The 55095-nt window shown below is 74.0% G+C and carries 53 protein-coding genes, 1 tRNA gene, 1 pseudogene and 1 riboswitch (2 of these 56 running past the window's edge); of the genes and pseudogenes, 17 read left to right on the forward strand and 38 right to left on the reverse strand.

Features of this window, described 5'->3' with window-relative positions; genetic code table 11:
- Together ACWDD9_RS24725 and ACWDD9_RS24730 are read left to right on the forward strand one after the other, a co-directional pair.
- A protein-coding gene (locus tag ACWDD9_RS24725; RefSeq protein WP_449812671.1) for an LLM class flavin-dependent oxidoreductase crosses the window boundary here: on the forward strand, positions 1-688 show its 3' portion. Its footprint begins 386 nt before the window's first position; only the last 688 of its 1074 coding nucleotides appear in the window; the start codon falls outside the window, past its left edge; it ends in the stop codon at positions 686-688.
- A complete protein-coding gene (locus ACWDD9_RS24730) occupies positions 685-1971 on the forward strand; it encodes an LLM class flavin-dependent oxidoreductase (RefSeq protein ID WP_074005049.1) in 1287 nt (428 codons plus the stop codon). The genes ACWDD9_RS24725 and ACWDD9_RS24730 overlap by 4 nt, the downstream gene beginning before the upstream one ends.
- Before the next feature lie 35 nt (positions 1972-2006).
- On the opposite strand, the gene ACWDD9_RS24735 is transcribed toward ACWDD9_RS24730, so the two are convergent.
- The 3 genes from ACWDD9_RS24735 to ACWDD9_RS24745 form a co-directional block, all read right to left on the reverse strand.
- Positions 2007-3329 carry an LAETG motif-containing sortase-dependent surface protein gene (locus tag ACWDD9_RS24735; RefSeq protein ID WP_449812672.1) on the reverse strand — a complete coding sequence of 441 codons (1323 nt, stop codon included), beginning with the start codon at positions 3327-3329 and terminating at the stop codon, positions 2007-2009.
- A 260-nt stretch (positions 3330-3589) separates the two neighbouring features.
- Positions 3590-4336: an MBL fold metallo-hydrolase gene (locus ACWDD9_RS24740; RefSeq protein ID WP_074005047.1), complete on the reverse strand. Its 747-nt coding sequence runs from the start codon at positions 4334-4336 to the stop codon at positions 3590-3592.
- A 246-nt stretch (positions 4337-4582) separates the two neighbouring features.
- Positions 4583-4774: a MarR family transcriptional regulator gene (locus ACWDD9_RS24745; protein WP_079272642.1), complete on the reverse strand. Its 192-nt coding sequence runs from the start codon at positions 4772-4774 to the stop codon at positions 4583-4585.
- Positions 4775-4972: 198 nt separating this feature from the next.
- Between ACWDD9_RS24745 and ACWDD9_RS24750 the strand changes: the two genes are divergently transcribed.
- The gene (locus ACWDD9_RS24750) at positions 4973-5422 is read left to right on the forward strand and encodes a type II toxin-antitoxin system PemK/MazF family toxin (RefSeq protein WP_117491733.1); all 450 of its coding nucleotides are present in this window, start codon (positions 4973-4975) and stop codon (positions 5420-5422) included.
- Between the two features lie 3 nt (positions 5423-5425).
- Here the strand turns inward: ACWDD9_RS24750 and ACWDD9_RS24755 are convergent, their stop codons facing one another.
- The 7 genes from ACWDD9_RS24755 to clpS form a co-directional block, all read right to left on the reverse strand.
- On the reverse strand, positions 5426-6394 hold the full coding sequence (locus ACWDD9_RS24755; RefSeq protein WP_049654320.1) for a PLP-dependent cysteine synthase family protein: 969 nt from the start codon (positions 6392-6394) through the stop codon (positions 5426-5428).
- A 76-nt stretch (positions 6395-6470) separates the two neighbouring features.
- The gene (locus ACWDD9_RS24760; protein WP_030242903.1) at positions 6471-6749 is read right to left on the reverse strand and encodes a MoaD/ThiS family protein; all 279 of its coding nucleotides are present in this window, start codon (positions 6747-6749) and stop codon (positions 6471-6473) included.
- A gap of 111 nt (positions 6750-6860) precedes the next feature.
- The gene (locus ACWDD9_RS24765; protein WP_310593142.1) at positions 6861-6980 is read right to left on the reverse strand and encodes a putative leader peptide; all 120 of its coding nucleotides are present in this window, start codon (positions 6978-6980) and stop codon (positions 6861-6863) included.
- A gap of 138 nt (positions 6981-7118) precedes the next feature.
- Positions 7119-7550 carry a Mov34/MPN/PAD-1 family protein gene (locus ACWDD9_RS24770; RefSeq protein ID WP_449812673.1) on the reverse strand — a complete coding sequence of 144 codons (432 nt, stop codon included), beginning with the start codon at positions 7548-7550 and terminating at the stop codon, positions 7119-7121.
- 53 nt (positions 7551-7603) lie between these two features.
- Positions 7604-9073 carry an amino acid permease gene (locus tag ACWDD9_RS24775; RefSeq protein WP_449812674.1) on the reverse strand — a complete coding sequence of 490 codons (1470 nt, stop codon included), beginning with the start codon at positions 9071-9073 and terminating at the stop codon, positions 7604-7606.
- Between the two features lie 269 nt (positions 9074-9342).
- Entirely contained in the window at positions 9343-9915 is a 573-nt protein-coding gene (locus tag ACWDD9_RS24780) for a DUF2017 domain-containing protein (RefSeq protein WP_049654316.1), read from the reverse strand.
- Positions 9916-10007: 92 nt separating this feature from the next.
- On the reverse strand, positions 10008-10301 hold the full coding sequence (gene clpS / locus ACWDD9_RS24785) for an ATP-dependent Clp protease adapter ClpS (RefSeq protein ID WP_049654313.1): 294 nt from the start codon (positions 10299-10301) through the stop codon (positions 10008-10010).
- Positions 10302-10440: 139 nt separating this feature from the next.
- Between clpS and ACWDD9_RS24790 the strand changes: the two genes are divergently transcribed.
- Both ACWDD9_RS24790 and ACWDD9_RS24795 read left to right on the forward strand, forming a co-directional pair.
- The gene (locus ACWDD9_RS24790; RefSeq protein ID WP_416874826.1) at positions 10441-11775 is read left to right on the forward strand and encodes a nicotinate phosphoribosyltransferase; all 1335 of its coding nucleotides are present in this window, start codon (positions 10441-10443) and stop codon (positions 11773-11775) included.
- Positions 11776-12034: 259 nt separating this feature from the next.
- A complete protein-coding gene (locus ACWDD9_RS24795; RefSeq protein WP_449812675.1) occupies positions 12035-12625 on the forward strand; it encodes an isochorismatase family protein in 591 nt (196 codons plus the stop codon).
- Positions 12626-12731: 106 nt separating this feature from the next.
- Here the strand turns inward: ACWDD9_RS24795 and ACWDD9_RS24800 are convergent, their stop codons facing one another.
- Positions 12732-13736, reverse strand: a complete 1005-nt coding sequence (locus ACWDD9_RS24800) for a hypothetical protein (protein ID WP_449812676.1) — start codon at positions 13734-13736, stop codon at positions 12732-12734.
- A gap of 256 nt (positions 13737-13992) precedes the next feature.
- Here ACWDD9_RS24800 and ACWDD9_RS24805 point away from each other — a divergent pair, with 256 nt between their 5' ends.
- The gene (locus tag ACWDD9_RS24805) at positions 13993-14694 is read left to right on the forward strand and encodes a hypothetical protein (protein WP_449812677.1); all 702 of its coding nucleotides are present in this window, start codon (positions 13993-13995) and stop codon (positions 14692-14694) included.
- Positions 14695-15348: 654 nt separating this feature from the next.
- On the forward strand, positions 15349-15789 hold the full coding sequence (locus tag ACWDD9_RS24810) for a hypothetical protein (RefSeq protein ID WP_049657761.1): 441 nt from the start codon (positions 15349-15351) through the stop codon (positions 15787-15789).
- A gap of 90 nt (positions 15790-15879) precedes the next feature.
- Here ACWDD9_RS24810 and ACWDD9_RS24815 read toward each other — a convergent pair whose 3' ends face one another.
- The gene (locus tag ACWDD9_RS24815) at positions 15880-16476 is read right to left on the reverse strand and encodes a DinB family protein (protein WP_449812678.1); all 597 of its coding nucleotides are present in this window, start codon (positions 16474-16476) and stop codon (positions 15880-15882) included.
- Between the two features lie 205 nt (positions 16477-16681).
- On the opposite strand from ACWDD9_RS24815, the gene ACWDD9_RS24820 reads away from it, so the two are divergent.
- A complete protein-coding gene (locus ACWDD9_RS24820; RefSeq protein ID WP_449812679.1) occupies positions 16682-17251 on the forward strand; it encodes a GNAT family N-acetyltransferase in 570 nt (189 codons plus the stop codon).
- Here the strand turns inward: ACWDD9_RS24820 and mycP are convergent.
- From mycP to ACWDD9_RS24840, 4 genes are all read right to left on the reverse strand, one after another.
- Positions 17245-18405 carry a type VII secretion-associated serine protease mycosin gene (mycP, locus tag ACWDD9_RS24825; protein WP_449812680.1) on the reverse strand — a complete coding sequence of 387 codons (1161 nt, stop codon included), beginning with the start codon at positions 18403-18405 and terminating at the stop codon, positions 17245-17247. The genes ACWDD9_RS24820 and mycP overlap by 7 nt on opposite strands.
- Positions 18406-18567: 162 nt before the next feature.
- Positions 18568-19998 (reverse strand): hypothetical protein, encoded by a 1431-nt coding sequence (locus ACWDD9_RS24830; RefSeq protein ID WP_449812681.1) that lies wholly within the window; start codon positions 19996-19998, stop codon positions 18568-18570.
- Between the two features lie 37 nt (positions 19999-20035).
- Entirely contained in the window at positions 20036-20485 is a 450-nt protein-coding gene (locus ACWDD9_RS24835) for a hypothetical protein (protein WP_049657753.1), read from the reverse strand.
- A gap of 99 nt (positions 20486-20584) precedes the next feature.
- Positions 20585-21298, reverse strand: coding sequence for an endonuclease V (locus ACWDD9_RS24840; protein ID WP_117488008.1), 714 nt, complete (start codon positions 21296-21298; stop codon positions 20585-20587).
- Positions 21299-21531: 233 nt separating this feature from the next.
- On the opposite strand from ACWDD9_RS24840, the gene ACWDD9_RS24845 reads away from it, so the two are divergent.
- Positions 21532-21804: a hypothetical protein gene (locus tag ACWDD9_RS24845; RefSeq protein WP_380740328.1), complete on the forward strand. Its 273-nt coding sequence runs from the start codon at positions 21532-21534 to the stop codon at positions 21802-21804.
- A gap of 36 nt (positions 21805-21840) precedes the next feature.
- Here ACWDD9_RS24845 and ACWDD9_RS24850 read toward each other — a convergent pair whose 3' ends face one another.
- Both ACWDD9_RS24850 and ACWDD9_RS24855 read right to left on the reverse strand, forming a co-directional pair.
- On the reverse strand, positions 21841-22581 hold the full coding sequence (locus ACWDD9_RS24850) for an RDD family protein (RefSeq protein ID WP_449812682.1): 741 nt from the start codon (positions 22579-22581) through the stop codon (positions 21841-21843).
- Between the two features lie 74 nt (positions 22582-22655).
- Positions 22656-24362 (reverse strand): RDD family protein, encoded by a 1707-nt coding sequence (locus ACWDD9_RS24855; protein WP_449812683.1) that lies wholly within the window; start codon positions 24360-24362, stop codon positions 22656-22658.
- 406 nt (positions 24363-24768) lie between these two features.
- Here ACWDD9_RS24855 and ACWDD9_RS24860 point away from each other — a divergent pair, with 406 nt between their 5' ends.
- Positions 24769-25185 (forward strand): SsgA family sporulation/cell division regulator, encoded by a 417-nt coding sequence (locus ACWDD9_RS24860; protein WP_049658875.1) that lies wholly within the window; start codon positions 24769-24771, stop codon positions 25183-25185.
- Between the two features lie 158 nt (positions 25186-25343).
- On the opposite strand, the gene ACWDD9_RS24865 is transcribed toward ACWDD9_RS24860, so the two are convergent.
- The 4 genes from ACWDD9_RS24865 to ACWDD9_RS24880 all read right to left on the reverse strand — a co-directional run bounded on the left by ACWDD9_RS24865 (position 25344) and on the right by ACWDD9_RS24880 (position 29519).
- Positions 25344-26744: a glycosyltransferase 87 family protein gene (locus ACWDD9_RS24865; protein ID WP_117488016.1), complete on the reverse strand. Its 1401-nt coding sequence runs from the start codon at positions 26742-26744 to the stop codon at positions 25344-25346.
- Positions 26745-26918: 174 nt separating this feature from the next.
- A complete protein-coding gene (locus ACWDD9_RS24870) occupies positions 26919-27092 on the reverse strand; it encodes a hypothetical protein (protein ID WP_449812684.1) in 174 nt (57 codons plus the stop codon).
- Between the two features lie 193 nt (positions 27093-27285).
- Positions 27286-28818, reverse strand: coding sequence for a sensor histidine kinase (locus ACWDD9_RS24875; protein WP_416874819.1), 1533 nt, complete (start codon positions 28816-28818; stop codon positions 27286-27288).
- A complete protein-coding gene (locus ACWDD9_RS24880) occupies positions 28815-29519 on the reverse strand; it encodes a response regulator transcription factor (protein ID WP_074005033.1) in 705 nt (234 codons plus the stop codon). The genes ACWDD9_RS24875 and ACWDD9_RS24880 overlap by 4 nt, the downstream gene beginning before the upstream one ends.
- 134 nt (positions 29520-29653) lie before the next feature.
- Between ACWDD9_RS24880 and ACWDD9_RS24885 the strand changes: the two genes are divergently transcribed.
- Positions 29654-30220, forward strand: a complete 567-nt coding sequence (locus ACWDD9_RS24885; protein ID WP_380740336.1) for a hypothetical protein — start codon at positions 29654-29656, stop codon at positions 30218-30220.
- Positions 30221-30268: 48 nt separating this feature from the next.
- Here the strand turns inward: ACWDD9_RS24885 and ACWDD9_RS24890 are convergent, their stop codons facing one another.
- A complete protein-coding gene (locus tag ACWDD9_RS24890; RefSeq protein WP_449812685.1) occupies positions 30269-30874 on the reverse strand; it encodes a VOC family protein in 606 nt (201 codons plus the stop codon).
- A gap of 273 nt (positions 30875-31147) precedes the next feature.
- Here ACWDD9_RS24890 and ACWDD9_RS24895 point away from each other — a divergent pair, with 273 nt between their 5' ends.
- Both ACWDD9_RS24895 and ACWDD9_RS24900 read left to right on the forward strand, forming a co-directional pair.
- The gene (locus ACWDD9_RS24895; RefSeq protein ID WP_181970601.1) at positions 31148-31630 is read left to right on the forward strand and encodes an Lrp/AsnC family transcriptional regulator; all 483 of its coding nucleotides are present in this window, start codon (positions 31148-31150) and stop codon (positions 31628-31630) included.
- A gap of 152 nt (positions 31631-31782) precedes the next feature.
- Complete coding sequence (locus tag ACWDD9_RS24900) at positions 31783-32553, forward strand: helix-turn-helix domain-containing protein (protein WP_449812686.1); 771 nt, start codon at positions 31783-31785, stop codon at positions 32551-32553.
- Between the two features lie 73 nt (positions 32554-32626).
- On the opposite strand, the gene ACWDD9_RS24905 is transcribed toward ACWDD9_RS24900, so the two are convergent.
- From ACWDD9_RS24905 to ACWDD9_RS24915, 3 genes are all read right to left on the reverse strand, one after another.
- Positions 32627-33433, reverse strand: coding sequence for a S16 family serine protease (locus tag ACWDD9_RS24905; RefSeq protein WP_074005030.1), 807 nt, complete (start codon positions 33431-33433; stop codon positions 32627-32629).
- 38 nt (positions 33434-33471) lie between these two features.
- Positions 33472-34122 carry an IclR family transcriptional regulator gene (locus ACWDD9_RS24910; protein WP_049654777.1) on the reverse strand — a complete coding sequence of 217 codons (651 nt, stop codon included), beginning with the start codon at positions 34120-34122 and terminating at the stop codon, positions 33472-33474.
- Between the two features lie 347 nt (positions 34123-34469).
- Positions 34470-36302, reverse strand: coding sequence for a DEAD/DEAH box helicase (locus tag ACWDD9_RS24915; RefSeq protein WP_074005029.1), 1833 nt, complete (start codon positions 36300-36302; stop codon positions 34470-34472).
- A 312-nt stretch (positions 36303-36614) separates the two neighbouring features.
- Between ACWDD9_RS24915 and ACWDD9_RS24920 the strand changes: the two genes are divergently transcribed.
- Positions 36615-37040: an SsgA family sporulation/cell division regulator gene (locus tag ACWDD9_RS24920; RefSeq protein WP_049654781.1), complete on the forward strand. Its 426-nt coding sequence runs from the start codon at positions 36615-36617 to the stop codon at positions 37038-37040.
- A gap of 145 nt (positions 37041-37185) precedes the next feature.
- Here ACWDD9_RS24920 and ACWDD9_RS24925 read toward each other — a convergent pair whose 3' ends face one another.
- The 3 genes from ACWDD9_RS24925 to ACWDD9_RS24935 are packed head-to-tail and all read right to left on the reverse strand — an operon-like array spanning position 37186 to position 41719.
- Positions 37186-39789: a rhomboid family intramembrane serine protease gene (locus ACWDD9_RS24925; RefSeq protein WP_449812687.1), complete on the reverse strand. Its 2604-nt coding sequence runs from the start codon at positions 39787-39789 to the stop codon at positions 37186-37188.
- Positions 39756-41081, reverse strand: coding sequence for an alpha/beta hydrolase (locus ACWDD9_RS24930; RefSeq protein WP_387827325.1), 1326 nt, complete (start codon positions 41079-41081; stop codon positions 39756-39758). The genes ACWDD9_RS24925 and ACWDD9_RS24930 overlap by 34 nt, the downstream gene beginning before the upstream one ends.
- Entirely contained in the window at positions 41078-41719 is a 642-nt protein-coding gene (locus ACWDD9_RS24935) for a class F sortase (RefSeq protein ID WP_049656930.1), read from the reverse strand. The genes ACWDD9_RS24930 and ACWDD9_RS24935 overlap by 4 nt, the downstream gene beginning before the upstream one ends.
- A 405-nt stretch (positions 41720-42124) precedes the next feature.
- On the opposite strand from ACWDD9_RS24935, the gene ACWDD9_RS24940 reads away from it, so the two are divergent.
- A complete protein-coding gene (locus ACWDD9_RS24940) occupies positions 42125-43414 on the forward strand; it encodes a polysaccharide deacetylase family protein (protein WP_198959474.1) in 1290 nt (429 codons plus the stop codon).
- Positions 43415-43417: 3 nt separating this feature from the next.
- Here the strand turns inward: ACWDD9_RS24940 and ACWDD9_RS24945 are convergent, their stop codons facing one another.
- Together ACWDD9_RS24945 and ACWDD9_RS24950 are read right to left on the reverse strand one after the other, a co-directional pair.
- Entirely contained in the window at positions 43418-44857 is a 1440-nt protein-coding gene (locus ACWDD9_RS24945) for an MFS transporter (RefSeq protein WP_380775127.1), read from the reverse strand.
- A gap of 94 nt (positions 44858-44951) precedes the next feature.
- Entirely contained in the window at positions 44952-45266 is a 315-nt protein-coding gene (locus ACWDD9_RS24950) for a DMT family transporter (RefSeq protein ID WP_049656934.1), read from the reverse strand.
- A gap of 44 nt (positions 45267-45310) precedes the next feature.
- A riboswitch (guanidine-III (ykkC-III) riboswitch) is annotated at positions 45311-45376 on the reverse strand.
- Positions 45377-45460: 84 nt separating this feature from the next.
- On the opposite strand from ACWDD9_RS24950, the gene ACWDD9_RS24955 reads away from it, so the two are divergent.
- Positions 45461-45532: transfer RNA gene (locus tag ACWDD9_RS24955), tRNA-Cys, on the forward strand.
- A gap of 96 nt (positions 45533-45628) precedes the next feature.
- Here ACWDD9_RS24955 and ACWDD9_RS24960 read toward each other — a convergent pair.
- From ACWDD9_RS24960 to ACWDD9_RS24985, 6 genes and pseudogenes are all read right to left on the reverse strand, one after another.
- Positions 45629-47956, reverse strand: a complete 2328-nt coding sequence (locus ACWDD9_RS24960) for a xanthine dehydrogenase family protein molybdopterin-binding subunit (RefSeq protein WP_079272634.1) — start codon at positions 47954-47956, stop codon at positions 45629-45631.
- Between the two features lie 656 nt (positions 47957-48612).
- A pseudogene (locus ACWDD9_RS24965) lies at positions 48613-49221 on the reverse strand ((2Fe-2S)-binding protein); the annotation flags it as partial.
- Positions 49222-49289: 68 nt separating this feature from the next.
- Positions 49290-50156 (reverse strand): FAD binding domain-containing protein, encoded by an 867-nt coding sequence (locus ACWDD9_RS24970; RefSeq protein WP_049659370.1) that lies wholly within the window; start codon positions 50154-50156, stop codon positions 49290-49292.
- Positions 50157-50513: 357 nt separating this feature from the next.
- Positions 50514-52124 (reverse strand): beta-N-acetylhexosaminidase, encoded by a 1611-nt coding sequence (locus ACWDD9_RS24975; protein WP_449812688.1) that lies wholly within the window; start codon positions 52122-52124, stop codon positions 50514-50516.
- A gap of 91 nt (positions 52125-52215) precedes the next feature.
- Positions 52216-52494 (reverse strand): DUF3039 domain-containing protein, encoded by a 279-nt coding sequence (locus ACWDD9_RS24980; RefSeq protein ID WP_049653451.1) that lies wholly within the window; start codon positions 52492-52494, stop codon positions 52216-52218.
- Positions 52495-52557: 63 nt separating this feature from the next.
- Positions 52558-53142 carry a YqgE/AlgH family protein gene (locus tag ACWDD9_RS24985; RefSeq protein ID WP_049653449.1) on the reverse strand — a complete coding sequence of 195 codons (585 nt, stop codon included), beginning with the start codon at positions 53140-53142 and terminating at the stop codon, positions 52558-52560.
- Between the two features lie 300 nt (positions 53143-53442).
- Here ACWDD9_RS24985 and murA point away from each other — a divergent pair, with 300 nt between their 5' ends.
- A complete protein-coding gene (gene murA / locus ACWDD9_RS24990) occupies positions 53443-54783 on the forward strand; it encodes a UDP-N-acetylglucosamine 1-carboxyvinyltransferase (RefSeq protein ID WP_049653446.1) in 1341 nt (446 codons plus the stop codon).
- A 75-nt stretch (positions 54784-54858) separates the two neighbouring features.
- Here the strand turns inward: murA and ACWDD9_RS24995 are convergent, their stop codons facing one another.
- Positions 54859-55095 carry the 3' portion of an HU family DNA-binding protein gene (locus ACWDD9_RS24995; RefSeq protein ID WP_030242980.1) on the reverse strand. 48 nt of this gene lie beyond the right edge of the window, so the window shows 237 of its 285 coding nt (coding positions 49-285); its start codon lies beyond the right edge, outside the window; it ends in the stop codon at positions 54859-54861.

Here is a 55095-nt window from a genome sequence, read left to right on the forward strand (position 1 = left end):
CGACGCCGTCGAGGTGGCCGCCCGGCTCTGGGACAGCTGGGAGGACGACGCAGAGATCCGCGACACCGCCACCGGACGGTTCATCGACCGCGACAAGCTGCACTACATCGACTTCGAGGGCCCGCGCTTCTCCGTCCGCGGCCCGTCCATCACCCCGCGCCCGCCGCAGGGCCGCCCGGTGGTCGTGGTGCCCGTCGCCGCCGCCGACCTCGCGCCGGACGCCTCCCCGGGCGGGCGGGCCCGGGTCGACGCCGCGATCCGGCACGCCGACGTCGTCCTGCTCGACGCCCCCGACCGGGCCACCCGGCTGACCGCCGCCACCGAACTGCGGCTGCGGGCCGGCGAGAACCTGCGCGTCCTCGCCCGGCTCGACGCCGCCCTGTCCGCCCTGCCCGACCGGGCCGCCGACGAGCGGCTGCTCGCCGAGCTCACCGCGCCCGGCACCGGCGTCGACGGCTTCCACCTCTCCCCCGCCGACCCGTCGCGCGACCTCGCCGCGCTGGCCGACCGGATCGCCCCCGCCCTGCGCGCCGCCGGACTGCTGCGCACCGGGTACACCGGCCGCACCCTGCGCGACCACCTCGGCCTGGCCCGCCCGGCCAGCCGCTACGCCGCCCGCCCCGCCGACGGCTCCCTTACTTCCCCCGCCTCCACCGCCGCTCCCGCCCTCGCCGAGGTGACCCGATGACGGACCGACCGCTCAAGCAGATCCACCTCGCCGCGCACTTCCCCGGCGTCAACAACACCACGGTGTGGAGCGACCCGGCCGCCGGCAGCCACATCGAGTTCTCCTCCTTCCGCCACCTCGCGCAGACCGCCGAGCGCGGGAAGTTCGACTTCTTCTTCCTCGCCGAGGGCCTGCGGCTGCGCGAGACCAAGGGCCTCATCCACGACCTCGACGTGGTCGGCCGCCCCGAGTCGATCACCGTGCTGAACGCGCTGGCCGCCGTCACCGAACGGCTCGGCCTGGCCGCCACCGTCAACGCGACCTTCAACGAGCCGTACGAACTGGCCCGCCGCTTCGCCTCGTTGGACCACCTCTCCGGCGGCCGCGCGGCCTGGAACGTGGTCACCTCCTCGGACGCCTTCACCGGGGAGAACTTCCGCCGCGGCGGGTACCTGGACCGCGCCGACCGCTACACCCGGGCCGCCGAATCCGTCCAGCTGGCACGGGAGTTCTGGGACGCCGGGGAGGAACCCGTCCGGCACTCCGGCCCGCAGTTCGAGGTCGAGGGCAGGCTCTCGCTGCCGCGACCGCCGCAGGGCCACCCGGTGGTGATCCAGGCCGGGGACTCCGACGAGGGGCGCGAGTTCGCGGCCGCCGCCGCCGACGTGGTCTTCTCCCGGCACTCCACCCTCGCCGACGGCCAGGCCTTCCACGCCGACGTCAAGCGCCGGCTCGCCGCGTACGGCCGCAAGCCGGACGAGCTGAAGATCATGCCCGGGGTCACCTTCGTCCTCGGCGACACCGACGCCGAGGCGGCCGAACGGGCCCGGGAGATCCGCCGGGCCCAGGTGAGCCCGCAGACCGCGATCGCCTTCCTGGAGCAGGTCTGGGGCGTCGACCTGTCCGACCACGACCCGGACGGACCGCTGCCGGCCGTCGACCCCGACCCGGACAGCGGCCTGGTCCAGGGCCGGGTCCGGCACGCCGACCCGGTGGCCGTCGCCGAACGGTGGCGGGCGGTGGCCGCGGAGAAGAGGCTGACCAGCCGCGAACTGGTGATCGAGCTGACCGGCCGGCAGTCCTTCATCGGAGCGCCCGCCACCGTCGCCGCCGAGATCGACCGCTTCGTGCAGAGCGACGCGGCCGACGGCTTCATCCTCGTCCCGCACCTCACCCCGGGCGGCCTGGACGAGTTCGTCGACCGCGTGGTCCCGCTGCTCCAGGAGCGCGGGGTCTTCCGCACCGACTACACCGGCCCCACCCTGCGGGACCACCTCGGGCTGCCCGTCCCCGGCCTGCGCTAGCCGTCCGGCCGGGGACGGCACTGCCGTGCGCGGGGTCAGCCGGTGCGGCGGCGGCGGATCAGCACGAAGGCCCCCGCACCGGCGCCGACCAGCAGCGCGCCGACGCCCGCGATCAGGCCGGTCCGGTCGCTGTCCGCACCGGTGGAGGCCAGGTTCGCGTCCACCGGCCGGGCGGCCGCGGCGGGAACGTTGTCCGCGGACAACACGGCGGGCTGCGAAGCGGCCGGAGCGGGGGCGGCGGGCGCCGTGGTGGTGTCGCCGGCCGGCTGGGCGACGCCCGCGCCGCCGTCCGGCTTCGGCTGCGAGCCGTCGGAGCCGGCCGGCCCGGTCGGGGGCTCGCCGGCCTTGTGGGTGCCGGTCGGTGAGGGCTTCGGCGCGGGGGCGACGACCTCGGTGGTGGCGCCCTGCGAGCACATGGTGGTGCCCCGGAAGGGCATGTCCTCGCCCTCGTTGACGAACACGCAGGGGTTCAGCGCCGTCCTGCCCAGCGGGCTGTCGGCGGGGTAGCTGACCCGGACCCGCCGGGTGGTCGAACTCTGGGGCGCTGCCGAGGAGTTGCGACCGTCCAGGTAGTGGCCCGCCACGGGCTCCGCCGGGGCCGTGACGCCCGGCACGGTGGTCCACTTCCCGTCGGCGCCGCGGACCTCGACCTTGGCGAGGCGGTCGGTGAACAGCACGTTGCCGAGGTTGGTGTAGGCGGACGGCGTCGGGTTCGAGAGCACCGCGTCGAACTCGACGGGCTCGCCGCCCGCGACGACCTCGGCCGGGACCCCGGACACGCCGTTGCTGATCCCCTCCACCTTGACCACGTGGCTGTCGGTGAGCGGCGGCTCGACCGGGGAGTCCTGCGACCAGCCCTTGACGCCGGTGCGGAAGGTGAGGCTCGGGCCGGTGCCGCCGTTGGTGGCCCCGTCGTGGGGCCTGCCCATCGGCACGCCGAGCCGCAGCCGGACGTCGGTGCCGCCCGCCGGGACCACGACCTTGCCGGTGCCGCCCGCGTTGACCACCTTGTCCGCCCCGGGGCGCTCCGTCAGCTCCACCGGCAGCCAGCCGCCGGTCAGGTCGCTGAAGTAGTCGAGGCTCAGGGCGTTCGGCGGCGTCCCGAGGTCGCTCTCGATCTCGAAGTCCAGCACGACGGAGGTGCCCTGGTCACCCGGGTTGCCGAGGTGTTCGGTGAACTCGACCGGCCCGCCCGCGAAGCCGACCACCGCCGGGGTGTGCACGGTGAGGCTGAGCGGCCCGGCGGCGGCGAAGGCCGGGGCCGCGGTCACGGCGCCGCCAGCGAGCAGCGCGGCGGTCAGCGCCAGCGCCGGGGTGAGCCGGCGGGCCCGGTTCAGGGCACGGTTGGTCTTGCGCATGGGATTTCCCCCTGGATATCCGTCCCGGACCGGTACGACCGGATCCGGGCAGCACGAAGCGGGCCTGATGAGTAGTGTGATCGCGTCCGTGCCCGACGGGCCGGCCGTTCCGGCGGCGTTTCCCGCCGCTCACTCACAAGGACGTGCGGGGGGCGCGGAGGTTGCGGGTCGCCCCGAAGCTTTTTCCGGGAACCCCGCCCGACCTCGCCGACCCGCTCTCAGACCTCGCCGGTCCGCTCTCAGACCTCGCCGGTCCGCTCTCAGACCTCGTACACCGCGCCGGCCCGGGCGACCTCGACCGGCCCGGGGTAGGCGGCCGCGGCGTCCCGCCGGTTGTGCTCGGCGTCGGTCCACGGGGGGATGTGGGTCAGGACGAGCCGGCGGGCGCGGGCCGCGGCGGCGTGCTCGCCGGCCTCGCGGCCGTTGAGGTGGACGGCCTGGTAGGTGTCGCGCCCGTCGATGTACGCGGCCTCGCAGAGGAAGAGGTCGGTGTCGCGGGCGAGTTCGACGAGTTCGGCGCTCTCGCCGGTGTCCCCGCTGTAGACCAGCGAGCGGCCGTCGTGCTCCAGCCGGAAGGCGAAGGCGTCGACGGGGTGGTTGACCTGGGCGACGTCGATCCGGAACGGGCCGAGCCGGAAGCCGCCGGGGGTGAGGGTGCGGAACTCGAACACCTCCTTCATGCCGGGGTTCTCCGGCATGTCGTAGGCGCGGGCGAGCCGCTCGGCGGTGCCGGCCGGGCCGTACACGGGCAGCAGTTCGGGGCAGCCCTCGGCGCGGTAGTTGCGGGCCACCCAGTAGGCGCACAGGTCGACGCAGTGGTCGGCGTGCAGGTGGCTGAGCAGGACGGCGTCGACGTCGTAGAGGCCGGTGTACTTCTGGAGGGCGCCGAGGGCTCCGTTGCCGAGGTCGAGCACGACGCGGTAGCCCTCGGCCTCGACCAGGTAGCTGGAGCAGGGCGAGTCGGCGGCCGGGAAGCTCCCCGAGCACCCCACCACGGTCAGTTTCATCCGAGCCCCTCCGCCCCGACACATCCTGGCTGCTGCTGGAAAACGGCATCGCCGTCCTCCACGGGCACAGCGTGGAAAACAGCATGGAAAACGGCAGGCCGGGCCCGGTGGACCGGCCGGTAGCACTGCGTTGGTGTGTCGAGGGTAAGGGCGGAGCGGCACTTTGCCCCCGTCCCCGTGCCGGGCTGTGGGCGGAATCACCAGAACGCCCGGGGCGGGGGCGCGGGCGGTTGACGGGCCGGGGGATCAGCGGCGGCGGGGCCGGTTGCGGGCCCAGCTGCGGATGGTGAACGGGTACCACCGCGGGTGGCCGCTGCCGTCGATCACGTCCGGATCGGGCAGCAGCCGGTGCCTCCGGTAGCTGCGGACGGTCTCGCGCCGGACGTTGATGTGGCGGGCGATCTCGGCGTAGGACCACAGCTCGGGGCCACGGGCCACGGGGCACCTCCGGGGGACGGGGGCGGACGTTCGTGACGCAGCCTTGCCGGGACGGCCGGGGCTCCGGGCGCAGAACGGGCATTGTGGCAGTTCCGTGACGAACCGGGAGCAATGCGCGGACAAATGCCCGGACGGGTGTCCGGCCGTCGCGGTGGTGGCGTTCACCCCCGGCCCGGTACGGTTCGCCGCATGAACGGCATGACCGCTACCTGGCTCGTCCTGTCGCTGCTGGGCGTCGCGCTGCTGGCCGCCGCCGCGGCGGCGCTGGTGCGGCGCACCCGTCCGGCGCCGCGTCCGTCCGGGCCGGCCGGTCCGCGACCGCGGCCGGGGGCCGGCCCGCGGCCGCAGGAGGTCTGGTGGGCACTGGTGCCGTTCGAGGACGGCCCCGGTGCCAAGGACCGCCCGTGCCTGGTGCTGCGGGTGCACGGCCGGACCGCCACCGTCGCGAAGATCACCAGCAAGCACCACGCGGAGCGCCCGGGCGTGCTGCCGCTGCCGCCCGGCGTGGTGGGCGACCGGCAGGGCCGGGCCAGCTGGCTGGAGACCGACGAGCTGCGCGAGGTGCCGCTGGCGGACTTCCGCCGCCGGGCCGGCACGGTGGACCGGCAGGTCTGGGCCCGGGCGCGGAAGGTGTCGCAGGGCGGATAGGCCCTACGCCCAGAGCTGGCCCTGCAGCGCCTCGACCGCGGCCTCGGTGGACTCGGCGGTGTAGATGCCGGTGGAGAGGTACTTCCAGCCGCCGTCCGCGACCACGAAGACGATGTCCGCGCGCTCGCCGGCCGCCGCCGCCTTGCGGCCGACGCCGATCGCCGCGTGCAGGATGGCGCCGGTCGAGACGCCCGCGAAGATGCCCTCCTGCTGGAGGAGTTCACGGGTGCGGCGGACGGCGTCCGCGGAGCCGACCGAGAACCGGGTGGTGAGCACCTCGGCGTCGTACAGCTCGGGGACGAAGCCCTCGTCCAGGTTGCGCAGCCCGTACACCAGGTCGTCGTAGCGCGGCTCGGCGGCGACGATCCTCACGCCGGGGACCTTCTCGCGCAGGTAGCGGCCGACGCCCATCAGGGTGCCGGTGGTGCCGAGGCCGGCCACGAAGTGGGTGACGGTCGGCAGGTCGGCGAGGATCTCGGGGCCGGTGCCGGTGTAGTGGGCGCCGGCGTTGTCGGGGTTGCCGTACTGGTAGAGCATGACCCAGTCGGGGTGCTCGGCGGCGATCTCCTTGGCCATCCGGACGGCGGTGTTGGAGCCGCCGGCGGCCGGGGACGGGATGATCTCGGCGCCCCACATGCGCAGCAGTTCGCGCCGCTCCTCGCTGGTGTTCTCGGGCATCACGCAGACCATCCGGTAGCCCTTGAGCTTGGCGGCCATGGCCAGCGAGATGCCGGTGTTGCCGCTGGTGGGCTCCAGGACGGTGCAGCCGGGGGTGAGCCGGCCGTCGGCCTCGGCGCGCTCGATCATGTGCAGGGCCGGGCGGTCCTTGATCGAGCCGGTGGGGTTGCGGTCCTCCAGCTTGGCCCAGAGGGTCACCAGGCCGTCGGCGTTGCCGGGGACGGCGGCGGACAGCCGCGGCAGGCGGACCAGCGGGGTGTTGCCGACGGCTTCGAGCGGACTGTCGTAACGCAAGGGAGGCCTCCGGCCACGGCGGTGAGGGTGGAGAGGGATGGTTCCCCCGCCGTGGCGACGGGGGAACCGGTCAACGCTAGCGGGCGCCGCCGGCCACGGCGGGCAGGATGGTGACGCTGTCGCCGTCGGCGAGGGCGGTGGAGATGCCCTCCAGGAAGCGGACGTCCTCGTCGTTCAGGTAGACGTTGACGAAGCGGCGCAGCTCGCCGCCCTCGACCAGGCGGGCGGCGATGCCCGGGTGGCGGGCGTCGAGGTCGGTGAAGAGTTCCCCGAGGTTGCTGCCGTTGCCCTCGACGGCCTTGGCGCCGTCGGTGTAGGTGCGGAGGATGGTCGGGATGCGGACCTCGATGGCCATGGGTGCGCTCCTGTGCGAGTCGTGGAGTGGGTGGGCCGCGGCGGACGCGGCGGGGCGGGCGCCCGGCGTCGCCGCGGGGCGGTGGGCCCGGGTGAGGTGGTGAAGCGGCTCTCAGCGCGAGCGCGCGGGCGTGCCGGGACAGATCGCACCGGCGTGCCGGCACAGGTCGATGTGCAGGCGCGCCACGAGGCGGGTGCCCGGGGCCTGGGTGCTCACATCGACGGAACGCATGGGCTCATCGTATAGATTCCCGGGCTCGCTTAGACATGCCCGTCTCGGGATCCGGATGTTCCCGTTCCCAGGGCTGAGACGACGACGGCCCGCCGCCCCCTCGGAGGGGTCGGCGGGCCGGGTCCGCGCTGGTACCGGTCACACCAGGTAGGCCTCGACGACCTGCACGTCTTCCTCTGTGATCTCGCCGTCCACGATGCGGAACGAGCGGAACTGGTAGGGGTCCTCCTCGCCGTTGCCCTCGGCGGTGGAGACCAGGACGTAGTGGGCGAACGGCTCGGAGGCGTAGCTCACGTCGGTGCGGGAGGGGTAGGCCTCGGTGGCGGTGTGCGAGTGGTAGACGATCACCGGCTCCTCGTCCCGGTCGTCCATCTCGCGGTAGAGCTTGAGCAGGTCGCCCGAGTCGAACTCGTAGAAGGTGGGCGAGCGGGCCGCGTTGAGCATCGGGACGAACCGCTCGGGCCGGCCGCTGCCGGCCGGTCCGGCGACCACGCCGCAGGCCTCGTCCGGGTGGTCGGCGCGGGCGTGGGCCACGATCCGGTCGCGGAGTTCTCGGGTGATGGTCAGCATGCGGTCAGGATAGCCACGCCCCGGCGGCCGTCCGCCGGGTGTCCGAGGCTCGGTCAGCGGGCGTCCACGTTCCCGTCGAGGGTGTTCCCGGTGGAGGCGGGCGCCCCGTCCGGCGCGGCGCCGAGGACGGCCTGCGGGTCGCGGTGCTTGAGCACCTGGTAGCCGCCGACCAGCAGCAGGGCCCAGACCGGGAAGACGAACAGCGAGATCCGGTTGTCCCGGTCCAGCGCGATCAGCACCACGACCACCGCGAGGAAGGCGAGCGCGGCCCCGCTGACCCAGGTGCCCCCGGGCGCCTTGAAGGTGGGCGGCGGCAGGTGGCCGGCCCGCCAGGCCCGGCGGTAGCGGATCTGGGAGATCAGGATCATCGCCCAGGTCCACAGGCCGCAGACCGTGGCGACCGAGGTGATGTACTCGAACGCCCGCGCCGGGACGACGCCGTTGAGCACCACGCCGATGCCCATCAGCAGACAGGAGACGGTGATCGCGAAGGCCGGGGTGCGGCGGGAGTTGAGCCTGGTGAGCCGTCCCGGGGCCTGCCCGCGCAGCGCGAGGTCGCGCAGCATGCGGCCGGTGGAGTACATCCCGGAGTTGCAGGAGGAGAGCGCGGCGGTGAGCACCACGAAGTTGATGATGCCGGCCGCCGCCGGGATGCCGATCTTGCCGAAGGCGGCGACGAACGGGCTGACGCCGGGCCGGAATTCGGTCCACGGCACGAGCGAGAGGATGACCACCAGGGCGCCGATGTAGAACAGCATGATCCGCCACGGCAGGGTGTTGATGGCCCGCGGCAGGGTCTTCTCGGGGTTCTCGCTCTCGCCCGCGGTGACGCCGACGAGTTCGACGCCCAGGTAGGCGAACATGACGATCTGAAGGGTCATCACGGTGGAGCCGATGCCCTTGGGGAAGAAGCCGCCGTCCTGCCAGAGGTGGCCGAGTGACGCGGTGTCACCGGCCTTGCTGAAGCCCAGGGTCAGCACGCCGACGCCGATCAGGATCATGCCGATGATGGCGGTGACCTTGACCATGGAGAACCAGAACTCGATCTCGCCGAACAGCTTCACCGAGATCAGGTTGGCCGCGTAGAGCAGGACCAGGAAGGTCAGCGCGCTGGCCCACTGCGGTATGCCGGGCGCCCAGAACCGCACGTAGACGGCGGCGGCGGTGGTCTCCGCCATGCCGGTGACGACCCAGAACAGCCAGTACGTCCAGCCGGTCACATAGCCGGCGAAGGGACCGAGGAACTCCCGGGCGTACTCGGCGAAGCTGCCGGAGACCGGGCGGTAGGTGAGCAGTTCGCCGAGCGCCCGCATGATCACGAAGATCACCAGGCCAGCGACGGCGTAGGAGAGGATCAGGCTGGGACCGGAGCGGGAGATCGCGGTGCCCGCGCCGAGGAACAGGCCGGTGCCGATCGCACCGCCGATCGCGATCATCTGGATCTGGCGGCTGCCGAGCCCGCGCTCGTAGCCCTCCGCATCCGGTGGAGTATCGACCCTTTCGTCGTACAACTTCTCGGCCACTGTGCACCGTCCTGGTCGGTCTCGGGGGTGGAGAAGTCGTACCACGCAGGGTTCGGATAGCGGCGTCCATCTGAGCGTTATTTGAGCATGACCTGGTATGTTCTGTCCCATTTTGATGGGAAAAGCCCCGGCTGATCGTCCATATTCTGGACAAAACGGCCGGGGCTTGCCCGGAATCGGGCAGGATCGACCCCGCAGGGCGATCCGTGCGACACGGTGCGTATACGGCGACCCCCGCGGAGCGGTCCGCGCAGAGCGGTCCGCGCAGGTCAGTCCGCCATCGCCTCCAGCAGCGACTCCTGCAGGGCGCCCAGCCACAGGTACGCCATCACCAGCGGCTTGCGCTCGTCGTCGTCGGGCAGCTCGTAGAGGCCGTCCTCGTCGTCCTCGGTGACCTCCAGCCGGACGCCGACGGCCAGCCGCAGGTCGTTCAGCGCGCCCAGCCAGCGCAGGCAGTCCGGCGCGGCCAGCTTGAGCACCCCGCCGCCGCCGAGCCCGTCCAGCGCCCGGACGACGAACAGCGCGTCGTCCCGCTTGCGGGCCCGCAGGTCCAGCTCGGTGAAGCGGCGGAACTCCCCGGACGCGACCTCGGCCTCCTCGTCCGCCGGCTCCTCCGGGTCGCTGTAGGCGTCCGGGAAGAACCGGGCCAGCACCGGGTCGGCGGGCGCCTCGGTCGGGCCCTCGGCGAACAGCGCGGCCAGCGGGTCGTCGCCCTCCCCGCCCGGACCGGGGCCGATCAGCTCCAGCACCTGCACTTCCAGCGAGCGCAGGATGGAGGCCTCCCACTCGTCCAGCGCGATCGCCGCGCCACCACTGCCGGCGCTCTCGAACAACCCAGCCATCTGTATCGGTCAGCCCGTCTTCGTCGTCTTCGGTCGTACGGCCGGCGCCGGTCGGCCCGGTGTCAGTCGGCTCGGCGTCAGTCGGCTCGGTGTCAGTCGTGCTGCAGCGTCGCCCAGAGGCCGTAGCCGTGCATCGCCTGGACGTCGCGCTCCATCTCCTCGCGGGAACCGCTGGAGACCACCGCCCGGCCCTTGGTGTGGACGTCCATCATCAGCTTCCGGGCCTTGTCCTTCGGGTAGCCGAAGTAGGCCTGGAAGACGTACTGGACGTAGCTCATCAGATTGACCGGGTCGTTGTGCACGATGGTCACCCAGGGCGTGTCCGGCTCGGTCACCGGCACCCCCTCGACCTCCGGGCGCTCGATCTCCACGGGCGCGACGCTCACCCCGGTCCTCCTCGCTGCACAGTCGTCCGTAACCACTCATGCCCCATGCTGCCATCCGGGGGACACCCGGGCGATTCCGCCCCGGCACGCTCGACGAGAAATCGTCACTCTGACGCTAAGTGGTAGTAGCATCATCCGTATGGACGCCACTTCCGTGCGAGCGGCCGCTTCGACCGCCCTGCTCACCGACCGCTACGAGCTCACCATGCTGCAGGCCGCCCTGCGCAGCGGGGCCGCGCACCGCAGCTCCGTCTTCGAGGTGTTCACCCGCCGCCTGCCGAGCGGCCGCCGCTACGGCGTCATGGCCGGCACCGGCCGGGTGCTGGACGCCGTCGAGAACTTCCGCTTCACCTCGCCCCAGCTGGACTGGCTGGCCGACCAGGACGTGGTCGACGAGGAAACCCTGCGCTTCCTCGCCGACTACCGCTTCCGCGGCGACATCCACGGCTACCCCGAGGGCGAGGTCTACTTCCCCGGCTCCCCCCTGCTCACCGTCGAGGGCACCTTCGCCGAGGCCGTGATCCTGGAGACGGTGATCCTCTCGATCCTCAACCACGACTCGGCCATCGCCGCCGCCGCCTCCCGGATGACCGCCGCCGCCGGCGGCCGCCCGGTGATCGAGATGGGCGCCCGCCGGGCCCACGAGCACGCCGCCGTCTCCGCCGCCCGGGCCGCCTACGTGGCCGGCTTCGCCGCCACCTCCGACCTGGAGGCCGGCTTCACCCACGGCATCCCGACCACCGGCACCGCCGCCCACGCCTTCACCCTGGTGCACGACAGCGAGCGGGACGCCTTCAAGGCGCAGATCGCCTCCATGGGCAAGGGCACCACCCTGCTGGTCGACACCTTCGACCTGCGCGAGGCCGTGCGCACCGCGGTCGAGGTGGCCGGCCCCGACCTGGGCGCCGTCCGGATCGACTCCGGCGACCTCACCCTGCTGGCCCACCGGGTCCGCCGCCAGCTGGACGACCTCGGCGCCGACCGGACCAGGATCATCGTCACCTCGGACCTCGACGAGTACGCGATCGCCGCCCTGGCCGCCGCCCCGGTCGACGGCTACGGCGTCGGCACCAGCCTGGTCACCGGCAGCGGGCACCCGACCTGCGCGATGGTCTACAAGCTGGTCGCCCGGGCCGAGACCGACGGCGGGCCGCTGATCCCGGTCGCCAAGCGCGCGGCCGGCGGCAAGACCAGCATCGGCGGCCGCAAGTGGGCGGCCCGCCGGCCCGACGCCGACGGCGTCGCCGAGGCCGAGGTGGTCGGCACCGGCCCCGTCCCGGACTACCTGCGCCCGCACCTGACGCAGGTGCCGCTGGTCCTGGGCGGCGAGACAGTCGGCCGGGAACCGCTCAGCGCCGCCCGCGACCGGCACGTGCGCGCCCGCGCCGCGCTGCCGCTGTCGGCCACCCAGCTGTCCAAGGGCGACCCGGTGCTGCCGACCGAACTGGTCCTGCCGGCCGGCCCCGGCCGCTGACCGGAACCCGGGGCCGGACCACCGGACCGGCCCCGGGGCTTCCGTCGCCGCCCCCGTCCCCGCGGACGGGATGTCCCGGACCGGCCCCGGGGCTTCCGCCCCCGGGCGCCACTCCCTAGAGTCAGCCGTAGAGTTCCCCGAGTTCCCCCGGAGCTCCCCGAGTACCCCCCGCGCCCGGCACGGCCGGCCGCGTACTCCCGAGGGCTCCCCCACCGGGGCGCCGCCTCCCGCGGGCCCCCGAGATCCGAGGATGCGAGTCATGCACCGGGCACTGATCGTCGTCGACGTGCAGAACGACTTCTGCGAGGGCGGCAGCCTGGCCGTCGCCGGCGGCGCCGAGGTGGCCGCCGCCATCACCGACCTGATCACCGAGTCCTCCCCCGGCTACCGGCACATCCTCGCCACCCGCGACCACCACATCGACCCGGGCGACCACTTCTCCGCCGAGCCGGACTACGTCGACAGCTGGCCGCCGCACTGCGTGGCCGGCACCGAGGGCGTGGGCTTCCACCCCAACTTCGCGCCCGCCGTCATCTCCGGCGCGGTCGAGGCGGTCTTCGACAAGGGCGCCCACTCGGCGGCGTACAGCGGCTTCGAGGGGCTGGACGAGAACAACCGCGGTCCGGTGGAGTGGCTGCGCGAGCGGCAGGTCGACCAGGTCGACGTGGTCGGCATCGCCACCGACCACTGCGTCCGGGCGACCGCGCTGGACGCCGCCCGGGCGGGCTTCACCACCCGCGTACTGCTGGACCTCACCGCCGGGGTGAACCCGGAGACCACCGCCGCCGCGCTGGCGGAGCTGCGGGCGGCCGGGGTCGAGCTGGTCGGCGCGCCGGTGGTCCGTTTGTAACGGCATTCGGGGGGTCGTGCCGTACGGGCGTGTTGTGCGGGCGTGTTGTGGGTGCGGCCGCGCGTCCCGGTCGGCCGGCGTGTTCCGGTCGGCCGGCGTCGCCCGCTCAGACCACCAGCAGCTCCACCACGTCCGTCCCGCCGACCCGGTACGCCTCGCGCAGTTCGCCGCCGACCGCGTCCGGGTCGGCGGCCAGCGCGGCCCCGCAGACGTACACCACCCGGATGCCCAGGTACTCCATCCGGTGCTGCCCGCCGCGCACCCAGGCGGCCTCGCCCTCGCTCACGCTGCGCAGCTCCGAGTCCACCTCCACCGCGACGCCCCGCTCCGGCCAGTAGAGGTCCGGGACGGCGATGTACGTACCGCCGCGCATCCGCAGCTCGGGGGCGTTCAGCGGGGCGGGCAGCAGCCGCTCGTCCACCAGGCGGCCGATCCGATCCAGCGCCAAGTCCCGCTCGACGGCCAGCAGTTCGTCCAGGGCGGCCCGCACCCGCGGTTCGCAGGTCAGCCCCGAGTCGGTCAGCTCGGACACCAACTCCCGTACCGTGCAGCGGTTCCCGGGCAGGGCGACGGCCTCCCGCAGCACCTCGCGCACCGGCGCCGCGCCACCCGGCTCCGCCGTCCACTCGACCAGCGCGTCGGCGACCGCCCGGGCCACCGGCGCACAGGCCAGGCCGTGCACCGAGCGGGCCACCAACTCCCGTTCGGTGCGCCGGATCCGCACCTCGCCGACGTCCTTCAGCCGGCGCTGCCGGGGCACCAGGACGTCCACCCCGGTCACCGCCGGCAGCCGGGGCACAACCGTGAAGCCGTACAGCGCCAGCGCGGCCGTACCGGTGATCACCGCCCCCTCCCGGCGGCCCTCCTCCCGGCCGTTCTGCGCGGCGTACAGCAGCGCGGCCCACATCCGCTGCTCCGGGGTGGGCTCGGCGGACTGCAGCAGGTAGACCCGGGGCAGCACCCGCCGCCAGGGGCCGCCCCGGCGGCAGTGCTCGGTGATGATCCGGGCCGGCACGCCCCGGGCGCGCAGCTGGCTCGCGGTGACGACGTTCTGTTGACGCTTCGCCAGCTCCTCCAGGGACGGCGGCGGCGACGGAATCCGGTAGCTCATGCCGACACCATCCCCAACCGTCCGGACCCGCGACCGAGACCCTGACGCACTGTTACCCAACCGTCGCGAAACCGGGATCAGCCCGCACTAAAGTCCTCATACCCTCACTCATTTGGAGTAATTGACGCTCATCAGGTTGTCATATGTGATCGAAAACGATCGCCGACCTGGTCGCCTGACCCAGAGTGATCAAAGGCATACGGCGAGGGACCCCCAAGGCGTCAATCCCGCCCCGGGGATTGCCTAGGCTTACGTCATGTCACGTGACGAGACCGCCGGCCTCCGCGCGGCCCAGCTCCGCCTCGGCCGTCTGCCCGGATACGTCCGCCGCCCGGACCCCGCCCGCCGCAGCGGCGAGAAGGGGCATACGTACAAGAAGGGCTGGGAGGTCCGCTTCACCGCCCGCAGTGAGGCCGAGATAGCAGAGATCCGCGACCTCGTGGTCGCCGCCGGGTTCGCCCCGGCCAGGCCCTTCTTCAAGGGCCACCAGCTCATCCAGCCCGTCTACGGCATGGCGGCCGTACAGGCCTACCTGGCCGCTAGACAGGCCGCCGAGGAGCATGCCGCCCGGGCCGCGCTCGGCCGCCGACGACGGGCCACCGGACACGCCCCCGGGGCGCTCACGGGGGGCGTGCACGCCCCCGCCGCGCACGCCACGGGTGTGCACGCGGCGAGCGCCCACGCCGCGGGTCCGCATGCCGCCGGCGCCCACGCCGCGGGTCCGCATGCCGCCGGCGCCCACGCCACGGGCGCGGCGCACACGGGCGCGGCGCACGCGGGCCCGGCGCACCGGTGCGAGCGCGAGGAGGCCGCCGCCGCAGCTGCGGCGGCTGCGGCCGCGGCAGCCGCGGCGGCGCAGGCGGCCCGGCGACGGGCCGTCGAAGCCTTCCCGACCCAGGTCGAACGGGACACCGCCGTCGACCGGATCTCCCCCACGGAGGCCCGGACGACCTCCTGACGGACAGCCGGCCGCTCCGCCCGCCCTCCCGCCCCCGGCGTTCCGCCCGGCCCGACCCGGGCCGCCGGGGTGTGGCGGACGCGCCCGGCGGCACACCGGCGGTCGCGGGACCACCCCGTCCAACGGCCGCCCCACCAGCGCGCCCTCCGCCCCGGCGCGCGGCGGGCGCCGGGTCCACCGAGTCCACGGCGCACCCGTTCCGCGCACGCCGTCCGGCCCGCCCGCGCGGACGTCATCGCGGTGACGACCATGCCCTCTTCCGTGGCGATCTTCCCCACGATCGTGAGTGCGGTTGTGCGGGTGGTTGTGCGCACCCAGGTTCGCGCCCTGGGCGTGGACGCCAGCCTCCACAGGGCCTACGGTGGCACATCAACCGCCCTGCGGCCGCCGTCGCCCCACACCCTCTGACCAGCCGCGACACGCTCGCACCTACGACTCCCGCGCCACTGCGCAGCACCGCTCCACCGGCCCTCGCCGGCCCTCCGCCCGGCCGTCCCGCCACCTCGCCGCACCCGGTCGCCACCGGAACCGGCCTGGCGGCGGCGGGTTCCGGGCATTCCATCGGATTGGTCACCCAGCGCACCGAGGGCCTACCGTAGAGTGAGCACAGATGATCGACCGTCAGAAACCCATCTCCCTTTCCGAGAAGCCGAGATGACCAACCGTCACGAGAGTTCAGCCGAGCCGCCCCCGAGGCCCGGCGAGCCGGCGGAGGTGCCCCTGGAGTTCACCGCGTTCTGCGAACTCCACCGCCCCCGGTACCTCAGCTACGCGCGCGTGTGGCTGACCGAGCACAGCGCCGCGGCCGTCGCCGTCCAACAGGCCTTCGCGGAAATCGCGGTGCACTGGCGGGAGTTGATGGGCAGCTCCAACCCCACCGCGCACGCCTGGGAGATCCTGCGCGGCACCGTCGCCGACCACACCCGCCAGGCGACCCCCGCCCCGGACCGCCACCCGGCCGACGACGACCTGGCGATCCTGCACTACGTCGTCGGCCTCGCCGCCCCCGAGATCGCCGACGTCATCGGCACGGACGCCGCCAGCGTGGCCGGACGGCTGCGCCGCACCATGCTGCGCGAGGCCTCCGGCTGGTGACCCCGCGCCCCGGCCGCCTCCGGTCCGGCCTCAGACCGGGCCTCGGCCCCGCTCCCGGGCCCGGCTCCAGGCCCGGCTTCAGGACCGGCTTCAGACCCGCTCGCCCGTCACGTCGAACAGGTGGTGCACCGGGTCGTGGATCAGGTACCGGGAGAACGACTCGACCGTGAACCGCGCCCCGTCGCTGCGGTTCCCGGTCCGCGCCCACTGCGCCCCCGCCACCCGCTCGAAAGCGGCGGCGAGCGTCTCAGCGGCCTCCGCCAGCTCCCCGGCCACCACCTTCGGGTCCTGCTCCCCGTAGCGCTCGGCGACGGCCGTCTCGTCCTGGTCCCAGTTGGGGAACAGCGGGTCGTCCAGGTCCAGCATCAGGTTCAGCCGGACGTCGAACAGCCGGAACACGTCCCGGACGTGGCACGCGTACTCCAGGTCCGACCACACCCCCGGAGCCGGCCGCCTGCGCAGCCCGTCCACATCCCCCGCCAGCACCGCCAGCCAGCCCTCCGCATTGGCCCGGACCATCCCGGCGACGTCCTCCCGCACCACCCGCGGAGTCTCCAACCCGCAGTCGGGGCACGGGCGTTCCAGCACCCAGGTCCAGTCCTTGGTGTCGGGGACGATCCCGTCGTCGGCGGTGTTCGTGGCGGCGATCGACGTGCTCTCGACCCGCGTGCGCTCAGGAGTGCTCATGGGCCCAGCATCTCCGCCACCGGGGGAACCCCACCAGCGGCAATGACGCCAGCGGTCGCCGAAATACTGCCACCCCCGGCGCATTCACCCGGCGCGACCGCCCGACACACGCCCCCGTCCCCGCGCGCACCCCAACCGGTGCGCGCCCGCACGCCAGGACTAAACACGTGGACGAACCGGAAGCCGACCATCCATCCTGGCCGCCATGACCGCTCCCACCGATCTCGCCGCCCTCGCCGTGAAGCCCACCCTGCACGGCCCCACCACCCGGCTCGTCCCCCTCGACGAACGGCACACCGACCCGATGTGGGAACTCTGCGCCGACGAGACCACCAAACGGCTCACCGGCACCCGCACCGCCTTCACCCGCAACCGCATCCACCAGTGGTGCACCACCCGCGCCCAACAGCCCGACCGCCTCGACCTCGCCGTCGAAGACCCCGCCACCGGCCGCTTCCTCGGCGAGGCCGCCCTCAACGACGTCGACCCCGACAACTCCTCCGCCGGCTACCGGATCGCCCTCACCCCGGACCACACCGGCCGCGGCATCGGCACCGAAACCACCCTCCTGGTCCTGCGCCACGCCTTCGAGACCATCCGCCTCCACCGCGTCCACCTCGAAGTCTTCGAGTACAACGAACGCGCCGCCCACTCCTACCGCAAGTCCGGCTTCACCCTCGAAGGCCGCTCCCGCCAAGCCCACCACTGGGACGACCGCTACTGGGACGTCCTCCAGATGGCCGCCCTACGCGACGAATGGCTCGCCACTCACTGACCCGCCCCCCGCCGCCTCCGCACCACCAACACCCCGACAAGGGCAACCACCAACACCAACCCCCCGGCCGCCACCCCCACGACCACCCCGACCCCGTTCCCGCCGCTCCCCTTGTCCCCCTCGGGGACCATGGGCACGACGGCGGGCTCGTCGGTCTCCTCGTCCACCGGAGGCGGAGTGCCCTTCGCCTCCATCCGCCCGAGCAGGGGGTTCTCCCGGGGCCCGTTGTCCACGGCGGGATTCGCCTCCAGGGCCTTCGCCGGCGCGACGAGCCCGTAGCCGTACTGACCGTTGGGCACCGCCGGCCCACCGGCCGGGCTCGTGGCCGACTTGATCATCCGATTGATCACCTGCCCAGCGGACAGGTTCGGGTACTTGGAACGGATGAGCGCCGCCGTCGCGGAGACGTAGGCAGTGGAATCCGAAGTACCGTTCCTCCGCTCGTAGCCCGTCGAGGACTTCGGAGCGGAACGGTAGATCCCCACGCCGGGTGCAGTGAGCGTGGTCTCGGGGCCGGACGTGGATCGCTCCCACACAACCCCGCTGGAGTCCACGGCTCCCACCGCCACCACGCCGGGGAAGGCGGCCGGATACTCGACCCCCAGACCGGCCCCGTTGCCCGAACTGGAGACCAGCACGATGTCCTTGGACACCGCGTAGTTGACCGCCTTCCGCAGCTTCGAGTCGAAGCGCGAATATCCTCCGATGGACATGTTGACGACCTTCGCACCGTGGTCCGCCGCGAAGCGGATCGCGTCCGCCAGGTCGTTCTGCTGAGGATCCGGGGTCGGCTGCGGCTCGGAGGTGGACTGGGAGTCCGGGCCGTCGCCGCCAGACTTGATCTTCACCGGGAGGATCTTCGCCTTCGGGGCAAGGCCCATGATCCCGTCCTGGGAACCGTGTCCGTGTCCGGCGATCAGGCTCGCCATCCCGGTGCCGTGGCCGTCGTTGTCCACTCGACCGTCCGTGTTGCCACCGGAGAAGTCACCGCCGGGAAGCACCTGTCCGGTGAGATCCGGCTGATCCTGGCTCACGCCCGTGTCGATCACGGCGACGACCACACCATCGCCTTGGCTCGTCGGCCAGACCTTCGTCTCCGCCTCGAGCGCCTTCAGAGCCCACTGCTGGTCCCTGATCTGATCGGCCGATGCCACCGGTGCCCCGACACCCCAGATCAGTGCCCCAGCGGCAAGGGTCGCCGTACCACGTGCCAACCGGCGGCTCGTCAAACCTGGTCACCCCACTCAGCGCGGCATCCCACAGGTCACCGACCTGCGGGATGCGATCAGAACCGTTGTCCGCTCACGGACCGGCTTTCATTCCACCACGTTCGGATTCGCGGGCTTCTTCGACGCCCAGGTCTCCTCGTCCTCAACGAGGTAGTCGGGCCGCTTGCCGTCCTTCCCCCGCTCCTTCTTGCGTCCTTGTGCTCCACCCAGCGGGATACCGGGAGACGCGCCGTTCGTCGTAGCGGGGCCCGACTCACCCCTGAGGCGATTGCGTGCTCCCAGCCCGGACCCGCCTTCCGTGAACGACTGCTTGCCCTGTGCGCCACCCGGCTTCGCCGTCTCTCCCGCGACCCCGCCAGGTCGCGCCAGAGAACCCCCGGACTGCCGGCCACCAGAAGCTCCAGGGCCTCGGGCGCCCATGACCGGACTGACCTCACCGGAACCACCGGGAGCCCGACCGCCACGCGGACCGGAACCCTCGACCGGCACCACGCCACCCGCGATCTCCCGGCCTCCGGGGCCGACCTTCCCCGGGCCGACGATCGGCGCGGCCGGAGAGACGGTCGTCGGGCTGGTGGTGCGAGGGGTCTCCGGACCATTGGCACCCCCGAACGGCCCGGTGGCGGTGCCCCCGGCCTGCACGAGCTCCACTCCGGAGGTCTGTGTCCCGGCCAGCGCCGGACTCGGCATGCTTCCGCTCGCGGGCGCCACTGGCCTGCCGGAGATGCCGTCACCGGAACCACGACCCGGTGGGACCGAGGGCTTCGACGGAGTCTGCGCCGTACCGCCCTTGATCCCCGAGTCGGTCGGAGCAGGCGTACTCCTCGCCACGGGCCGAGCCGTCATCGGCGGCTGGGCGGAACTACGTTGAGAAGGCGGGACGGTCGTCGGCCGTGTCGATGCTCCCGCCGCTCCCACCGAGGTGCCCGACATCATCGCGGCCGCCGTCGCCGCGGCACCACTCGGATCACCCTGGGCGCCGTCTGCGGGGTCGTCCCGGATCGGCTGCCGCGGCCTCGCATCCAACGCCGGCGGGGGCTTCAGGGCCGGGGTGGCGACGCGGTAGTGCATGGCGAGGGTTTGCATGATGGCGGCCGCTTCGGCCTTCTTGCGGTCGGCGAGGGGGATGTGTTCGTCGTCGTCGCCGAAGAGGGCGTCGCCGACGGTGTCCTTGACCTTGTCCCAGTTGCCGGGTTCCTCGGGCATGTCGCGCTTGGCCTTGGCCATGGCTTCGGAGGTGTTGTGGAGGGTGTTGGCCGCGTCGTTGGCGTAGGCGGCGGCGTTGTTGATGCTGGCGGCCAGGGTGAGCATGCGGGTGTGGAAGGCGTCGCTGGTGGTGCCTTCCCAGGAGGTGGCGGCTTCGGTGCTGGCCTTGGTGAGGGTCTGGCGGATCTGCTTGAGGGTGTCGGCGGCCTTGCGCCAGGGGTCGCCGGCGGCCATCACCGCGCCGGGGTCGAGGGCCTGTGCCATGGTGCGGAGCTGGGCGTGGCTGTACTTGGTGAAGTCGGTGTAGACCACGGGCGGTCGGCCTCCGTTCGGGGCGGGCGGGCGGCGGTCAGACGGTGGCGTTGCCGCGGGTGGACGGGGTGCGGTTCTGCTGGGCCGCGGCCTGGCTGCTCGCGGAGGGCTGGGCGACGGACCAGCCGTCGTCGCCGAGCTTGAGCTTCGTGGCGGTGTGCTGGTCCTGCTCCTCGTAGTTGGTGGCGGTGAGGTCGGCCTTCTGCTGGGCCTCGTTCACGGCTTCCTGGAGCTGGTTGAGGACGTCGCGCAGCGCGTCCCGCATGGTGCCGTAGCGGCCGTGGATCTCGGCGGCCTCGGCGAAGGTCCCGAAGGCGGTCTTGCCGATGCCGCTGCGGCCGTGGGCGTCGGTGCCGTCGGCGTGTTTCTGGAAGTCGGCGAGCAGCAGCCGTACTTGGCCGGCGAAGGCGCGGAGCTGTTCGACCTCGACGCGGTAGCCCTGTCCGGCTCCGCCGGTCGATCCGGTTCCGGTGGTCCCTGTGCCCATGTCGGCGCCTCCCCCGTGCGTCCGTCCCCCTGGCGGCCGGGGCCGGGCCCCGGTGTCTCATGTCTAACACACCGGGCCCGAATCCCGCCCGGGGCATGGTCAGTTCGCGTTCGTCCCGGTGCGTCGGGCGTCGGCGAGGGCGCGGCGGCAGAGCGAGTCGGCGTGCCGGGTGGTTTCGGGGAGGCGGTAGTGGCGGGCGAGGTCGAGGGTGGTGCGGACGGCGGTGTCGAGGCCGGTGCGGTGGCCGACGGAGACGAAGACGGGTTTGACGCCGGCCCTGGTGCGGACGGCGCGGCCGACCTCCTCGCCGGTGGCGGGGTCGGTGAGGGGGGTCCAGGAGCCGCGTGCTGCGTCGGGTTCGTGGTGGTCGAAGGTGAAGGGGGTCTTGGCGACGCCGAGGGTGCGGAGTCCGGTGAGGATGCCGAGGTGGCTGGCGAGGCCGAGGCGGCGGGGGTGGGCGAGGCCGTAGCCGTCGCAGACGACGGTGTCGGGGGTGCGGGTGAGGGCGGCCAACGCGTCGAGGACGGCGGGGAGTTCGCGGAAGGCGAGCAGTCCGGGGACGTACGGGAAGGCGATCCGGCCGACGGCTGTGGCCTGTTCGACGACGTCCAGGGTGTCGCGGTCGAGCAGGACGGCCGCGGCGGCGACGAGGTCGTGTTCGTCGTCGTAGGCGACGTCCACGCCGGCGATCAGGGTGCCGGGGGCGGCGGGGTCCCGGCCCGGGTCGTCGTGGGGCTGGACGAGCGGGCGCAGCCGCTCCTGTTCGGCGAGTGCCTCGGCCTCGGTGGTGGGCCAGTCGGCGGGGATGGGCATGGTCGGTTCCCCCGGGTACGTGGTGCTCGGTGATACGTGCTCTGCGACAGTGCGTGGCAGGTGCCGGTCTCACCGTACCGAGCGGGCCGGACGACCCCGGGGTGAGCCCGTGCGCCCCCTGTGCCCCCGCCTCCGGGGGCTAGCCTGGACGTACCCGTCCTCCCCGCGGGGTAGCACCACTGGAACCGGCTCCACTCCCGCCCGTTTCCCCCGACGTGCGAAGGACCCCCGCCATGCCGCGCCCCTCCGTCGCCCAGGCCTGCCTCGGCTCGTTCACCGTCGTCGCCACCACGGTGGCACTGCTGGCCGTCTCGGGCGCCTCGGGCGTCCTGGCGGTCGTGGTGCTGGTGGGGTTCGCGCTGGCGCTCGGCACCGTGGTGACGGTGCTTTCGATGTCCGCCGCCGCGGCCAGGTCCGCCACCGTGGCGTCGGGTCCCGGGGCCCCGGCCGCCCCGCCGCACCCCACCGCGACCGCTGCCGGGCACGCGTACGCCCGGCAGCGCTGATCCGCCGCCGGGCGCGGGCGCGTCCCGCCGCGCCGCTCAGACCTCCGTGGTGACCACCACGGTCTTCGCGGCCTTGTCGTGCAGGCACTGCCGGTAGGGCTTGTCGAAGACGCCGAAGAGGCCGTCGACGATCCACCAGAGCGCGGCGCAGCAGAGCACGGCCGGGAGGATGAAGACGGCGGCGCGGGTCCAGGCGGCGGACTGGGTGGGCTTGTTCCCGTCGACGAGCATGGCGACGCGGATCTTCATCGCCTTCTTGCCGAGGGTCTGGCCGTCCCGGCTGAGCATCAGGGCCTCGTAGACGAGGTAGATGGCGCAGCCGAGCCAGAACGCCTCGGTGGAGCCGTTGCGCGTGCTGAGGTCGGTGAAGGGGCCCACGATGATCACGCCGACGGCCTGCATCAGGAGGTAGTCGATCAGCCGGGCGAGGAACCGCTTGGGCCAGGTGCCGATCGGCGGCATGCCGGGGACGGGGCCGCCGCCGGGGGTGCCGTACGCGCCGGGGCCGTAGCCGGTGCCGTGGCCGGGCGGCGGCTGGTCGTACGGGTTCTGGCCGTACGGGTTCTGACCGGGGGTCGGTTCGCCGTACGGGCTTCCGCCGTAGGTGCCCTGGTAGGCGCCGGGACCGCCGGACCGGTCACCGGACGGGTCGTGGGACGGGGTCGGGCCCGACGGCTCGCCTTCCGGCGTGCCGCCGCCCGGCTGCGGGGGCTGCTTGTCGAAGGAGGGCGTACCGCCCCCCTCCGGCTGGGGGCCTGAGGGGTCGTGGGTGCTCATGCCCCCGAGTAGAACATCACATATTCTCGATGTTCGGGACATTTTGTCCGTTTTGCACCGGGCCCTACCAGCCCTCAGCCGCGCACCACCCGGGTCCGGGCCGCGCGGTCCTGCCAGCCCCGCCGCGCCGTACGGTCGAACACCGGCCAGACCAGGCCGAGCAGCAGCACCGCGCCCAGCTGCCGCACGGCCCAGCGGAGCAGCGAGCGGCCGAGGCTCAGCCTGGTGCGGGCCGCGGGGGCGGCGGCGTCCACCACGCGGATCCGGACGATCCGCTTGCCGAAGGTCTGTCCGGTGCGGGCGACCGGCAGCACCTCGTAGAGCAGGCTGACGAACAGCAGGATGCCGATCAGCACGGCGATCTTGCCCAGCACCACGTCGTCCACCAGCCAGACCTGGACCTGGCGCCGGGTGAGGGCGCTGGCCATCCGGGCCTGGTCGACCTTCTGCCGGAGGTGGTCGGAGACCGAGTTGCCGAGCGGGATCCCTGCGGCGACCGCGACCACCAGCAGCACGGCGGTGTCCACCGTCCGCGCCGCCAGTCGGCGGCCGAGGCCGGCCGGCCCGGGGATCCGGGTGGTCCGGGCGTCCCGGGAGGTCCGGGCGGCCCGGGAGGGCGCGGGGACGGGGGTGGCGGCGGGCGGGCGGGGCTGGACGGCGGTCTCCCGGACCGCCCGTACGGCGGGCAGCGGAGCGGCGTGGGCGGAGGCGGTCGCCGCCACCGCGGCCAGGGGCTTCGAGGCGGCCGCGGCCGCGGCCGGGGCCGGGGCCGGGGCCTGAAGCGGGCCCCGGAGCATCTCCTCGCCGACCACCGGCACCGGGCCCGAGGCCAGGACGGCCGGCACCGGGGCCTCCCGCACCGCCACCGCCACGGCGGGAGCGCCGGCGGCGGCCAGTTCCGCGGCAATCGGAGCACGCTCGGGCTCCGCACGCCCCTGCTCCACCTCGGGCGCCTCCGGAAGCACCCCCCAGGAGACCCAACGGGGCGCGTCGCCCGTCTCCATCAGGCCCCGCTGCGCCCGCGGATCGGCCTGCCAGCCGGACTCGAAATCCCCGGCGACCGGAGCGGCGGACGGGGCCGGAGCCGGGCCCAGCCCCAGCCCCAGCCCCGGGACGGGGGCCGCCTCGGGCACCGCGCCGAAGGCCACCGACGCGTCCACGACCCCGGGCGGCTCGGCACCGGCGAAACCCGACGGCCCCCCGGAGGGCACCCCGAACGGCACCCCCGGCGAAACCCCCGACAGCACCCCCGGCCCGTCGACCGTCCGGAACACCGGCCCGCCGATCACCTCCGCCACCCGCGGCCCGAGCACGAAGGACGCCCCGCCCGAGGTCTGGTCGAAGTACACCGGCCCGGTGTCGCCCCCGCCCGCCGGCAGCCCGCCCCGCACCTCCGCCACGGACCCCGGGGGCGCCACCCCGGAAGGCGCCGACCCCGGGGGAACCGACCCCAGCGGCACCGCCCCCAGGGCCACCGGCTCCGGAGCCACCGGTTCCGGGGCCACCGGCCCCGCACACCCCGCCTCCGGCGCCACCGCCTCCAGCAGCACCACCGGCGGCGGCACCGCCCGCGCCGCCGGCCCGCCCGGGACGGGAGGGCGGGTCGCGTACCGGGGCGGCGCCGGCACCTCGCCCTCGGCGGGCGCGGGCCGACTGGTGCCGGGCACCCAGGCCGAGCCGCCCCAGTACCGGATGAAGCCGGGGATGGAGGGGTCGGGGTAGTAGCCGGGCTCGGGTGCGACGGCCGGGTCGCCGGCGGCGGCGAAGGGGCGGTCCGTCATGGGGGTCTTCTTTCCTGGCAGGGCCTGACGAGGACGGTGCGGGCCGACCGGGCCCGACCACCGCAGACGCGTCCCCCCGCGCGCACGACCAGGCGCGCGCCCGGCGTTCGGCGCGCGTGGGGGAGCCACCGATGGGCGGACAGTCGCCGGGCAGTCACAAAGGGTAGTACCTCATCGAAGCCGTGACGGAAAGTTCGCGAATCCCCGGACAGCGGAGGGTGGCTCAAGGTAAGGAACCCAGCGCACGACGATGGCCCGCGCGCCGTGCCACCCGCCGTTCACCACCCCTCACCAAACTTCCCGAAGAAATCCCGGAAACGTGTGTAAGAGCCGGTGCGGACCGCCCTCTCAAAGGTCACAGGGGCCCGGAACCGGGCACCGCCCGAAGGCAGAGAGGAAGACGATCATGGAGCGTCCCGTCAGCGTCGTCGAGCACGAGCTGGAGCTCAACCTGGTGCTCTCGCCGGAGCACAGCGTCCCCGTCCCGGCCCGACTGTCCTACGGCAGCCACGACCCGTACGCGGTGTACATCACCTTCCACCTGGACACCGGTTCCCCGGTGACCTGGGTGTTCGCCCGCGAGCTGCTGGTCGAGGGCACCTTCCGCCCGTGCGGCCAGGGCGACGTGCGGATCTGGCCGACGCGCTCGGGGCGGCGCAGCGTGCTCTGTCTGGCCCTGAGCTCGCCCGCCGGGGACGCCCTGCTGGAGGCCCCGCTGCCGATCGTCGCGGCCTGGCTGGAGCGGGCGCACCGGCTGGTCCCGCCGGGCAGCGAGCTGGCCGCGCTGGACATGGACGGCTCGCTCGCCGAGCTGCTCGCCTAGGCGTGCGCCGCAGCGTGCACCGGCACGGACAGCAGCAGGGACACGGACACGGACACCCGCGAGAGCACGGCCACGACCGCGACCACGAGCACGGGCAGCGGGCTCGGCGGGAACCGCGAGCGCGGGAACAGGGAAGCAGGAGCGGCGCCCCCGCCGGCTCAGCGGGCCGCGGGGGCCTGCTGACGACCGCGGGCGGCGTCCGGGCCGCCGGTCTCCCGCTGTCCGGGCAGCCGGACCAGCGGCGCGCCGGCCGAGCGCCGTCGGGCCCTTATCCGGACGGCGGCGGCGATCAGGAAGCAGAGTCCGACCCACGGGTAGACGGAGGTCGGCAGCTGGCGCCACGGTGACATGTCGAGGACGGCCAGGCCGACCGGCTTCGCGGCCCACATCGCGAAGGACAGGAACGCGACCAGCGTGGCCCAGAAGGCGGCCCGCCAGCGCAGTCGGCGGACGCCGGCCGGGCGGGCGTGCTCGACCGAGGCCTCGGCGGCGAGCAGGACGAGCATCGGCACGCACCAGACCCAGTGGTGGGTCCAGCTGATCGGCGAGATCAGGACGGCGGTGACGGCCGCGCAGCAGACGCCCCAGGCCTCGGCCCGGGGCAGCCAGCGGCCGCTGCGCGCGGCCCAGGCGGCGACGGCGAGGCCGGCCACCGCGACCAGGCCGGCGCCGAGGGTGGCGACGGTGCCGGGGTCGGCGCTGTGCAGCAGGCGGGCGAAGGCGCCGCGCATCGACTGGTTGTCGACGATCCAGGTCTTGCCGACCCGGGAGGAGTCGTAGAGGTACTTGGTCCAGAAGCCCCAGGTGGCGTCGGGCAGGACCAGGGCGCCGAGCAGGAAGGTGCCGAGGAAGGTGAGGCCGGCCACGAAGGCGGCCCGGATCCGTCCGGTGACCAGCAGGTAGACCGCGAACAGGCCGGGGGTGAGCTTGATGCCGGCGGCGATGCCGATCGCCACTCCCTTGCTCCGCCGCCCGTCCGGACGGGTGAGGTCCCAGAGGATCAGGCAGGCCAGCGCGAGGTTGATCTGGCCGTAACGGAGCGTGGTGAAGACCGGTTCGAGCCAGACCCCGAGGCCGGTCACCAGGATCACGCCGATCGGCCGCAGCTCGCGGCGCGGCCACCCGGCCAGCTTGAAGGACAGGTGGGTCAGCAGGGCGAGCAGCCCGATGTTGCCGAGAGTGATCGCCACCCGGAGGAAGGGGACCGGGAACCAGGTGGTCGGGACGAACAGCATCGCCGCGAACGGCGGGTAGGTCGCGGGCAGGTTCCACTCGGTGACGCGCAGCGCGTACAGGTCGGTGCCGTTGGCCACGGCGGCGCCCTCGGCCCGGTAGACGATCATGTCCACCATCGAGGTGTGCACGAAGTGGCGGACCACCGCGTACACCAGCAGGGACAGCAGCGCGACGGCGGAGGCCGCCAGCAGCGGGCGGCGGGGGGCCTCGCGCAGCGCCCGGACGGGGGCGCCGAGGGCCCGGCGCAGCCGGTCCGACAGGGGGGCGGGCGAGGGGTCGGGTGCGGTCCGCACCGGGCTGCGCTCGTCTTGCACCGCTGTCACTGTCCACTCCGTCCACGGCTGGGCCAACCAGCGACGATACCGGATGCCGCCCGGGCGGAACCGGACACGATCGACTACCCGGCGTGACAGACCGGCCCTGACCAGCCGTCCTCCGCCGCGAGCGGGGCACGGACGGCCAGAGCCGGGAATCAGGCGATCACGCGATCACGACCCTCAGCCCGTGTACGCCCCCAGGGCCCGGGTGAAGTCCACCTGCTGCTGGACGACGCTGGAGCACGTCGCGTCGGCATGGGCCTTGGCCCCTGCGACCAGGTCGTACGGCGGGTGGAGCGGGGTGTCCACGCACAGGGTGTGTCCGGCCCCGGCGCCGACCGGGGGAACGGGCACACCGGTCGCCGTGGGGGTGACGGCCGGGGTGGGGTCGGCGCCGGGGTGGAGGTCGGCGCGACCGACGCTAGCGGTGGGCCGGGGGCGCGACGGGCGGGCTGAGCGAGCGGTAGAGGTCCCTTAGGCCGCCGTTAAGGAAGAGCGCACGGGCGCCGTAGCGCCACACCTGGCGCCCGGCCACCCCGATACCCCGTCACTTCTGGAACAGCGCGCCCCGGCTCCGCCGCCGTCCGCCCCGCGCGGGCGCCGCCTCCTGCGGCCCGGTGCGCAGCCGCAGCCGGGTCTCGGCGCCGCCGAGCACCGCGGAGCGGCCGAGCGCGAGGTCCCCGCCGGTGGACTCGGCGAGCTTGCGGACGATGTCCAGGCCGAGGCCGGTGGAGCCCTCGCCGCCGTGCCCCTCGCCGCGCTTGAGGGCGGCGGCCGGGTCGCTGTACCCCGGTCCGGCGTCGCCGACCAGCACGATCACCGAGCAGTCGGTGGCCAGTACGTCCACCGAGAAGGCGGTGCCGACGGCGGTGTGCCGGAAGACGTTGCCGAGCAGCGCGTCGACGGCGGCCGCCAGGTCGCCGCGCTGGACGGGCACCGGCGCCGCCCGCTCGGCGCCGGCCAGCTGCCAGCGGCGCCCCTCGTCCTCGGCCAGCGCCGACCAGAAGGCGACCCGTTCCCGGATCACCTCGGCGGCGTCGCAGCCGACCGCGACGACGGGCGCGTCCTCGGGGGCGCGGCGGGCCGAGCGGATGATCTGGTCGACCTCGCGCTCCAGTTGGGCGACCGCGTGCCGGGTGGCGTCGGCCGCGTCGCCCTCGCCGAGCGAGGCGGCGTTGAGCCGCAGCACGGTCAGCGGGGTGCGCAGCCGGTGCGACAGGTCCGCGGCCAGTTCCCGTTCGGCGGCGAGGAGTTGGACCACCCGGTCGGCCATGGTGTTGAACGCCTGGCCGGCCTCGCGCAGTTCCTCCGGGCTGCCCGCGACCAGCCGGCCCTCCACCGGGACCCGCACCGCGAGGTTCCCGGCGCCGAGCGAGCGGGCGGCGGCGGCGAGCTTCCGCGCGGAGGCGACGATGCGGCTGCCCATCCGGTCGGCGACCAGCACCGAGATGGCGACCAGGCCGAGCGCCACGGCGGAGAGCACCTGCCAGGCGGTGGCCACGCCCCGGGTGAGGTCGCTCTCGGCCACGAACACCTCGACCACCGCGGTCCGCCCGGTGTCCACCGCGACCGGCTGGAGCAGGGCGTACCCGCCGGCCACCTTCACGGTGAAGGAGCGGCCCTTTCCGCCGGCCGTGGCCACGTCGGCCGCGGCGGCGCGCCCCTCCCCCAGCATCGGGCCCTCGGGCTCGCCGGTCCCGGCGGCCGCCACACCGGGGCCGCCCCCGCCCGTCCCCGCGGCCACCGTCCCGGGGCCGCCCCCGCCCGTCCCCGCGGTCGCCGCCTCGGCGCCGCCCGCTCCGGCGGGCTGCCCGGCCGCCGGAAGGTGCACCGCCATCCGTCCCTGCCCGCCGGCGTCCGTACTGGCCAGGGCCCGGTTGACCGCGTCCTCGTCGGTGGTGATGGCCAGGGCGGGCCCGAGCGCCGCGGCCTGCCGTTCGGCGGCGGTGAAGGCCCGGTCCCGCGCGGTCTGTTGGACCATCAGCCCGAGCGGGATCAGGAAGGCCAGCGCGACCATGGTGGTCCCGGCCACCGCGGCCTTGATCAGGGCCCAGCGCAGCGAGCGCCCGAACCGCCTCATGTCCGGTGCTCCGGCAGTCCTCCGGCGGCCTCCAGTCGGACCCCGACGCCCCGGACGGTGTGCAGGTAGCGGGGGTTGGAGGCGGTCTCGCCGAGCTTGCGGCGCAGCCAGGAGAGGTGGACGTCGATGGTCTGGTCGCCGCCGTAGGTCTGCTGCCAGACCTCGGCGAGGATCTCCTTGCGCGGCACCACCACGCCGGGCCGGGCGGCCAGGAAGGCCAGCAGGTCGAACTCACGGCGGGTCAGGTCGAGCGGCCGTCCGTCCAGCGCGGCCTCCCGCCGCTGGAGGTCGATGGCCAGTCCGCCGACCCGCAGCACCTGGGCGACGGGGGCCGCGCCGCTGCCGAACCGCCGCAGCACGGCGGTCATCCGGGCGCTGAGGTGCTCCCCGGAGAAAGGTTTCACCAGGTAGTCGTCGGCGCCGTCGTTGAGCAGCCGGATGATCTCGGCCTCGTCGTCCCGGGCGGTGGAGATGATCACCGGAACGTTGGTCAGGCCCCGGATCATCTTGAGCGCCTCGCTGCCGTCCAGGTCCGGCAGGCCGAGGTCGAGGATCACCAGGTCACAGCCGACCTGGGCGACCTCCCGCAGCGCCTCCAGAGCCGTGCCCACACTGCGGACCGCGTGACCGGTGTCGGTCAGGTGCCGGATGAGGGCGGATCGTACGAAGGGGTCGTCCTCGACCACGAGCACTGTTGCCATGGGCCTGCACGGTACGCCATCGCCGGTCAGTGGTCTGTACCTCGGGGGTGGGTCCGGACATTGTGCAACTGCCCTGCTGAATACCGGGGGTGCCGGTCTCCATCCGTATGGAAATACGGCAGGATGTGCGGACGATGCGGAACGGACTGGTACAGCTCGGCGCCTGGGCGGCGGCCACCGGGGCGGCGGTGGCGCTGTCCTGGCTCGGCGTGCACGCGGTGCTGACCGGCGCCGCGTTCGAACGGCCCACGGCGCTGCCGCTGCCCTCCCCGAAGGCCGACGGCACGCTGCACTCCGCGCCCGCCACCGCGGACCAGCCGCGCTCCGCCGCACAGTCCACGACCCCTTCCCCGGCGGCCTCCCCGACCACCGGCACCACCAACGCCGCCACCGCCGCCACCGCCCCGCACGGCCCGGCCCCCGCCACCACCGCCGCCGCGCCGCCCACCCGCCGGCCCGTCCCCACCGCCACCACGACGTCCACGGTGAAGAGCTACCCGATCCCGGGCGGCAAGGTCGCGCTGGACCTGAAGCCGGACCGGGCCACCCTGGTCTCCGCCACCCCGGACCCGGGCTGGCAGATGCAGGTGTGGACCGACGGCCAGTGGCTGCGGGTCGACTTCACCCGGGGCGACGAGGCCAACTCCGTCTTCGCCTCCTGGAACGGCCACCCGCCGATCGTGGAGACGGCGATCCGCTGAGGCGCTTCCGGCGGACCGTCAGGAACCGGTCCGCCGCACGACGCCCCGTCAGAGGCCGTCGCACGGCACGTACCCCGGCAGGTACGGCCCCACGTACCCCGCCCGGTCCACCAGCGTGTGCCTGGTCCCGCCCGGTACCCCGATGGTGGCCAGCACCACCGCGCCGTAGTCGTCCCGCGCCTCGTACGGCTCGGCCAGCGACAGCGCGCCCCGGTCCACCGCGTAGTCGTAGGCGTAGTAGACGTCCGGCACGCTCACCGCGAGGTCCAGCACCCCGTCCCCGTACCGGTCCAGGTACGCGGTCAGCTCCCGGCCGCGCGGGCCGCCGGTCCGCACCCGGGGCGCGGTCCGGGAGGCGGTCCGCACCGGGGCGGCGGGCCCCGGCGAGGCGGCGGGCACCGGGGAGGTGAGCACGATCCGCGTGCCCGGCGCCGCGAGCACGTACGAGAGCAGCTCCGGCTCGCCGGTCTCCGGCCCGGCGTACGCGGTACATCGCAGCCCGAGCGCGGCGCAGTAGCGGCGGGCCGCCCGCTCGGCGTCGGCGACCGCGAAGACCACCGCGTCGGCGCGGCCCATCGGCAGCGGCCCCGCCTCCGCCAGGTCCGGTGGGAGGTCTGCCCCGAACAGGGCGGGTTCGGCGGCGGTGTCGGTCATGACTGCCCTCCCGGTAGGCGTACGGACCATCGTGGCCGCCCCCGGCACCGGGGGTGGGGCCCTGCGCACGGGGGTGTGGCTGGAGGGTGTCGCCGGGCCGACCCGCGCGCAACTGTTCCGTTTCCTCCTGGTCAAGCTGTGCCCCGGAGCGGGAGAATCGGCCGCGCCGCTGTACAGAATGCCCACCACAGGACGGTGCCGCGAATGCCCCCCGCCCACTCGCCGAGCTCCCCCGGCTCCCCCAACTCCACTGCCCCTCAAGGGAATTCCATCGTGGGCAGTACGAACGACACGATCGACCCGCTGGACGGCCGGCTGATCCGGCTGCTCGCCGAGGAGCCCCGGATCGGGGTGCTGGAGTGCTCGCGCCGGCTGCAGGTCGCCCGGGGCACCGTCCAGGCCCGGCTGGACCGGCTCCAGGCCAAGGGCGTGATCGGCGGCTTCGGCCCGGAGGTGGACCCGGCGGCGATCGGCTACCCGGTGACGGCCTTCGCCACCCTGGAGATCTCCCAGGGGCAGGGCGCGGACGTGCGGGCGCACCTGGCGAGCGTGCCGGAGGTGCTGGAGCTGCACACCATCACCGGGATCGGGGACATGCTGGTGCGGATCGTGGCCCGGTCCAACGCCGATCTGCAGCGGGTGATCGACCGGGTGCTGGGCTTCGACGGGATCGTCCGCTCGTCCACCGCGATCGTGCTGGAGAACCCGGTGCCGTACCGGATCCTGCCGCTGGTGGACCAGGCCGCCGCCGAGTAGGAGGGTCCGCGCCACGCCACGCGCCGATTCGGCATAGGCAGGAGGCGTCGGGGGCCGCAAGATTTATGTATGAACGTTCTACAAATCCTGGCGCCGCTCTCCGGCCCGCTGATACCCGTGGCGGCCGCGCCCTCCCCCTGGTCGGCCCCCGCATGATGAACGCCGTCGCGGCCGACGGTACCGCCCCCACCCTCATCGCCTCCGCCCAGCGCGCCCTGCGCCTGCTGGCGGCGGCCGCCCGCTACCCCAAGGGCGCCACCGCCAAGCAGCTCGCCCGGGACACCGACCTCGCCCTGGGCACCGCCTACCACCTGCTGCGCACCCTGGTGCACGACCACTACCTGGAGCGCCACAGCGGCCGCTACCTGACCGGCCCCGCCGTCACCGGGCTGGTCCGGGACGACGGCCCGGCCACCGACCGGGCCCGGCTCAGGGCCCTGCTGGGCCTGCTCGCCGACGAGCTGTCCGCCGCCGTCTACTTCACCTGGTACCGGCACGGCGAGGTGGAGCTGATCGAGGCCGCCGAGGCCCCCGGCGCGCCGCTGATCGACCGGCACAGCTGGCGGGTCGGCGCCCACGCCCACGCGGCCGGGAAGACCCTGCTCGCCCTGATGACCGCCGAGGAGCGCCGGGCCCACCTGGCCCGCTACCCGATGGTGCCGTTCACCCCGTACACCCTGCGGGACCCGGCCTGCCTGCCGCTGCTGCCCCGCCAGGGCCCGCGGCGGGCCGTCCCGATCACCCAGTTCCAGGAGTACGCGCTCGGCTCGGCGGGTGCGGCGGTGCCGATCGTCGCGGGCAACGGCATCGGCGCGATCTCGGTCTCCCTGCCGATGGCCCAGGCCCACCGGCTGGCCGGGATCGCCGCCGAGCTGCGCACCCGGCTCGGCGAGGACTTCGCCGCGGTCGCCTTCGGAATCTGACCGCGCGGGCCGGGCCGACCCCGTGCGGGGGGACGCCCGGCCGGTCGGAGGCCCGCACGAGGCCGGCCGGGGGTCAGCAGGACGGGACGCTGCCGCCGCTCTTCAGCGCCTCCAGGGCGGAGACCGCCTCGCCGAGGGTGCCGACCGGCACCAGCCGCAGCGACTTCGGGGTGTTCACCTTGGCGTCCGAGCACTCGTCCTTGGGCAGCAGGAACACCGTCGCGCCGTCCCGGGCGGCCGCCTGCGTCTTCAGGGGGACGCCGCCCACCGGGCCGACGGTGCCGTCCGCCTCGATGGTGCCGGTGCCGGCCACGGTGAGCCCGCCGGTGAGGTCGCCGCCCTTGCCGTCGCCGGCCAGCTTGTCGACGATGCCCAGCGCCAGCATCTGGCCCGCGCTCGGGCCGCCGACCGCGCCCAGGTCGACCTTGACCTTCACCTGGTCCGGCGACAGGCGGAGGTAGTTCAGCGCGGCCGCGGTGGCGGCGTCCTGGGACTCGGCCATCTGCGCGGCGGTCGCCTCGTCGGCCTTCACCGGGTTGCTCTCCGGGTAGACCGTCTCGGTCGGGCGCACGGCCTCCTTCGGGTCGAACCAGGCCTGCATCGAGCGCCAGAAGGTGTTCTTCTGCCCCGGGTTGGTCGCCGTGATGGTGACCATCCGCAGCTCGCCCTCGGTGGTGCGCAGCGGCGCGCCCGTGATCGTGAGGACCGGCTTGTCCTCGTACGAGCCCAGGGTGTCCGCGGTCAGGCCCGGCCAGGTGATCGTGTACGGCAGCGGGACGAAGGCGGCCACCCCGAACAGCGCGGCGACCAGCACCCCGCACAGCGTGAGCGCGCGGGTCCGCGGGGAGGTGAGGGCCTTGGAGAGCTTGGTGTCGGACACAAGGGGAATCCAAACACACCCGACACCGGGTGCGGGCGCTACCTCAAGGCGTCGGCCACCTCGGTCGCCGCCTCCACCACCCGGGGGCCGACCCGCTCGGGCACCATGCCGTTCAGCATCACCACGCCGACGCTGCCCTCGATGCCGCTCAGTCCGACCAGCGCGGCGGCGGCCCCGCTCGCCCCGGACTGCTCCTCCGCCCGGGTGATGACGAAGCCCTGCTCGGGCCGGCGCTGGCTGGGGAAGGTGCGCGCCTCCAGGATCGCCCGGCCGGCCGCGCTCTCGGTGAGCGGGTGGCGCAGGCCGGTCCGGTAGGCGACGTGGAAGTCGGTCCAGCTGGGCTCGACCACGGCGACGGCCAGCGCCTCGTTGCCGTCCACCAGGGTCAGGTGGGCGGTGGCGCCGAGGTCCTCGGCGAGGCTGCGCAGGGCCGGCAGCGCGGCCTCGCGCAGCAGCGGGTGCACCCGGTGCGCGAGGCGCAGCACGCCGAGGCCGACCCGGGCGCGCCCGCCGATGTCCCGGCGGACCAGGCCGTGCTGCTCCAGGGTGGCCAGCAGCCGGTAGACCACGGTCCGGTTGACGGCCAGCCGGGCGGCCAGCTCGGTCACGGTAAGCCCGCGCTCGGAGTCGGCGAGGAGCTTGAGGACCCGGACGCCGCGGTCCAGGGTCTGGGAGGTCTCGGCTGTCACGACGGGCAATCCTTTCCGCGGCGCTCGCGGGGCGGGCGGCGCCGTTCCAAGGTCGGTGTCGCGCGCAGGTGGGGGTGGCCGCGCTCGGGCCGTACGGCGTCGTCGTTGACGCGCACGGCCCTGCGACGCCGTCCCGCGGGGGTTGCCCGACGGAAGAGCGTGGGGGAAAGGTAGTGAAGGAAATGACGCGACGGAAGTGGTTGTCCAAAATTCGGGCGTGATCAACTCCAACAGCGCCTCGAATTCGGGACGAACCCCCGCGATTCGCCGGGTGCGTCGGGCTCCGGACGCGCCCCCGGTCCGGTGACCGGACGCGCCGCCCTTCGAAGCCCCTCCGCCGACAGGCCCTAGTTGGCCCACTCCCGGATCTTCACGATCCGCGCCTTGAGCTGGTTGGCGGTGGCCTGCGCGGTGAGCGGCCCGCCGCACTGGCGGCGCAGCTCGTTGTGGATGGTGCCGTGCGGCTGGTTGGTGCGGTGGTGCCAGGCGGCCACCAGCGCGTTCAGCTCCTTGCGCAGCTCCCGCAGCTCCTGGTGGGTGACCACCGGCCGCTGCTCGGCCGGCAGCTCCAGCAGGTCGGCCTCCTCGGCGGGCTTGGTCTTGCTGCGCTGGATCTGCCGGTGCTGGCGCTTCTGGAGCAGCATCTGCACCTGGTCCGGCTCCAGCAGGCCCGGGATGCCGAGGTAGTCCTCCTCCTCCTCGCTCCCCGGGTGGGCCTGCATGCCGAACTCCATGGCGTTGTACAGGACCCGGTCGAAGACCGCCTCGGAGCCCAGCGCCTCGTAGGAGAACTCGTCGCCGCCCGCGCCGTCCGGCCCGTCGTTGGCCCGCTCGGCCTCGGCGAGCAGCCGGTCCTCCTCGTCGAAGAGGCCGTCGCCCTCCTTCTTCGGCCGGTCCAGCACGTGGTCGCGCTGGAGCTCCATCTCGTTGGCGAAGCCCAGCAGCATCGGGATGGTCGGCAGGAACACCGAGGCCGTCTCGCCGCGCTTGCGGGCGCGCACGAAGCGGCCGACGGCCTGGGCGAAGAACAGCGGGGTGGAGATCGAGGTGGCGTAGACCCCGACGCACAGCCGGGGCACGTCGACACCCTCGGACACCATGCGGACGGCGACCATCCAGCGCGAGGTCCCCTCCGCGTAGTCGGAGATCCGCTTGGAGGCCTCGGTCTCGTCGGAGAGGACCAGGGTGACCTTCTCGCCGCTGATCTCGCGCAGCATCTTGGCATAGGCGCGGGCCACGTTCTGGTCGGTGGCGATGACCAGTCCGCCGGCGTCCGGGATCGCCTTGCGGACCTCGGTGAGGCGCCGGTCGGCGGCCTGGAGGACGGAGGGGATCCACTCGCCCTGCGGGGACAGCGCGGTGCGCCAGGCCTGGGCGATCAGGTCCTTGGTCATCGGCTCGCCGAGCCGGGCCTCCAGCTCGTCGCCGGACTTGGTGCGCCAGCGCATGTTGCCGCTGTAGCTGAGGAAGATCACCGGGCGGACGACGTGGTCGGCGAGCGCGTGCCCGTAGCCGTAGGTGTAGTCGGCGATGGACTTGCGGATGCCGTCGCTGCCCGCGTCGTAGGCCACGAACGGGATCGGGTTGGTGTCGGAGCGGAACGGCGTACCGGTCAGCGCCAGCCGGCGGGTGGCCGGTTCGAAGGCCTCGAAGCAGGCCTCGCCCCAGGACTTGGAGTCACCGGCGTGGTGGATCTCGTCCATGATCACGAGGGTCTTGCGGGCCTCGGTCCGGTTGCGGTGCAGCATCGGGTTGACCCCGACGCCCGCGTAGGTGACCACGATGCCGTGGTAGTCCCGGGAGAGCGGCCCGGAGGAGTACGCCGGGTCCAGCCGGATGCCTATCCGCGCGGCGGCCTCGGCCCACTGCTTCTTCAGGTGCTCGGTCGGTGCGACGACCGTCACCTGCTGCACCAGGTGGTTGTGCAGCAGGTACGAGGCCAGGGTGAGCGCGAAGGTGGTCTTGCCTGCGCCCGGGGTGGCGACCGCGAGGAAGTCGCGCGGCTGGGTCTCGATGTACTTGTCCAGCGCGCCCTGCTGCCAGGCCCGCAGCTTGCCGGCGGTGCCCCAGGGGGCGCGGCCGGGGAAGGCCGGGGAGAGGTGGTGCGAACCGGCGGGCGCGGCGTGGCCGACGGATCGGACGGGCGCCTGCGGCTCCGGTACGTCGGAGAACAGCGGCATCGAGGAGGCGGCGGCAGTACTCACGGTCTCCGAGGGGGATCATCGCAGGTCAGAGGCGGTTTTGCGGCCTCACCCCGCGGTCGGGCGGCAATCGGACAACCCGCCCAGCGTACCGGGTCCGGCGCCGTTCGGGCCTCCAGGCGGCGCTCCGCGCCGGGCCCGCGCGGCCGGAAATCGATGTGACCCGGATCACACCGATTGCCTCGTGGAATCCGGTAAGCACCACCCGTCCCGGGACTCTCACCAGGGTGAGGCCGCAGCAACCCTCACTGCTGTCACGCAGCCTCGCACCGAACCGAAGGGACCCCGCCCGTGCGCACCGTCGAAGAGACCGTCCAGGCCCGCCTGATCCTCTCCTCCCACCGCTCCGTCCGGCTGCGGGTGGGGCTCTCCTACCTGCCGGAGGACCCGCTGGCCGTCCGGATGGCCTTCCCCGCCGAGTTCTCGCTGGACGACCCGGCCGAGCGCCGGGGCTCCGAGGACATCGTCTGGGTCTTCGCGCGCCAGCTGCTCTCGGCCGGTCTGGAGCTGCCGTCCGGCGCCGGGGACGTCCACGTCCGGCCCGCGGTCGGCCGGCGCACCATGGTCGAGCTGCGGGCGCCCGAGGGCACCGCGCTGCTCCAGTTCGACGCCGCCGACCTGCGCCGCTTCCTGTGGCGCAGCCGGCTGGTCGTCCCGGAGGGCGAGGAGCACCTGCACCTGGACGCCGACCGCGCGCTCGCCCAGCTGCTCGGCTGACGGGGGCGCCGGCCCGCGGGAGCGCCCCCGTGCTTCCGGGCCGTGACGCGCCCGCCCGCGTGGTGAACCGTCCGTCCGCGTCCGTCGCGCGGCGACCCGGGTCCGGGGCCCGGGAAGCCCGTACGGTCGCGCCCCCAGGGGCGGGTCAGCCCGAGAGCTTGCGCATCAGCCGGACGCCCTGGGCCGCCGTCAGGTGCGGCAGGTACGCCTTGCCGATCGCCCTGGTGATGCCGGGCAGCGCGGCCGGGTCGGGGTACGCCATGTACATCGGCCGGTACTCCGGCTGGAACTTCGCCTTGAACGCCAGCAGCGAGCGGAAGCCGTACACCGGCTCCAGCACCTTGCCCATCCAGTCCAGCATCCGCTGCAGGCCGGTGGGCTCCTCGTCCTGCCCGGTCCGGGCCAGCGGCGCGCCCGACAGCGACAGGAAGCGCGCGCCCTCCTCCTTGAAGCCGAGCGCCGCCGAGGCGATCAGGAACTCGCTGACGCCGCGGAAGCCGTCCGAGCGCCGGCGCATGAAGTCCAGCGTCCAGCCGACCGGCACGCCGTTCTCGTACACCGGCATCCAGCTGGTCAGCCCGTGCACCACCCGCTGCTCGTCCACCGCGATCAGCACCCGCACGTCCGGGTCGTCCAGCTCCTCCAGTCCGCCGAGCGTGAAGCCCATCTCCGGCAGGCCCTTCTCGGAGACCCACTCCTCGGAGATCGCCCGGATCTGCTCCCGCAGCGCGAGCGGCGCCTCGTGGTACGCCCACCACTCCGCGGAGATGCCCTGCTTGCCGGCCTTGTTGAGGGCCGTGCGGATGTCCTGCCACTTGCGGCCGGTGAAGGCCAGCTCGGGCAGCGGCACCACGGTGTCCTCGGCGACCTGCACCGAGCGCCAGCCGAGCTGCGCGGTGGCGGCCCTGGTCTCGCCGCTGACGCTGTAGAAGCACGGCGTCCAGCCGCGCGCGTCGCAGTACCGGGCGAAGCCGGCCACCGCCCGGGCCCGGTCCTCCGGCGCGCCGAACGGGTCGCCGGTGGTCAGCGCGACGGTGCCCACCACCCGGTAGGCGACGGCCGCCCGGCCGCCCTCGTCGAACCAGTAGTGGTTGCCGTCCCAGGTGGCGATGAAGGAGAGCGTCCCGCCGCCGTGCTCGGCCAGCAGCGCCCGCGCGCGGGCGGCCGCCGCCGCGTCGGTGTGCAGCACCGGCCGGCGGAAGACCGACAGCAGCACGGCCAGCGCGACCGCCCAGAACGCCAGCCCGCAGTACGTCTCCAGGAAGCGCGCCACCGGCCCGACCGCGATCGGGTAGTCCGGCAGCAGGTCGTTGTACGCGGGCGGCAGGAACTGGGCCGGCAGCCCGGCCACCAGCCGGCGGGCGGACGCCCCCGGCTCGAACTCCCCGGCCACCAGCCGCCCGACCCCCACGTAGGTGGCCGCGGAGGCGAGCGCCGCGCCGCCGAGCACCAGGGCCAGCCGGCGCACCGAGCGGCCGGACAGCCGCAGCAGGAACCGCTTGCGGGTGGCCACCAGCAGCGCGGTGGTCAGCAGCGGCAGCAGCAGCGCCTCGACGAAGTACTGCACCACGTCCCGGCTGACCGGCCCGGCGTCCAGGTAGAGCCAGCACAGCAGCGCCGCCCAGAGCAGCTCGGTGGCCACGGTGACCAGCCAGGCGAACCGCAGGCCCCGGCGCAGCCCCTCGGCGAGCACCAGCAGCAGCGCCGGGATCAGCGCGGCCATCATCCGGCCCGGGGTGTCGAAGATCCGGACGACGGCGTGCGCCCGGGCGCAGTCGTGCGCCGACTGCGCGCAGAAGTCGGCCACCTCGTCCGGGCTGAGCCGGTGCGAGAAGTACAGCTCGGAGAAGGTGTTGAACGGCCCGCTGGCGTTGTCGTACAGCGAGGCCAGCAGCGGCCCGAAGGCGGCCGCGACCAGGCAGAGCGCCACCAGCACCCGGGTCTCCGAGTGCGAGGAGCGGTGCGTGCGCAGGTGCGGGCGGCCCCGGCTGACCAGCGCGCCCAGGCCGAGCCCGGCCAGCGCGGCGGCGCACCGCTGGACGCTCTGCAGGTGGCCCACGTACAGCGTCATCACCAGCGGGACGAGCAGCACCAGCAGGTGCAGCCGGCGGCGCCAGAGCACGGTGAGCCGGTACCCGAGGACCCCGGCCAGCGCGAACACGCCGACGCCGGGGCCGACCGAGATCTGGTCGGCCACCGAGGCGGTCCACTGCTCCCCCGCCGAGGAGCCGAACGCGACCAGCCCGGTGCCCAGCAGGGTGCCGACGACCTGCCCGCCGACCAGCACCGCGAGGGTGCGCAGCCGCCCGAGCCGGTGCTCGGCGGCCGGGCCGACCAGGAGCAGCAGCAGGCTGGTGAACACGTACGAGCCGCGGCCCGAGCACCAGAACATCGAGGTGACCGGCGTCCACCAGTGGCCCTCGGCCAGCGTGGACAGGCCGATGCCGGCCCGCTCCAGCAGCCGGTCCGACGGGCCGTGGCCCAGGCTGCGGGTGGCCGCGCCGAGCAGCCAGAGCCCGGCCAGCAGGGCCAGCGTCAGCGGCGCCGAGCGCAGCCTGGCGCCGAGCACCCCGGCCGCCCGCCGGACCTTCTGCGGGCGCGGCTCCGGCGTCCGGGTGACCGGCGCCCGGTCGGTGCCGCGCTCGGCCGAGCGCTCCGCGTCCGGCCCCGGCCCGCGCTGCTCGCCGACGGTGGCCAGCGCCGTCCCCGCCCCGGTCACCGGGTCAGCCCGGTCTGCTGGGCGAGCCACGGGAGCTGCTGGGCGATGCCGGGCCGGAAGACGACCCAGCCGTGGCCGCCCGGCATCAGTTCGAACTTGGACTTCATTCCGGCCGCCTGCGCGGCCTGGTAGACCTTCTCCATCTGCGGTCTGAACTCCTCGTCGGTCTCGCCGACGACCAACGCGACGTTGGTGTCCGGGAACTTCTTGCGGGCCATCACCTGGAGCGGATCGACCGCGTCGAACTTCTTCTCGTCACCACCGAAGGCGGCCTTGACGGTCTGTTCCCGACTGCCCAGGGTCGGTTCCTCCTGCCCGGACATGTCGAGGACGGTGCCGTACACGTCGGAGGCGTTGACGCCGAGCTGGAGGGCGCAGGTTCCACCCATCGAGGCGCCCCCGATCGCCCAGGACTTCCGGCCGGCCGCCGTCTGGAGGTGCTGGTGCACCCACTCGGGGACGTCCACCGCCAGGTAGGTCTGGGTCTTGGCGATCTTGGAGTCGAGGCAGAGCGTGTTGGCCCAGGTGGAGCCGAGCTGGTCGGGCATCACCACGATCGGCGCGAGGCCGCCGTGGTCCGCGGCGTAGGCGTCCAGCGCCTCGTTGATCTGCGCGGAGAGCACCCAGTCCCCCGGGACGCCGGGCTGACCGGTGATCATCACGATCACCGGGAGCAGCGGCCGCGGGGTGGCCTGGTAGGCGGGCGGGAGGTAGACGTACGCGTCGCGGGCCTTGAAGCCCGACTTGGTGCCGGGGATCGGCACCACCGACACGGTGCCCTTCTCGGGCAGGTCCGCCGGGGGCTGCCAGACCTCCTCCAGCGTCTTGCCCGGCGGGGCGGCCACGGTCTGGCCCGCCTTGTCGGCGACCAGCCCGTCGGTCTTGGTCAGCCACGGCGCGAGCATCACGCGCCCGCTCGGGAACTGGCCGAAGCCGATGTTCACCTCGGAGGAGGCCATCAGCACCACCAGGCCGCACAGGCCCAGCGCGAGCCCCCGCCGCCGCCAGGTGAGCCGGCGCATCCGGTAGCCGGCCAGGCAGAGCCCGGTCAGGGCGATGGCTATCCACCAGGTGACGTACTTGGGCGTGCCCTCCGGGAAGGGGTGCCACCAGCCGTCGACCACGACGTCCAGCAGCCAGCTGAGCGCCGCGGCGGTGATCAGGGCGGCGGGCAGGCGGACCCGCCACCAGCTCCGGCCGCGGCCGACGGCGAGCGCGATCAGCGCCGCCCAGCCGGCCGCCAGCACGGCGTGCGGGATCAGGCCCTCGGTGAGCGGCCAGTCGATCGGGTTCCAGCGGGAGGCAAGGGTCAGCGTGCTCATGCGGCTTTGCCCGGCGGGGTGGTGTCGGCCAGGAAGCCGTAGGCGACGACGTTGCCGTCGTAGCCGTGCTCCTCGCTGTACGAGCCGCCGCAGGTGATCACCCGCAGCTGCGCGTCAGTGGCCTGACGGTAGACCCGATCGTCCGGGAAGTCCTTTCGGTCGTGCACTTCGATGGCGTAGAGCTGGTAGACGGCGGTGGCGCCGTCCGCCCGGGCGATCTCGATCCGGTCCCCCCGACGGAGCGCGCCCAGATGATAGAAGACCGCGGGGCCGGTCTTGTTGTCGACGTGTCCCGCCAGGATCGCGGTACCGCGCTGGCCGGGGCTGGCCCCGCCCCGGTACCAGCCCGCCAGGTTGCGGTCCGCCTCGGGCGGGGTCTGCAGGTGGCCGTCCGCGTCCAGTCCGAGCGCGGTGACCGGGGCGTCCAGGCGCACCGCCGGGATGCGGATCCGGGTCGGCGCGGACGGGCCCAGCGGAGGGACGACCGAGACCGGCGTGATCCCGGCCTGGGCCTGGCCGGCCCCCGGCGCGGGCGGCAGCGACGGGCCTCCGTCGTGCACGAGCCAGGCACCGAGCACCAGCGCGGCACCCGCCGCCAGGGTGCCCGGCCAGGGCCCCCTGCTCTGCTGGACGCCCACGGGCGCTCCCCTCTGCCGACGGAACCCCGCTTCCTGGGAGTTTCCTGGGAAACAATTCAACCGGAACGGACTGTAAGGCACGTCCATACGACGGTCGTACCGGCACCCGCCGATCGGCAGGGCTGACGCCCTCTTTCGTGCGCCCCGTGGGCACCCGGTCGCGGAGCGCGACGGCCGCCCCCCGCATACGATCGCCGCAGGAACACTCCCGACACGAGCTACCGACGGTTCTACGGACCCGATCGGTTGCGGCGTTCGGGCGATCGCTCCGGACGACGCGCTGCGCCTCTCCGACCGGCCCCGCCCCCGTGCCATGCTGACCCGGCCACGGGTTGTATCACCCACTTGTCCGACCGGACTCCGCACTCCCGCACGCCGCCCCACCGCCCCACGAACGGAGTGACCATGGAAGCCCTCTCACGCCGCACCCTGCTGGCGGCGGGCGCCGCCACCGCCGCCACCCTGGCGGCCGGCTGCGGCAGCGACCACGCCACCGGCGGAGTGCGGGTGCCCGGAGCCGTCGTCCCGGCCACCGGCGCGGCCGACGAGCGGGGCGACACCCCCGCCCCGGCCCCGGCCCCCAAGCCGCAGGCCGTCCTGATCGGCGACGGCTCCACCTCGGACACCGGCGCCCAGCCGCACCAGCCGGTCCCCGACCGGCTGCAGCCCGGCCAGCGCCCGCCGCAGTTCGTGGTCTTCTCCTGGGACGGCGCCGGCGAGCTCGACAACGGCCTGTTCGCCCGCTTCCGCCGGCTGGCGCAGGAGCACGACGCGAAGATGACCTTCTTCCTCAGCGGCCTCTACCTGCTGCCGGAGTCCAAGAAGGACCTCTACCGCCCGCCGCAGCACAGGGCCGGCGCCTCCGACATCGGCTACCTGAGCGACCAGCACATCCGCGACACCCTGGAGAACGTGCACGCGGCCTGGCTGGAGGGCCACGAGATCGGGACCCACTTCAACGGCCACTTCTGCGGCTCCACCGGCGTCGGCAAGTGGTCCCCCGAGGAGTGGGACAGCGAGATCCAGCAGGCGATGGACTTCGTGACGAACTGGCGCACCAACACCGGCTTCACCGACCTGCCGGCGCTGCCCTTCGACTACCGCAAGGAGCTGATCGGCAGCCGCACCCCCTGTCTGGAGGGCCAGCGCAACCTGCTGCCCACCGCGGTCAAGCGCGGCTGGCGCTACGACAGCAGCGGCAACGGCACCCAGGTGTGGCCGCAGAAGATCCAGGGCGGCGCCCTGTGGGACCTCCCGCTGCAGTCCATCCCGTTCCCCGGGCACACCTTCCAGGTGCTCTCGATGGACTACAACATCATGTACAACCAGTGCGGCCCCAACACCAAGGCCGACCCGGCGCTCCACCCCGGCTTCCAGACCCAGGCCCGCGACGCCTACCTGATGGGCTTCGACCGCACCTACAACGGCAACCGGGCGCCGTACGTCATCGGCAACCACTTCGAGGAGTGGAACGGCGGCATCTACATGAACGCCGTCGAGGACGTCCTCCGGACCATCGCGGGCAAGCCGGAGGTCCGGCTGGTCTCCTTCCGGCAGCTGGTCGACTGGCTGGACGCCCAGGACCCGGCGGTGCTGCGCAAGCTCCAGACCCTCGCCCCGGGCCAGGCGCCGGCCGGCGGCTGGGAGGCCTTCCTCGGCGCCCCGGCGGGGGCCGGAGCCCCCGCCGGGTCCTGACCGTCAGGCCTTCGCCCGCACCCGGCCGGCCAGCAGCGCGCCGAGCAGCGCCACCCCGGCCATCGACAGCAGGATCACCGCGAAGGCGCCGGGCGAGCCGGCCGCCCCGCCGCCCTCGTGGGCGGCGGCGAGCGAGCCGCCGCCCAGCGCCGCGAACAGCACCCCGGCCATCCCGGTCAGCAGCACGTTGCCCAGCGCGTCGCTCATCTGCAGGGCGGCCGAGTTGGCCCCGGCGTCCTCCGGCGTGGAGAGCTTCATCATCAGCACGCTGACGCTCGCGATCGCCATCCCCATCCCGATGCCGCCGACGCCCCAGGCCACCGACGCGACCCAGGCCGGCACCGCCGGGAACAGCACCAGCGCGGCGCCCCCGATCGCCACCGCGGTCAGCAGCAGGCCGCCCCGGATCATCGCCTCGCGGTAGCGCTCCGCCCCGGGCCGGCCCTGGAGCCAGGAGCCGACCGCCCAGGTGAGGCCGCCGCTGGTCAGGGTCAGGCCGGCCAGCGTCGGCGAGAGGTCCCGCTGGGTGGTCATCATCAGCGGGACGAAGGCCTCGGCGCCGAGGAACGCCCCGGCCGCCATCCCGCGCAGCAGGATCACCGCCGGCAGCCCCCGCCCGGCCCGCAGGGTCCCGGTCGGCAGCAGCCCCAGGACCGCCGGCACCAGCAGCGCCGCCCCGGCGATCCCCGGGAGCAGCCCGATCAGGTCGCGCCGCTGGCCCGCGTACTGCAGCAGGCCGGCGCCGACCGCCGCCATCGCGGCCAGCAGGGTGCGACGGCGGTCGAAGGCCGCGCCCCGGACCACCGGGCGCTCCCGCTCCGAGCGGGCCAGCGCCGGGCCCATCACGGCCAGCGGCAGCAGGATCAGCGCCGGCACGGCCAGGAACACCCAGCGCCAGCCCAGGTGCTGGGTGACGGCCCCGGAGACCAGCGGGCCGACGATCGAGGGCAGCACCCAGGCGGAGGAGAAGGCCGCGAACACCGCGGGCCGCAGCCGCTCCGGGTAGGCCCGGCCGACGACCACGTACAGCGCGACGATCACCAGCCCGCCGCCCAGGCCCTGGATCGCCCGGCCGGCCACGAACACCCACATCCCGGGCGCCGTCCCGGCCACCACCAGCCCCACGCCGAACACCGCGATGCCGCTGAACAGCGGCCTCAGCGGGCCGCTCCGGTCGCACCACTGGCCGGAGACGACCAGGGCGAACAGGGTGGTGGTGAAGTAGCCGGAGAAGGCGAAGGCGTACAGCCCGAGCCCGTTCAGCTGGCGGGCCGCGGTCGGCATCGCGGTGTTGACGGCCGTCGCCTCGAAGGCGATCACCAGGACCACCGAGACGATCCCCAGGGTCAGCGCGCGGTAGCGGCCGCCGAGCACCCCGCCACCGGGGTCGTCGTCGAGGGGTATCGGAACAGGGTCGACCGAGGTGGGGGAGGCAGTGGTCATACGTAACATCGTAAGAGCCGTCCGCCCCGATGACCCCTGACCCCGGTCGGTGATCGACTCCGCCCCGGGACCTACGCCGCGGGCCCGCCGGGGCTCAGTGCAGCACCTTGAGGCCCACCACGCCGGAGACGATCAGCAGCAGGCAGCCGATCCGGGCCATGGTCACCGCGTCCCCCAGGACGGCCATGCCGTAGACCGCGGTGCCGACCGCGCCGATGCCGACCCAGACCGCGTAGCCGGTACCGATCGGAATGGTGCGCATCGCGTACGCCAGCCCGCCCATGCTGAACAGCAGGGCCACGCCGAAGACGAGGCTGGGAACGAGGCGGGTGAAGCCCTTGGACGATTCCAGGGCGACCGCCCAGACGGTTTCGAGGAAACCCGAGAGGATCAGAACGAGCCAGGCCATGACGGTGGTGCCTCCGCAGTCCACAGCGGCCGGATTGCCGCTGAACTGCGCCGTCTTGTCGTCACCGGGTACGACGCGCTCGTCCGGGGTGGCGGAAATGCCGCCACCGGTCTCCGACGGTAGCACACACTGCCATACAGAATTTACAAAGGAGCGTTGACCGCTCTCCCCGGATCGGCCACTATGAATTCACTGGCCGTGTGCCCGAGTGGCTTAGGGAACCGTCTGCAAAGCGGTACACGCGGGTTCGATCCCCGCCATGGCCTCGTGGAGAAAGGAATTGCCGGTCGACCCGGAAAAGTCGGCCGGCAATTCCTTTCCGCTGTTTTCACCGCTTTCCGTCGCCTTTCCGAACCGGCCGGTCAGGCGGTGACGGCGTCCTCCGCCCGGATCGGCAGCCGGCCGACCGGCAGGCCGGTGGCGGCGCGCACCGCCGCGGCCACGGCCGCCGGGGCGACCACCGCGGGGACGGCGCCGACCGCCTTGGCGCCGAACGGGGCCACCACGTCGCGCTCCTCCAGCAGCGCGGCGATCCGCACCTCCGGGGTGTCCAGCGCGGTGGGCAGCCGGTAGCCGGTGAGCGAGGGGTTCTGCAGCACCCCGCCCTCCGTCCGCAGGTCCTCCAGCAGCGCCAGGCCGACGCCCTGGGCCACCCCCGCCTCGATCCGGTCCTCGATCTGGCGCGGGTTCAGCGCCCGGCCGACGTCCTGGGCGACGGTCATCTCGACCACCCGGACGGCGCCCAGCTCGATGTCCACGTCCACCACCGCGCGCATCGCGCAGAACGAGATGGAGACGAAGGCGTCGCCCTGCCCGGACTCGTCCAGCGGCTCGGTGGGGTGCGGGCGGCACTGCGCGGTCGCCCACAGCTCCTTGCCCTCCAGCGCCTCGGCGACCGGCATGCCGAGCACCCCGTCGTACGAGGTGATCTTGCCGTCGGCGATCTGGAGCAGCTCCGCCGACATCCCGAAGTTCGCCGCGATCGGCTGCAGCAGCTGGTGGCGGACCATCAGCGCGGCCCGCTCGACGGCGCCGCCGGAGACCCAGGTGTGCCGGCCGCGGGCGGACGGCCCGGCGATCGACTGGTCGCTGTCGGCCGGCGCGATGTAGACCTCGCTGACGCCCAGCACGGTCTGCACGATCTGCCGGGCCAGCGTGGCGAAGCCCTGCCCGGCGTCGACCGCCGCGCAGATCACCGTCGCGTGGTCGCCGCTGACCCGCACCGTCGCGGTGGAGACCTCGTCCTCGCCCTCGGCGCCCAGCATGTGCACCATGCCGACGGCGTAGCCGATGCCGCGCCGCACCGCCGCCGGGTCGCCCGCGCCGCCGGGCCCGCCGGGCAGCAGCCACTCGGCGTCCGGGTCGTCCACCGGCAGGGCCGGCAGCGGCTCGGCCGCGACCGCGTCCAGCAGGGCGCGCACCGGCGCCGGGCAGGTGACGGCCTGTCCGGTGGGCAGCGGGTCGCCGGTGGACATCGCGTTGCGGCGGCGGATCTCCACCGGGTCCACGCCGATCCGGGCGGCCAGCTGGTCCAGCTGGGACTCGTACGCGAAACAGGCCTGCAGGGCGCCCTCGCCGCGCATCCGGCCGGCCGGCGGGTTGTTGGTGCGCACCGCCCAGGCGTCCACGAAGACGTTCGGGCAGACGTACGGACCGGCCGAGAAGGCCGTCGCGGCGGCCAGCGCCTCGGCGGAGACGTCCGCGTAGGCGCCGCCGTCCAGCAGGATCTGCGCCTCGACCTTCACCAGCGTGCCCTCGGCGTCGGCGTGGTGGCGGTAGCGCAGCAGCGCGGGGTGGCGCGAGGTGTGGGTGTGGAAGGACTCCTCGCGGGTGAGCGTCATCTTCACCGGGCGGCCGGTGCGCAACGCCAGCAGGGCCAGGGTGACCTGGAACGAGAGGTCCTCGCGGTCGGTGGTGGCGCCGGGCACGCCGGTGGCCACCAGCCGGACCCGGTCCGGCTCCAGGCCGAGGCAGGCGGCGGTGCGGTCGCGGTCGCCGTGCGGGTCGGTGGAGGACAGGTGCAGTTCGACGCCGCCGTCCGGGCGCGGCACGGCCAGCCCGGCCTCGGCGCCGAGCGGGGCCGGGTCCTGCCGGCCGACCTGGTAGAGGCCCTCCACGATGATCTCGCCGACCGCGTCCGGGTCCCCGGTGCGCAGCGGCAGGTGGCGGAACAGGTTGCCGTCGGGGTGCAGCGGCGGCGCGGTGAAGGACTGCTCCGGGTCGGTGACGGCCTCCAGCGGCTCGTAGTCGACCGCGATCAGGCCGACCGCCAGCCGGGCGGTGTCCGGGTGGTCGGCGGCCACCGCGGCGATCGGCTCGCCGTGGTGGCGCACCACGCCGGCGGCCAGCACCGGCCGGTCGGAGACGATCGGCCCGGCCGGGGCGCCGTCGGGGGTGCCGTCCGGGCCGGGCGGCAGGTCGGCGGCGGTGACCACGGCGTGCACCCCGGGCAGCGCCAGCGCGGCCGAGGTGTCGATGCCGCGGATCCGGGCGTGCGGGTGCGGCGAGCGCAGCACCGCGCCCCACAGCAGGCCCTCGGCCCAGAGGTCGGCCGCGTACGGGTAGATGCCGAGCGCCTTGGGCAGCGCGTCGCCGCGCAGCGGGGAGCTGCCCAGGCCGATCGGCTCCGGTGCGCCGCCCTCGCCGCCGTCCTGCTGGAGTGCTGCGCCGATGTCGGTAGGCGACGTCATGATGCGTGGTCGTCCTCGGGGAGCCGGATGCCGTGGGCGGGGGTGGCCCCGTACGGGACACCGGCCGGGGCGCCGCCCTCGGCCGGGGCACCGTGCGGGTGCGGAGCGGGGTACGGGGTGCCGTGCGGCGGCGTGCCGTCGTAGCCGGCGCCGGGCAGCGGGGTGCCGTGCGCGGGGGTGCCGTGCGACGGCGTGCCGTCGTAGCCGGTGCCGGGCAGCGGGGTGCCGTGCGCGGGGGTGGGCTCGTAGACCGGGGCGTCGTACCCGGTGTCGTAGCCGTTCTGCTGCTGGTGGCCGTCCGGGTAGGGCAGGTAGGTGCCGTGCGCGGGGGTGGCCTGGTAGGGCTGCTCGGGGTAGCCCTGCGGCGGGTAGTACACCTGCTCGTCGGCGGCCTGGGCGGGGATGGCGTCCCGAATCGGGGCCAGCACGGTGGTGTCGTACACGCCGGTGTCGTAGCCGCCCTGGGGGTCGCCGTACGGCACTCCGGCCGGGGCCGGCCCGACGCCCGGCTGCCCGACGGCGTGCTGCGGGACGGCGTGCTGCTCGACGGGCTGCTGTGGGACGGGCTGCTGCTCGACGGCCTGCTGCGGGACGTGCTCGATCCAGTCCCCGGCGTCGGCGTAGACCGGCGGCTCGACGGCCTGCCCGGGCTCGACCGGCGCCTCCGCCGACCGTGCGGCGGGCGGCTCGGCGACGGGCTCGGCGACCGGCTCGGCCGGCGCCTCGGCGACGGGCCCGGCGGCGGCCTGCGCGGCGGCGGCCTCGGCGGCCTCCTCCGCCTGCTCGGCCTCCAGCGCGCGGGCGTCCGCGACGGTCTGGACGGCGGCCAGCACGCCCCGGTAGCCGGTGCAGCGGCAGAGGTTGCCGCACAGGGCCTGACGGGCCTCCACCTCGGTGGGCCGGTGGTTGCGTTGGAGCAGGTCGTGCACCGCCATCGCCATGCCGGGGGTGCAGTAGCCGCACTGGACGGCGCCGGAGGCGGCCAGCGCCTGCTGGACGGCGCTCGCGCCGCCGGCGGCCGACAGGCCCTCGACGGTGTTGATCTCGCTGTCGGCGGCCAGCGCGGCGGGCACCAGGCAGCCGGCCACCAGCTGGCCGTCCACCTGCACCGAGCAGGCCCCGCACTCGCCCTGCTCGCAGCCGTCCTTGGCACCGGCCAGGCCGAGCCGCTCGCGCAGCACGTAGAGCAGGCTCTCGCCGATCCAGGCGTCGGTGACGGGCCGTTCGAAACCGTTGACCCGCAGCGTGTACGAGGCGCACGGGCGCAGCTCGCGGCTGACCTGCGGGGAGAGGCCGAGCGGGTCGGCGTCGAGGGTCTCGATGGGGTCTGTGGTCACTTCAGCACCCTTCCCAGCGCCCGTCGGGCCAGCACCGATACGGTACGCCGCAGCCGAACGGCGGCCGCTGTCGGCCCCTCGGTCACGGCCTCCCAGGCGCCCTCGGCGCCGTAGTCGTCGGGGACGCAGGCGGCGGCCACGTACTCGCCGAAGGCGGCGGTCGCGGCCGGGTCGATCTCCCGGCTGCCGTCCCAGTCGATGCAGCCGGCGACCCAGGCCTCGGCCTCCAGCGGGCGCAGCGGCACCGGTGCGACGGCCCCGACGGCGCAGCGCACCGAGCGCCTGGCCGGGTCGAGGACGAGGGCGACGGAGGCGGTGGCGCGGGCCGGGCCGCTGCGGCCGGTGGCCTTGAGGAAGACCTGCGGGGCGTGCAGCAGCGGGACGCGCACCCAGGTGAGCAGTTCGCCGGGGCGCACCGGGTCGAGTCCGGTGAGCAGGTGACTGACCGGCACCTCGCGGGTGCCCCCGGCCCGGGTCAGGGTGACGCCGGCCTCCAGCGCGGTGAGCACCGGGAGGGTGTCGCCGGCCGGGGCGGCGGTGACGATGTTCCCGCCGAGGGTGCCGACGTTGCGGACCTGCGGCGGGCCGGCGGTGCGGGCGGCGTCGGCGAGCGCGGGGATGAGCGCGGCGAAGTCGGGGCGGTCCATCCGGGCGTGGGTGAGTCCGGCGCCGAGTACGGCGGTGCCGCCGTCCTCGTAGCGCCAGCCCCGCAGTTCGGTGATCCGGCCGAGGCCGACCAGGGCGGCGGGGCGCAAGCGGCCGGCGTTGACGGCCTCCATCAGGTCGGTGGCTCCGGCCACCGGTACCGCGGCCGGAGCGGCGGCCAGCGCGTCGACGGCCTCGTCGAGGGAGGCCGGCAGCATGATCGTCCGGTTCACCTGGGTCCCACCGTGCTCCACTTGCTCATCGATCGCCTGCCGCCCGCCGGCCTGCGGCCGTGCCGTCCTGCGTCAGCAGCCCGGCCTGGCCCGTAGGGTACGGGCGATCGGGCCGGGTTGGGCAACTCTGGCACACAATGCTCGATGATCATTTCGGGGCCGGTGAACGGGGCTGCCCGATTGGGACCGATACCGGGCGGTATCTGCCCCGACCCGCTCCGGGCCAGGGCAGATGTTCATCAGTTCTTGACGTCCGATGACCGCTCAGAAGTTCCCGGTCAGCACGACCGGGGCGTGTCACGGGGGTCCCGGCGGCCCCGGAAAGGGCCCCCGGGACACGCCCTAACGGACCGGCGGCGGGCCCTCGATCGGCCGGCCGGCCGGGGCGGGCCAGCGCTGCCACGGGTGCGGCCCGTCGGCCGGGCGGTACTCGACGCCGAGCGCGTCCAGCGCCTTCAGGTGGGTCGTCAGCCGCCGCTCGAAACCGGCGAAGTCCCGCTCGGCCGGCTCGGCGGGCAGCGCGGACCAGGCGACCTCGGCGAAGGCGACCAGCCGGGGGAAGGCCCGGTAGTCGATGTCCCGGGCGCTGTCCATGAACTCGCTCCACAGGTTGGCCTGGGTGCCGATCACGTGCCGGGCGGCGGCCTCGTCCAGCTGCTTCGGGACGGGCTCGAACCGGTAGACGTCCTCCAGCGTGCGCACGAAGCCGACCGGGATCGGCTCGTCCGGCCCGTCCGCCTGCCGGTGGTCGAAGTAGACGTGCTGCTCGGGGCACATCACCACGTCGTGCCCGGCCTTCGCGGCGGCGATCCCGCCGCCGAAGCCGCGCCAGGAGGAGACCGCGGCACCGGGCGCGAGCCCGCCCTCCAGGATCTCGTCCCAGCCGATCAGCCGGCGGCCGCGCTCGGCCAGCCAGCGGTCGAAGTGCCGGATCAGGTGGCTCTGCAGTTCGTCCTCGTTGGCCAGGCCCAGCTCGCGGATCCGCGCCTGCGCGGCGGCGCTGTCCTTCCACTGCTCCTTGGGGCACTCGTCGCCGCCGAGGTGGACGAACTCGGACGGGAAGAGCTCCAGGACCTCCTCCAGCACGCCCTCGAAGAAGCGCAGGGTCTCCTCGGAGGCGTTGAGCACGTTGTGGCTCACCCCCCAGTCGGTCCACACCCCGAGCGCGGCGGTGTCCACCACGTCGGTGTTGCCCAGTTCGGGGTAGGCGGCGACGGCGGCCTGGGTGTGGCCGGGCAGGTCGATCTCCGGGACGACGGTGATCCCGCGGGCGGCCGCGTAGGCGACGATCTCGCGCAGGTCGTCCTGGGTGTAGAAGCCGCCGTGCGGGCGGTCGTCGCGGCGCTGTCCGGCCCGGTACCCGACCATCGAGCGGTCCCGCCAGGAACCGCGCGCGGTCAGCCTCGGGTAGCGCTTGATCTCGACCCGCCACCCCTGGTCGTCGGTCAGGTGCAGGTGCAGCACGTTGAGCTTGTGCGCGGCCAGCAGGTCGACGAAGCGCAGCACGTCCGCCTTGGGCAGGAAGTGCCGGGCGACGTCGAGCAGCGCGCCGCGCCAGCCGAACCGGGGGGCGTCCTCGATGTCGGCGCCGGGCAGCACCCAGCCGTCGTGGCGCAGCGGCGAGCGGCGGTAGGCGTCCGGCCCGAGCAGTTGCCGCAGGGTCTGCGCGCCCCACAGCGCGCCGGCCGGGCCGCCCGCGGCGAGCAGGGCGTGGCCGGGGCGCACCGTGATCCGGTACGCCTCGGCGGCGAGCGTCCCGTCCTGGACCAGCTCGATGCCCGCACCCGGCCGGCCCGGGCCGAGCGGCAGCCCGGTGGCGGCGGACAGCGTGGCCCGCAGCCAGCGCTCGGCGTCGGCCAGCGCGGGGGGTGCGGTCAGCGTGGTGGCGGCGTCGAGCGGATAGTCCTCGTCCGGGTGGCGGGCGGCACTCGAAGGTGCGGGAATGAGGTCCATTCCGACATCCTGCCCACGCCCCGACGATTGGCATAGACCACCAGGGGAACCCTGGTGCTATGCAAAACGGCGTTGTGCGGGGCGCCGCGGACTACTTCTTGTCGCCGTCGCCGCCCTGCGGCTTGCCGATGCCGTCGTAGATCTCCTTGCACATCGGGCAGACCGGGTACTTCTTCGGGTCGCGACCGGGCACCCACACCTTGCCGCAGAGCGCCACCACGGGGGACCCCGAGAGCGCGCTCTCCATGATCTTGTCCTTCTGGACGTAGTGCGCGAAGCGCTCGTGGTCGCCGTCCCCGTGGGACACCTGCGGGACGGGCTCGACCAGGGTGCCGGTGCCGAGGCCGCGCTCGGGCTCAAGAGTGCTCATGGGTGCCAAGTCTATGGGCGCCTCCGGAAACCCGGCCAGTGTCGCGGCTCCGGGCCGGTCGGCTCAGTTCATCGTCGGGTCGTCCGGGTAGGTCGCCAGCAGGGCGAGCGGGCCGCGCTGGCGGCGCAGCACCGAGCGCCACAGCCGCTCCGGCTCGGGGCTGGAGACGTCCCCCGGCTCGCAGTCCACCAGGTACCAGGCGCCGCTCTCCAGCTCCGCCTCCAGCTGCCCGGGCGACCACCCGGCGTACCCGGCGAAGATCCGCAGGCTGCCCAGCTCGCCGGCCAGCACCTCGGGCGGCGCCTCCAGGTCCACCAGGCCGATCGCGCCGTGCACCCGGCGCCAGCCGAGCGGCTCGCCGGTGCCCGGCTCCCCCGGCGCCACCGCGAGGCCGAGCGCCGAGTCCAGCGCCACCGGGCCGCCCTGGAAGACCACGGCCGGCTGTCCGACGAGTCTGTTCCAGCCGTCCAGCACACTGCCCACCTCGACCGGCGTCGGCCGGTTCAGGACCACGCCGAGCGCCCCCTCAACGTCGTGGTCGAGGAGCAGCACCACCGCCCGCGCGAAGTTCGGGTCGGTGAGCAGGGGCGTCGCGACGAGCAGACGGCCGGTGTGGGACCGGCCTCCGTGCGAATGGGCCGCCGTCATGCCCACATGATCCCGCAGAACCGCACCGCTCGGACACCGCAACGCCCGGAAACGGCCACGCCCACGAACACCCGTACGGCCGTACCGGGGGGCGGGCCCGGGCCCGGAGAGAGCACCATCACGGGAGAGGCTCACGGGAACCAACGGCACGCCTACTACCATCTACGTCTGGTGGACGCCTTTATACGGTGCCGACTCGGTTTCGCCGGGGGCCCGAACGCGCCCGTACGACCGGTCCACCACCGGCTCTCTCCCGGAGCCCTCCCCCCGACTCCTCTGGCACCCCGGATTGCGAGAACGATGACCGACGACGTCCTGCTGGTCCACGGCGGAAACCCGCTCGAAGGCGAGATCCGCGTCCGCGGAGCGAAGAACCTGGTGCCCAAGGCCATGGTCGCCGCCCTCCTCGGGCAGGGCCCCAGCAGACTGCGCAACGTCCCGGACATCCGCGACGTCAAGGTGGTCCGCGGCCTGCTGCAGCTGCACGGCGTGACCGTGCGCACCGGTGACGAGGACGGCGAGCTGATCCTCGACCCCTCGCACGTCGAGAGCGCCAACGTCGCGGACATCGACGCGCACGCCGGCTCCTCGCGGATCCCGATCCTGTTCTGCGGCCCGCTGCTGCACCGCCTCGGCCACGCCTTCATCCCCGGCCTGGGCGGCTGCGACATCGGCGGCCGCCCCGTCGACTTCCACTTCGAGGTGCTGCGCCAGTTCGGCGCCAGCATCGAGAAGCACCCGCAGGGCACCTACCTGGTGGCCCCGCAGCGGCTGCGCGGCACCAAGATCGAGCTGCCCTACCCCTCGGTCGGCGCGACCGAGCAGGTGCTGCTCACGGCGGTGCTCGCCGAGGGCGTCACCGAGCTGCGCAACGCGGCCATCGAGCCGGAGATCGTCGACCTGATCTGCGTGCTGCAGAAGATGGGCGCGATCATCACCCTGGGCACCGACCGGACGATCCTGATCACCGGTGTGGACGAGCTGAACGGCTACAACCACCGCGCGCTGCCGGACCGCCTGGAGGCCGCCTCCTGGGCCTGCGCGGCGCTGGCGACCAAGGGCGACATCTACGTCCGCGGCGCCCGCCAGCTGGAGATGATGACCTTCCTGAACACCTTCCGGAAGGTCGGCGGCGCCTTCGAGGTGGACGACGAGGGCATCCGCTTCTGGCACCCCGGCGGCGAGCTCAAGGCGATCGCCCTGGAGACCGACGTGCACCCGGGCTTCCAGACCGACTGGCAGCAGCCGCTGGTGGTCGCGCTGACCCAGGCCACCGGCCTGTCCATCGTCCACGAGACGGTGTACGAGTCGCGGCTCGGCTTCACCGGCGCGCTGAACCAGATGGGCGCGCACATCCAGCTCTACCGCGAGTGCCTGGGCGGCACCCCGTGCCGCTTCGGGGCCCGCAACTTCCTGCACTCCGCGGTCGTCTCCGGCCCGTCCAAGCTGATCGGCTCCGAGCTGGTCATCCCGGACCTGCGCGGCGGCTTCTCGTACCTGATCGCGGCGCTGGCGGCCGAGGGCACCTCGACCGTGCACGGCATCGACCTGATCAACCGCGGCTACGAGAACTTCATGGACAAGCTGCGCGACCTGGGCGCCCACGTCGAGCTGCCCAGCGAGCAGCTGGTCGACGCCTGACGGTCCGAGCACTCAACGGCGAGAGGCCGGGCTCCCCAGTGGGGAGCCCGGCCTCTCGGGCGTTCAAGGGGTGGCTCAGGCAGCGCCCTTGGCGGCTTCCTTCAGCTTGGAGCCGGCGCTCACCTTGGCGCTGTAACCCGCGGCGATCTGGATCGGCTCGCCGGTCTGCGGGTTGCGGGCGGTGCGGGCAGCGCGGTGGGTGCGCTCGAAGGTCAGGAAACCGGGAATGGTGACCTTCTCGTCGCCCTTGGCGACGACCTCGCCGACGATCTCGGCGAAGGCGGCCAGAACGGCGTCGGCGTCCTTGCGGGT

The organism is Kitasatospora sp. NPDC001119 (genome assembly GCF_053598475.1).

Bases quoted from the DNA above. Each gene is read 5' to 3' on its own strand.
- ACWDD9_RS24875 (WP_416874819.1), bottom strand. From the start codon at position 28,818: ATGAGGCGGTTCGGGCGCTCGCTGCGCTGGGCCCTGATCAAGGCCGCG.
- ACWDD9_RS24790 (WP_416874826.1), top strand. From the start codon at position 10,441: ATGGACGCCACTTCCGTGCGAGCGGCCGCTTCGACCGCCCTGCTCACC.
- ACWDD9_RS24770 (WP_449812673.1), bottom strand. From the start codon at position 7,550: ATGCTGACCATCACCCGAGAACTCCGCGACCGGATCGTGGCCCACGCC.
- ACWDD9_RS24840 (WP_117488008.1), bottom strand. From the start codon at position 21,298: ATGCCCATCCCCGCCGACTGGCCCACCACCGAGGCCGAGGCACTCGCC.
- ACWDD9_RS24950 (WP_049656934.1), bottom strand. From the start codon at position 45,266: ATGGCCTGGCTCGTTCTGATCCTCTCGGGTTTCCTCGAAACCGTCTGG.
- ACWDD9_RS24735 (WP_449812672.1), bottom strand. From the start codon at position 3,329: ATGCGCAAGACCAACCGTGCCCTGAACCGGGCCCGCCGGCTCACCCCG.
- ACWDD9_RS24835 (WP_049657753.1), bottom strand. From the start codon at position 20,485: ATGGGCACAGGGACCACCGGAACCGGATCGACCGGCGGAGCCGGACAG.
- ACWDD9_RS24850 (WP_449812682.1), bottom strand. From the start codon at position 22,581: ATGAGCACCCACGACCCCTCAGGCCCCCAGCCGGAGGGGGGCGGTACG.
- ACWDD9_RS24975 (WP_449812688.1), bottom strand. From the start codon at position 52,124: ATGGACCTCATTCCCGCACCTTCGAGTGCCGCCCGCCACCCGGACGAG.
- ACWDD9_RS24820 (WP_449812679.1), top strand. From the start codon at position 16,682: ATGACCGCTCCCACCGATCTCGCCGCCCTCGCCGTGAAGCCCACCCTG.
- ACWDD9_RS24860 (WP_049658875.1), top strand. From the start codon at position 24,769: ATGGAGCGTCCCGTCAGCGTCGTCGAGCACGAGCTGGAGCTCAACCTG.
- ACWDD9_RS24890 (WP_449812685.1), bottom strand. From the start codon at position 30,874: ATGACCGACACCGCCGCCGAACCCGCCCTGTTCGGGGCAGACCTCCCA.
- ACWDD9_RS24845 (WP_380740328.1), top strand. From the start codon at position 21,532: ATGCCGCGCCCCTCCGTCGCCCAGGCCTGCCTCGGCTCGTTCACCGTC.
- ACWDD9_RS24930 (WP_387827325.1), bottom strand. From the start codon at position 41,081: ATGAGCACGCTGACCCTTGCCTCCCGCTGGAACCCGATCGACTGGCCG.
- ACWDD9_RS24855 (WP_449812683.1), bottom strand. From the start codon at position 24,362: ATGACGGACCGCCCCTTCGCCGCCGCCGGCGACCCGGCCGTCGCACCC.
- ACWDD9_RS24740 (WP_074005047.1), bottom strand. From the start codon at position 4,336: ATGAAACTGACCGTGGTGGGGTGCTCGGGGAGCTTCCCGGCCGCCGAC.
- ACWDD9_RS24810 (WP_049657761.1), top strand. From the start codon at position 15,349: ATGACCAACCGTCACGAGAGTTCAGCCGAGCCGCCCCCGAGGCCCGGC.
- ACWDD9_RS24760 (WP_030242903.1), bottom strand. From the start codon at position 6,749: ATGGCCATCGAGGTCCGCATCCCGACCATCCTCCGCACCTACACCGAC.
- ACWDD9_RS24795 (WP_449812675.1), top strand. From the start codon at position 12,035: ATGCACCGGGCACTGATCGTCGTCGACGTGCAGAACGACTTCTGCGAG.
- ACWDD9_RS24800 (WP_449812676.1), bottom strand. From the start codon at position 13,736: ATGAGCTACCGGATTCCGTCGCCGCCGCCGTCCCTGGAGGAGCTGGCG.
- ACWDD9_RS24885 (WP_380740336.1), top strand. From the start codon at position 29,654: ATGCGGAACGGACTGGTACAGCTCGGCGCCTGGGCGGCGGCCACCGGG.
- ACWDD9_RS24815 (WP_449812678.1), bottom strand. From the start codon at position 16,476: ATGAGCACTCCTGAGCGCACGCGGGTCGAGAGCACGTCGATCGCCGCC.
- ACWDD9_RS24940 (WP_198959474.1), top strand. From the start codon at position 42,125: ATGGAAGCCCTCTCACGCCGCACCCTGCTGGCGGCGGGCGCCGCCACC.
- ACWDD9_RS24780 (WP_049654316.1), bottom strand. From the start codon at position 9,915: ATGGCTGGGTTGTTCGAGAGCGCCGGCAGTGGTGGCGCGGCGATCGCG.
- ACWDD9_RS24915 (WP_074005029.1), bottom strand. From the start codon at position 36,302: ATGCCGCTGTTCTCCGACGTACCGGAGCCGCAGGCGCCCGTCCGATCC.
- ACWDD9_RS24970 (WP_049659370.1), bottom strand. From the start codon at position 50,156: ATGCTGCCGGCCTCCCTCGACGAGGCCGTCGACGCGCTGGCCGCCGCT.
- ACWDD9_RS24900 (WP_449812686.1), top strand. From the start codon at position 31,783: ATGATGAACGCCGTCGCGGCCGACGGTACCGCCCCCACCCTCATCGCC.
- ACWDD9_RS24980 (WP_049653451.1), bottom strand. From the start codon at position 52,494: ATGAGCACTCTTGAGCCCGAGCGCGGCCTCGGCACCGGCACCCTGGTC.
- ACWDD9_RS24880 (WP_074005033.1), bottom strand. From the start codon at position 29,519: ATGGCAACAGTGCTCGTGGTCGAGGACGACCCCTTCGTACGATCCGCC.
- ACWDD9_RS24960 (WP_079272634.1), bottom strand. From the start codon at position 47,956: ATGACGTCGCCTACCGACATCGGCGCAGCACTCCAGCAGGACGGCGGC.
- ACWDD9_RS24750 (WP_117491733.1), top strand. From the start codon at position 4,973: ATGACCGCTACCTGGCTCGTCCTGTCGCTGCTGGGCGTCGCGCTGCTG.
- ACWDD9_RS24805 (WP_449812677.1), top strand. From the start codon at position 13,993: ATGTCACGTGACGAGACCGCCGGCCTCCGCGCGGCCCAGCTCCGCCTC.
- ACWDD9_RS24730 (WP_074005049.1), top strand. From the start codon at position 685: ATGACGGACCGACCGCTCAAGCAGATCCACCTCGCCGCGCACTTCCCC.
- ACWDD9_RS24945 (WP_380775127.1), bottom strand. From the start codon at position 44,857: ATGACCACTGCCTCCCCCACCTCGGTCGACCCTGTTCCGATACCCCTC.
- murA (WP_049653446.1), top strand. From the start codon at position 53,443: ATGACCGACGACGTCCTGCTGGTCCACGGCGGAAACCCGCTCGAAGGC.
- ACWDD9_RS24765 (WP_310593142.1), bottom strand. From the start codon at position 6,980: ATGCGTTCCGTCGATGTGAGCACCCAGGCCCCGGGCACCCGCCTCGTG.
- ACWDD9_RS24985 (WP_049653449.1), bottom strand. From the start codon at position 53,142: ATGACGGCGGCCCATTCGCACGGAGGCCGGTCCCACACCGGCCGTCTG.